Raw genomic sequence first — 57,472 nt, 5'->3', positions numbered from 1 at the left:
GTCAGCCCTACACGGGCCAGCCCGCCTACGGCCCGCCGCCCGTGCCGCAGGCGCAGCCGCCGTACGGTCAGCCGCCCGCGCCCGCGCCGCGTCCGCCGGCCGGGCCGTCGGGGCCGCGGCGGCGCGGTCCGCTGCACTCGCTGCTGTCCGTCGGCATCGTGCTGGCGGTCTTCGGCGGCGTCGGCTGGTACGTGTGGGACTACAACACCAGCCCCACCGGCGGCAAGGCCAAGGCGGAGGCGACGCGCTCCGCGCAGGCGGCGGAGGCCAAGACGCACGATCCGAACATCGGGGACTGCGTCAAGATCGCCGACCCGGAGGGGGATCCGCAGCCCACCATCGTGGACTGCACCTCCCCCGAGGCCCAGTACAAGACGGCGGACCGGCTGATCGGCGCGGACAAGCACTGCGGCAAGGAGTTCGACTACGGCATCCGGTACTCCTCCCGCCGCAGCACCGATTTCACGCTCTGCTTCACCAAGGTCCGTCGCTGAGACCGCTCCTGAAGGTGGACCGGCCAGTGTTCCCCGGCCGCCCGCGATGCCGGCGGCCGGGGAGCAGGGGCCTGGAGTCAGCGGTCAGCCGGCGGAGTCGCGCGCGGGGGGCGATCCGGTAGGCGAAGGGCAGGGTGCCCGGGGCCGTGTGGCGGCGCCGCCGTCGACGGTGAGGGTCGCGCCGTTCACGAAGGAGGCGGCCGGGGACAGCAGCCAGGCGATGGCGGCGTTGCGCAGCGCCGAGACGGAGGCGCAGCACCTGGTCCCGGTCTTCGTCGGAGGTCTCGCCGATGCCGCCGCCGCGGCCGACGCCCGCGTCCTCCAGCACGGAGGGCATCCGGCCGACCAATGCCGCGCCGTCCGCGAGAACCTGCGGTCCCCGCAGCGCATCGACCGAGAGGCCGCACGAGCGCTCAGCCGCGTAGTAGAGCTTCAGGCCCACCCCGGAGTGGGTGTGGCACGCGACGTCCCAGTGCGGGTCGTGCTGGCGCACGCCCCGCGCGGACGTCCTCGAGCGCAGCAGCTGCCTCGCCCGAACGCATTCCGAACCGCAGCGGACCCACGGTCACGAACGGTTCAAGGCTCCACTGCTGCCGTTCACTGTCAGGCAAGGCATCCCGCACGCTCATTGGGCGCAGCCCACGACGAGTCGTCCGCCCGAGGTCCGGGGGCCTCCTGAGCTCTCCTCAGTACGCGGTTCTGTGATCGGCCGGACAGCTCCCTGCAGTTCAGCGTTCTGAACCGCTTCATCCGGTTCGACCGCTGGCTTGGCTCAGGTGGGTCGAGTGCCTGATCGGCATCGCGCCGACCACGGGACGCTGGGCGAAGTAGCCGCGCCAAGGTCTCGGCGCCCTGAGGGTCAGGAGGGCTGGTGGGCCGGGGAGTCCGGGTGGGGTCGCATCAGTAGCAGGTCCTCGCCCCAGGCGTCCAGCACCGCCGCGTGGCCGGCGGCCCGGGCAGCCGCCTCGACCCGGGCGAAGAGCCGCTGCTGCGACGCCACTTCGCCGGTCGCGGTGATCCGGGCGACGGTGTCCAGCAGGGCGGCGCTCTCCCAGCCGGGCAGCGGGAACCGGTCCAGCTCCCAGGCCAGGTACTTGTTGTAGGGGCGCGGTCGGCGGTCCAGGGTGAAGAGCAGGTCGAGCAGGATTTCGACACTGGCGGCCGCGTCGAGGTGGCCGGCGAGCGGGTTGCCGTCGCGATGGTTCTTGACCGAGCGGTAGAGCGAGTTGGCGTAGGCGTCCAGCAGGGCGGCGCCGGACCGGAAGGCCGCCTCGGCGTCGAGCCGTCCCATCGCGGCGACGATCCGGGTGACCTCCCCGTCGCGGCGGTCGAGCAGTACCTGGGAGCGGGCGATGGCGTACCGCTCCCAGTCGGCCGGCCGGCGGAACCGTTCGAGGGTGGTGACGACCAGGTCGAGCCGGGCGGATCGGTAGCCGTCGAGCGCGGCCAGCTCGCTCGCCGCGTCGTCAGCGAGGATGACGTAGAGGTCGGCGTCGGAGTGACGGGTGGTCATGCCGTCATGGGCCCGGGAGCCCTTGAGAACGAGCCCGACGACGGCCGGGTCGGCCATCGCACCGGCGACGAACGCCGCGAAATCCAGCGTCACGCCAGGTCCTTGCTCATCAGCGTGCACATCGTCTCGTACCGCTGGATCGAGCCGTCCTCGGCCATCGCGTCCCAGGAGTCCGGCTCGCGGCCGTACGCCCGGTAGCCCAGGCGTTCGTAGAGGGCGCGGGCGCGCGGGTTGCTCTCCTCGACGCCGAGTTCGGCGCGGGTCAGGCCCCGGGCGCCGATCCGCTGCTCGGCGGAGCGGATCAGCAGCGTGCCGATCCCGCAGGACTGCAGGGCAGGGTGGACACCGAGTTGCCAGAGCGTGCCAGCGCCGGGCTTGACCGTGTAGTCGATGCCGCCGACCGCCACCGGAAGCCCGACCGGCGTGCACACCACCAGGAAGTCGATCTCACCCGGCTCGGCGCGGCCGATCTGGTCGGCGAGCCCGCGCACGTGCAAGGCGTCGCCGGCCCACCCGCAGGACGGCAGGTCCGCGTCCGTGAGGCCGCGCACCGACACGTGCAGCCTGATCTCGGTCATCGCCGTATCCCTTCGACTCCGACAGCGGCCGTCCCCCATTCCAGCAAGCCGGTCCCCGTGCCGTCCAAGGGTTTGGGTGTTCTGTCCTGTGAGGTTGGGGACGGGGCTGGCGGGTGGCTTGCCTGCGAGTGCGGTGTGTCCGCGGTGGTGATTGTGGGTGTGGAGCCAGCCGGGGAAAGCGTCCCGGCGTTCCCGTTCGGTGCGGTAGGGCTGTGCCTAGGGCCCAGAGGATCTTGCCGCCCTCGTCGGTCTCGGCACGCGCCGTGGCGGTGTCCCGGGCCCGCGTCAGCCTGCCCCGCGCCAGCGGGCTCCACGGGATCACGCCGATGCCCTGGTCGGCGCAGAGCCGGCGTCGTCGGCCCCCGCCGGGCCGGCGGAGACGGGCGAGGACGGTGCGGGCGGGCGCGGGAGCGGCGCCGGCGCTCATTCCCGCGGCAGCCGGCGATCGGAGCCGAACGGAGGCTGCGCGCGCTGTAACGGCCGGCTGCCCGTTGCCGGCCGGGGGGCCCGCCTCCGAATCCGGCCGGGGGGTTACCCCCAGGAAAGACGGCGGTCCTCCCCAGCGCACCACCGGCCCGGCCCCCGCGAAGATCGACTCATCGAACGCCGAGGTCATCGGCGTTCCGTCGAGTTGAGGAGTGATTGCGACGATGGCGGGAAACAAGCGGATCGGGCGGCGCGGACTGTTGACGGCGGCGGTGGCCGCCGCGGCCGTGCTGGTCCCTGGAACGGCAGGAGCCGCCCCGGGCGCGTCCGCCGCCCCGGGCGCGTCCGCCGCCCCCGGCGCGGACCCGGCGGCGGCGCAGCGCTCCGCCGTGGTCCGCGCGCTGGAGAGCGTCGCCCAGCCGTTGCGGACGACGGAACCCGGCGGCCGCGCCGCCGACCTGGGCGCGCTGGGCTCGATGATCGGCGACGCCAGGGTGGTCGGTCTCGGCGAGGCCACCCACGGCTCGCACGAGTTCTTCGCGATGAAGCAGCGGCTGTTCCGCTACCTCGTCGAGGAGAAGGGCTTCACCACCTTCGCCCTGGAGACGAGTTGGAGCAGCGGGCTGCAGATCGACGAGTACGTCCAGGGCGGCCCGGGAGACGCGCGGCGGCTCGTCAAGGACGCCCTGGGTGGCACTCCGTGGGAGCGTGAGGAGTTCGCCGATCTGATCGACTGGATGCGGGAGCACAACCGGAGCCGCCCCCGGAACCCGGTCCACTTCGTGGGTGACGATGTCGGTCTCCCGAGGCTTGGCGACCCGATCTTCGAGCGGGTCACCTCCTACGTGCGCGAGGCCCGACCCGACGCCCTCCCGCAGCTCGACCAGCTGTACGCGGGCCTTCGGCCGTTCGACGACGTCCTGGCCTACCTGCGGAAGCCGCTCGCCGAGCGCCGGGACAACGCCGCCAAGGCGCAGCAGGCGCTCGACCTGGTGGTGGCGAGCGGTGCCGGTGACTCCGGCGACGACGCCCACGCGTGGGCCGTGCAGCACGCCCGGAACATCGCCGAGACCTTCGCCTTCGCCACCTTCGACCTCGCCGACCCGGCCTCCGTCTCTGCCGCGGAGCAGCTTCGTGACCGGGCGATGGCGGACAACACCGCGTGGTGGCAGCGCCGCACCGGCGGCAAGGTGCTGCTGTCGGCACACAACGGGCACACCGGCTACGCGGCCACCGACGCCTTCCTGTACCCGAAACCGCAGGGCTCCTGGCTGCGCGACGCGTACGGTCGCGACTACGTGGCCATCGGTTTCACCTTCGACAGCGGCTCCTTCCTCACCAACGACGCGGTCCTGTCCGACGACTGGAAGGCCGTCACCGTCCCGGCGGCCACACCGGACATGAACGAGCACACCCTCGACCGGGTCCGCTACCGGGACTACTACGTCGACCTGCGCACCGCGCCCCGGGTGGCCCGCGACTGGCTGGACGTCACCCGCCCCACCTACGAAGCCGGCTCGGTGTACGTCAGCGACCCGATGCCTCGGCTCGCGATCGGCCGGGCCTACGACGTCCTCATCCACCTGAACCAGGTCACCGCAGCGCGCACGTTCTGATCGCGCGGCGCGCGTGCGGTGCCGGCGCCACACCCGCGCCGGCGCCGGAGGGAGTGAGGGCGTCCGGTCGTCCGGATCGGTGCGACGAGCGGCCCGGCGGGCCTCCGCTTCCGGACCGCCAGTCGCTGCCGCTTCCGGACCGGCATCGCGACAGCAGTAGCCCTCAAGGTCCGCCCAGATCCTGCGGGGTGCCCGCATGGAAGTCAGTCGGGGCCTCCGGACGGAGTGCGTCCGAGCGGGAGGCCCACGCCAACCACCTGGGCGACGGCCGATCCCTGGTGACGGTCCCCGGCACGCAGCAACCGGGGCGACCCCCGATGCAGCCGGTTCCCGTCCTGACAGACCAGGCCCGCCGCCCGCACACGGAACGGCACATGCGAAGCACCGGCCACCACCGCGGCGACCGGTGCACCCGCGTCAGTCGCACCTGCGCAGGGGATCCGACTACGCAGCCCCGGCCGAGCCTGCCTGATCGCCGACGTGCTGAAGAAGACTGCGGGCCTCCACACGACCTAGACTGAGAACTCCGCGAGAGGAGCCGCTATGGCCGAGAATAGGTTTGATTCCGGCGAGGCACTGGTGGCAGCGCTGGCTGAGGGGAAGCTTCGGTCCGATCACCAATACACCGGCATGGTCAAGGCGTCGGACAAGGACAAATGCGTCGCGTTTGCTCCGGGCTCCTGCGACAGTGGATGGATAGACCTTCCCGCTGAGGTCATCGGGAAGGTCGAAGTAATCGATCAAGTGCCCTGCCGCGAGCACAGTCATCCACTTGTGCGCATACAATTCAAACTCGATGAGTCGAATCCCCTGCACGTGCTGGCCGGCCAGCTGATCGCATCTGCCGACTCGCGGCTCTCCGCTATTCAGCCTGGTTACTTAGCCACGGCCAGCAGGTCGGCGACCTCGGGCCAACACGGCCTGCCTTCGGCGGATTTCTATTGGGAAGTGCCGAGCAATGTGGGCGGATGCGGCCTGGACGGCGCTCACTTGACTCTCAGGAGCGACGGCAGCGCGTCATGGCGAGGCGTTGTCTACTCAATCTACCACAACGATTCTTATTGTGTGACACTGTCATTCCTTAACAGTGGCGGTCGCGAGCTGTTTGCCTGGCCGAGATTCTGCTCGCAAACGTTGTGGCAAAGCCCACAGGTGTGGACGAACAACAACCTCGCTTTCCCGCCGCAATTCTTCGAATCGGTTGCGATTGTCAACAGGCGTGACCATTGTTGAGAGGTGCGAGTTCAGGTGCTCGAACTCGCGGGCCCCGGCGCGTCGAGGTCGTGGTGCATGTGTCCATCCTTCCGTGATTCCGAAGCCGATTCGTGTGTTTGGTGGAAACCTTCCGGTGGCTTTGGAACCAACGGCGTTCCTTGCCTGCTGGCCGATCACGGGCTGCTCGGGCCGGTGTGGTGGCGCTACGGCCGACCCGGCCGGCACTGTCTGCTGGATGCGCTCGACAACCCGGACAACCGGGCCGCCCACGACCTGCGCCAGGCCGCCCGCCCCGAGGTGATCATCTCCCGGGTTTGCTTGATCACGTCCTGGAGCGCAGCCGCGGCCTCCGGCCCCCCGCAGGCGTTCGCGGACCGCGATCCACTCGCCGCGGGTCGTGTCGAGGACCCGAATGTCCCTCAGGCTGCCGTCGACCTGGAAGACATCGCACATCCACGGCTCGGGCAGCACCGAGCGCGGGTACCGTGCTCACCGGCGTGGACGTCCCCGTGCGTCAACTCGACCTGCCGCCTCGCGTTCACCTCTCCCGTGACACCAAGGTAAAACGTCGCCACCGCAGGGAAGGACCTGCTCCAGGCGGTTCAGGGGTACACCCTGGTCAGTGTCGGCATCCTCACCGAGCCCGAACCCGGCCTGTTCGCTCAGCACCGCCGGAGCAACTCCGCACCACGAGCACACCCGACCCGAGTCGACGGTTGAATCGGTGGGCACCACCTGGATATTGGATTGCCTGGCCACCGTGGAAGGGCCGAGAGTCGGCGGATGCGTGATCTGAAGCTGACCGTCGGTGATCTCACCCTGTCGCCCCTGAGCCTGGCCGACGTCAACGCCCACCTGGCTGGCGAGGACGACCTCTTGGCGCGCTGGCTGAACGGGGGGCGGGGCACTCGGGCCGGCACCGAGGAATACATCCGCCGCTGCATGGAACAGTGGGCCACCAGGGGACCGTTGCGCGCCTTCGGAATCCGAGTGGGCGGCGAGCAGACCCTCGCGGGAACGATCGACCTCCGGTTCGAGACGGCCGGCCATGCTGCCGGGCAGGTGAACATCGCCTACGGGCTCTACCCCGCCTGGCGCGGACGGGGCCTGGCGACCCGCGCGGTCCTCCTGGTCTGCCGATACGCGGCAGGTGAAGGAGCAGATCGGGCGGTGATCCAGGTGGTTCCGGAGAACCCGGGCTCGGCCGCGGTCGCCCTCAGGGCGGGCTTCACCTACGTCAGGCAGGTCCTGGGCGCGGACGGCAACCGGTTCGACTGGTATGTCCGCAACCTGTCCAGCGAGCTCGGCCGGGAGGACGTCGGTACGGCAGGAGGCTGCGGTGAGGCCCGCCACCGGGGCGGAACCCGCCGCCTGGACTCGCGGGAGCCGCCTCATGAGGGGTGATCCTCGTGCGGCGGCTCCGTCGGCGATCAGACGTCGCGCTTGATGGTCTTGTGGATCCAGTCCGAATAGGCGGGAACGTTGGTGTAGAGCCCAGGCCCGGCCGAGCAGGCGACCCCCGGGGCGCCGGGCCCCGAGGTGACTCCGACCAGCTCCCACCGCTCGTGCCTGCCCTTTTGCAGCTGCGGCCCGCCGGAGTCACCGAAGCAGGCCATGGCGTGGGGTACGCGGCTGATGGTGCACAGCCGGGTCGGGTCGGCGTAACCGGGGGCGCACTCGGCCGTGGCGCCCCTGCGGGCTTCGAGCTCCTGCAGTCGGTCGGCGAACTTCAGCTCCGTGTCGGAGGTGGTGCCGAAGCCCAGGATCCTGGTCGGGGTACCCGGTTGCCCCGCCCGCTTCGCGAGGGGGACGGGAGTCTCGGCTACGGGGCGGTCGAGGCGGACCAGCGCGATGTCGTCCTTGTTGGCGCCGCCCTTGTAGCTGTTCACGTAGCCGGGGTGGACGACGATCCGGTCGATTGCCCGGACGGTTCCCCCGGACTTGCGGTGGTCGCTGCCGACACGGACGATGCCGTCGAGCACGAGGTACTCGCCCTGCACACAGTGGGCCGCCGTCAGTACCCACTGCGGATCGATCAGCGAGGCCCCACAACTCCCGTCGAGCAGTCCCTTCGTCGGGGCTGACTCCGGGATCGTCGCCATGAAGGGGTAACGAGCCGTGGCATCGCTCCCGTTGACGATGGCCCCGGCGGTGCCGGTCATCACGGTGCCGCACACGGCGGCTGCGAGAGCACCGACAGCCGTGACACGCGCCACGCGGCCACACGACGACTTTATGTTGAACACAGAGGCTCCCACTTCCTTGGACATCCAGAAGTGTCCAGCCTGGCTGTTCGAGATCCACCGGACCATCGGGGCAGCAGGCCAGGGTGCACGCCAGGTAGCGGTCCCAAGCACGGTAGGGATGACCCCCGCCCCGGGCCGTGCCCCGCGTCTCACCGCACGGCCGGCCTCACCTGGCTAGCCGGAACGATCATGTCAGCGGGCTCCGGCACCGTGGACCACAGGACGACGGCCTCGCGGCTGGCGGGCAGGCTCTCGTAGTCGCGGGCCGGACCTCGTCGCCGCTACCGCCAGATCCGACCCCGGGGCAGCGTCGAACACGGCGCAGGACGCGGCACAAGACCTGCCGGCCGGAGGGCACGGCCGGGCTCGGCTCGCTCCGATGCCCCGGTCCCGGATGCGCCGCGGCCCGCGCCAACCGAGGGTGGGGTGATGACCCTGATCGTGCTCCTGGAACCCGAACTTCAGCGTGTGGACCACTTCGGCAGCGGCGGCGAGGAGTACGTCGAGGCTGTGCGCGCCGTGCACGCCGCCGAGGCCGACCCGTCCGAGCCCCGCGGTCCTGGCGGCCGCACTCTGTGCGGTGCGGACACCCGGCGGATGCAGACCGTGGACTACCGGCCGTCAGCACCTGGTTCTTCCTGGTATCCGCCGAAGTGGCACGGGAGCGGGAGGGTCTGCCGGGACTGCGACCGAGCCGTCCACTCTGCCTGACCGAGCTGCTCACGCCAATGGGCGGCTCGCCTGGTTCCTCTCCGGTGCCATCACCGCGCCGGAGCCCGTACTGCGCCGGCGTGCCCTGCCCGCCGACGCAGACCGCTCCTTCGGCACCGTTCCTGTGGCGCCCGGGCAGTGCGCGGAGGCCGAGGTTGCCCTCCGCCGCCTCCGAAGCGCCCTCGCCTGCAACACCCGCGGGCTGACAGCCCGTCCGGCGGGGCACCGGTCCCCGACCTCGGGCGGGCCGTTCCGCCGCCCCGTCCTGGGGTGCTCACGGATCCGTCCTGCAGCACACGGCGGGCTGCCCCGGCTTCCGAGCGGGTGCCGGGGCGGGCAGGACTGTCCGTACCGGTTCAGGTTCTCGGGTCGGGCGGCTCTGGCCGTGAGGGTGGTGGGGGTGTGGCGGCGGTGGCGGGTCGCAGGGGCGCACGGGGGAGGCCGTCGGGCCGCCGGGGCGGCAGGGACCGCCCCGGCGGTGGTTCAGGAGAAGACCACGGAGCGGAGCTTGAGCCTGTCACCGACTCGGTCACCAACTCCACCGCGTTCAGCCCCACCGACACCATGCCGCTGTCCACCCGGGCCAAGGCCCTGATGTCCCATCGAGAGCATCGCCGCTCTCATCAAGAAGTCCTCCTGCGCGCCGACATGCCCTTCGGCATCGAAGCGCAGGGCCGGTACCGGGTGCAGGACATCGACCTGCGGCCCGGTGACCGGCTGCTGCTCTACCCCGACGGGATGCAGGAACGCCGCGCGGAATCCGTCGACCTGCCCGCCCTCATGGCCGCCACCGCCACCGAGCATCCGCGCGAGGTGGTACGCGCCCTGGTCGCGGCCGTCACCGCGGCCTGCGACGGCCGGCTCCAGGACGACGCCACCGTGATGTGCCTGGACTGGCACGGCCCCACCAGCCGAGGACGCCGCGCCCACGCCGGACCCAACCTCTAGAAGCACGCCGGACTGCCCCGAGAGGTGGGAGAAGACGGGCGGGACCCCGGGCCGGCGATCCACGGGCACCACTACGCAGTGGAGCACCCGGAGCTGGTGGACCCGTCCCCGAGTACCGGGCCCTGCGCCGAGGCCGCCCGATCCGGTCCGTGTGCGGAGGCGGGCCGGTTCACCGCCGCCCGCCGGAGGCATCCCCCACCCGTGATCAGGCGAGCCGAGAACGGCCCGGCGCTGGCGCGGGGCGGGTTCCCCCGGGGAGCGGCGCCGTCAGGCCGGTCGGGCGACCTGTGTGCCGCGAGGGTGATGACGCAGCGGCTTGTAACGTTTTCGCTGTGCGCGACGAAAAATTTGCGAAAAATATTGTTAACCGTTCCTGGTCTGGCTAGATTCACTCCCGCTCCCGCCGGTGGCGACGAGCACGGCGGCACCGGACGGCGGTGCGCCGGAGAACGGGGACGGCTGGTGTGCGGCGCTGTCCCGAGCCGAGAGAAGGAGACCCGGGCATGGGTGGCAGAGTCGTGGGCGGTCCGAGTCGGCGCGGGTTCCTGAAGGGGCTCGGCGCGGCGGCGGTCGCCGCGGGCGGGGGTTCGGTGCTCGCCGCGTGCAGCGGTTCGAGCTCGGACGGCGGCGACAGCGGGGGCTCGGGCGAGCTGTCCGGCTCGATCACCGTGTGGAGTTGGAAGAACCCGGCGGCGGAGCTCAAGGCCCTGATCCCGGCGTTCAACGCCGTTCACCCCAAGGTGAAGGTCACCGTCCAGGACATCGGCAACCCGGCCATCTGGGACAAGATCACCATCTCCATGGCGGCCGGCGGTCAGGGGCTCGCCGACGTCCTGCACATCGGCGTGGACTACCTGCCCAGCTACATCGAGAAGTTCCCCGGCGGGCTGGCCGACATCTCCAAGCTCGGAGCCGACAAGTACGCCACCGCCTTCGCCCCCGGCCTGTGGCAGACCGTCTCGCGCGAATCCAGGGTCTACGCCCTGCCGTGGGAGGCCAACGCCAGCGGCTTCTACTACCGGGCCGACCTCTTCCAGAAGGCCGGCGTCGACGCCACCGCACTCGCGACCTGGGACGACGTCATCGCCGCCGGCAAGAAGGTCAAGGACGCCACCGGCACCGCCCTGCTCGCGCTGGACCGCTCCGCCTCGCAGGCCGACTCGGCCAACCTCTTCCAGCTGCTGCTCCAGCTCCAGGGCACCTTCTACTTCAACCTGGACGGGAAGATCACCCTCAACTCGCCCGAGGCGGTCCGAGCGCTCACGCTCATCAAGGAGATGAACGACGCCGGCCTCATCCTCGACGCGCAGGGCTCGCCCGGCCAGCCGGGCTACGACTCCGCGGTCAAGGCGGGCAAGGTCGCGGTCTGCCCCAACCCGGCCTGGTACGGGGGGTACATGGAGACCCTGGCCGCCGACCAGAACGGGAACTGGAAGCTGATGCTCCCGCCCGCCGTCACCCCGGGCGGCTCCCGCTCCGCCATCGTCAACTCCACCCACCTGGCGGTCGCCGGGTCGAGCAAGAACCAGCGGGCGGCCTTCGCCTTCGCCGAGTTCGCGCTGACCCGGCCCGAGTCGCAGGTCGGGATCTACAAGAACAAGGGCATCTTCCCCGCCCTGCTCAAGGCTTACGACGATCCGGCGTTCCACGCCGAGTCGGCGTTCTTCGGCGGCCAGAAGTACGCCGAGGTGTTCCTCGACGAGCTGTCCAAGCCGTCCGTGCCCACCAACTACACCGCCGACTACGCCCGGGCGCTCAAGGTCATCGACGACGCCCAGACCAAGGTGCTGCTCCAGGGCGCCGACCCGGCCGCGGCGCTGAAGTCCGCCGCGGAGCAGCTCGTCCAGCAGACCAGGCGGGCGCAGGCATGACGACCGCTCCGCTCGATCGGCCGGCCCCGCCCGGGGCCGGCCCCTCGGCCCGGCAGACCCGCACCACCCCGGCCCCCCGGCGGGCCGGGCGTGGCGGTGGTGCCCGCCTCGCGCCCTACCTCTTCGTGCTCCCGACGCTCGTGCTGTTCGCGGCGTTCCGGCTCTACCCGGTGGTCTGGTCGTTCCTCCTCAGCCTGTACCGGACCGACGGTGTCCAGCAGACCTGGACCGGCCTCGGCAACTACGACCGGCTGATCCACGACCCGCTGTTCTGGAAGGCGCTGGGCAACACCGCGCTGATCCTGGTCGTCCAGGTACCGGTCATGCTCGCGCTCGCGCTCGGCCTCGCCGTCGCGCTCAACTCAGCGCTGCTGCGCTGGAAGCCGGTGTTCCGCCTCGGCTTCTTCCTCCCGGTGGTGACCGGCCTGGTCACCTACGGCCTGATGATGGGCGCACTGCTCAACCAGGACTCCGGTGCCGTCAACTGGCTGCTGCAGCTGGTCGGACTGCCACAGGTGCACTGGCTCAGCGACCCGTTCTGGGCCCGGGTGGCCATCATGCTCGCCCTGACCTGGCACTACACCGGCTACAACGCGGTCATCTACCTGGCCCGGCTGCAGGCCGTCCCGGCCGAGCAGCACGAGGCCGCCGCCGTCGACGGCGCGGGCGCCTGGCGCCGGTTCTGGCACGTCACCCTGCCCGGGATGCGGCCCGCCCTGCTGCTCACCGTCGTGCTGTCCACCATCGGCACCCTCCAGCTGTTCGACGAGCCGTTCGTCATGACCGGCGGCGGGCCCGACAACGCGACCACCACCATCGGCGTGTACCTGTACCAGACCGGGTTCCGGTACTTCGACTTCGGCTACGCGTCCGCGATCGGCTACGCGCTGGTCCTGATCATCTCGCTGCTCGGCCTCGTCCAGGTCAAGCTCGCCAAGGAGGAGGAGTGATGGCCGGCACCGGTCCTGCCTTCCGTGCGTCCCGCCGCGGCCAGGTGCTGCTCACCGGGGCGATGCTCGCCCTGCTCGCCCTCACCGTCGCCCCGCTGTACTGGCTGGCGATCGCCTCCACGCACACCTCGCACGACATCTTCGGCCGCCCGCCGCAGCTGCTGCCCGGCGGCGAGCTCGGCACCAACCTCGGCAACCTGGAGGAGTCCGTCGGCTTCGGCCGCGTCGTGCTCAACTCCCTGCTGCTGTCGGTGGTCTACACCGTCCTCGGCGGCATCGTCTGCACCCTGGCCGGCTACGGCTTCGCCAAGTACCGCTTCCGCGGCCAGGGCCTCCTGTTCTCGCTGCTGCTGCTCGCGCTGGTGGTGCCGACCCAGCTGACCATCGTGCCGCTGTTCAAGATGATGGTGAACCTGGACTGGCTCAACACCTACCAGGCCGTCCTGCTGCCCAACCTCGCCCTGCCGTTCGGGATCTTCCTGATGCGCCAGTCCATGCGCTCCCTGCCGGACGAGCTGCTCCAGGCCGGCCGGATCGACGGCTGCGGCGAGCTCGGCCTCTTCCTCCGGATCGCGCTGCCCACCATGCGCCCGGCCCTGGCGGCGCTGGCGATGTTCCTTTTCCTGTTCCAGTGGAACGACTTCCTCTGGCCGCTGGTCGCGCTGCGCGACCCGTCCTCCTACACCATCCCGGTCGCCCTCGCCGCTCTGACCGGCAGCTCCGACGTCGACTACGGCCAGCTGCTGACCGGCACCGCGGTGGCCGCGGTACCGATGGCCGTGCTCTTCCTCTTCCTGCAGAAGCACTTCGTGTCCGGGATGCTCGCCGGGGCCGTGAAGCAGTGACCGCCGACCCGGCCGGTCCGCGCACCGCCGCGACCGACCCGACCACCCCCTCCATCGCCCCCACTCCAGAGAGGCCCCCCGTGCAGACCGGCTCCATCGACCTCGCCGCGCTGCCCACCTTCACCCCGGACCAGTGGGAGGGAGGGATGCACGAACTCCGGCTGCACGGCACCCGGATCACGGTGCAGGCCGCGCCGGGCGCCGTCGAGGCGGCCGCCGAGGACACCGACACCGCCTCCCTCACCGCCACGGCCGGCGCCACCGAGGTGACCATTCGCCTGGACGTCCCGCTCGGCGACGCCGCCGGCTTCTGGCACCCGAACGCCGGCTGGGAGCGCACCCTGCCGGCCGACTGGTCGCCCTGGCGCTCCGTCTCCCTGGTGGACTCCGCTCCGGCCGGCTGCCTCTTCGACACCACCGGGCGCTCCGTGCTCGCCTTCGCCGCCGACCGCGTCGTCCGGCAGACCGCCGTGCGCTTCGGCGTCTCGGAGGAGCACAAGCGCTTCGGCGTCTGGCTGCGCTTCCAGCTCGCCGCCGGCGAGCCCTGCCGGGTGCGGCTCGCCGCGCCCGGGACCACCCTGGCGGCCGCCCTGCGGGAGCTGCGGGACTGGTTCGGCGCCCTGCCCGGGGGCACGCCCCTGCCCACGCCCGACTTCGGCCGGACCCCGGTCTACTCGACGTGGTACGCCTTTGCCCAGGACGTGACGGCCGCCGGGGTCGAGCGCGAGGCCGCGGTCGCGGCCGAACTGGGCTGCGGGCAGCTCTTCCTCGACGACGGCTGGCAGCTGCACGGTGACGGGCGCGGCTACGCGGGCTGCGGCGACTGGACGGCCGACCCCGGCAAGTTCCCCGACCTGCGCGCCCACGTCGAGACCGTCCGCGCGCTGGGCCTGCGCTACACCGCGTGGATCGCCCCGCTGCTCCTCGGCGAGCGCTCCGCGGCCCACCGCGACTGGGCCCGGTTCGCCCCGCACCACGTCCACCGCCTCGACTGCCGGATCCTCGACCCGCGCCACGCCGAGGTCCGTGACCACGTGGTCGGCCTCTGCCGGGGCGTGGTGGCGGAGTACGGCCTGGACGGACTGAAGATCGACTTCCTGGACGAGGCCACCGCCTACGCCCTGGCCCCCGCCCCCGACCAGGCCGGCCCCGGCTACGTCACGGACGTCGGCGAGGCGATGGCCCTGCTGCTGACCCGGCTGCGCGAGGAACTGCGCGGGCTGCGCGGCGACGACTTCGTGATCGAGCTGCGCCAGCGCTACACCGGCCCCGCCATGACGGCGTACGGCAACCTCCTGCGGGCGATCGACTGCCCGGCCGACGCGGTGGCCAACCGGGTCCGCACCCTGGACATTGCCATGCTCGCCCCCGGCGGCGCCGTCCACTCCGACATGCTGATGTGGGACCCGGACGGCACGCCGGAGGTACTTGCCCGCCAGATCCACGGCGCGCTCCACTCGGTGCCGCAGATCTCCGCCCGCCTCACCGAGCTCTCCGACGCCCACCGCCGGGCGCTGGCGTTCTGGCTCTCCACCTGGCGGCGGCTCAGCCCCGCCCTGACCGGTGGCCACTACGAGCCGGGCCGGCCCGACGAGCTGTACCCGCAGGTCACCGCCCGGCACGCCGACCAGTACGTGGTCACCGCCTACGCCGACCGCCCGGTCACCCTGCCCGCGGGACCCTGGCACGCGCTCACGCTGGTCAACGCCTCGACCGCGGGGCGCCTGCTGCTGGACGTGCGCGGGGCCGCTCGTCACGTCCGGATCGAGCCGTACGACGCGGCGGGCCGGCCGCAGCCCGAGCTCCTGATCGACCTCCCCGAGGGTCTGCACCCCGTCGCCGTGCCGACCGGCGGTCTCTGCCACGTCACCGAGGTTGCCGGATGACATAGTTACGGCCGACCGGGGACAACGATCAACCCAATTGGGGGCAGGTAGTAGTGGAACAGGAAAAGGTCGGGATCACCGAGGTCGCCCAGCGGGCCGGAGTCAGCGTGGCCACGGTGAGCCGGGTGCTGAACCGCAAGGCCGGGGTCTCGCAGAAGACCCGGCAGGTGGTCGAGCGGGCCATGGAGGAACTCGGCTACGAGCGGGGCACCGCCACCGGCGGCATCGTCGGGGTCATCACCCCGGGGCTGTCGATCCCGATCTTCGGTGTGCTGGCCGAGCGGATCGGCCTCGCGCTGGCGCCGCACGGCCTGCGCGCCGTCGTCTGCCCCGCGTTGCCGGGCGGCGTGCAGGAACGCGACTTCCTCAAGTCGCTTCTCGACCTGGGCGCGAGCGGGATCGTCTTCTGTTCCGCCAGCAACACCCTGGAGAACTTCGACCCCGAGGTGCTCCAGCTCCTGGAGAACCGTCCCGTCCCCTACGTCTGCATCAACGGCCGTTTCGAGGACAGCCCCTCGGTCGCCTTCTCCACCGACGACGCCTACGCCGCGGAACTGTCGGTGCGTCACCTGCAGGGGCTCGGCCACCGCCGCATCGGGATGGCCGCCGGTCCGGTCGGAAACCGCCCCGCCGACCGGAGGGTCGCCGGATTCCGGGCCGCGATGGCGGCGCTCGGCCTCGCTGAGGACGAGCCGCCGGTGGTCCACCAGACCTACTCGGTCGAAGGCGGCCAGTTCGCCGCCGAGCAGTTGCTGGCCCGGGGCGTCACCGCGGTGATCGCCGCGAGCGACCAGATGGCGCTCGGTGCGATCCGCGCGATCCGCCGCCAGGGCCTCTCCGTCCCCGAGGACGTCTCCGTGATCGGCTACGACGACGGCCCGCTCATGGAGTTCACCGACCCGCCGCTGACCACGGTGCGCCAGCCCGTGGACCGGCTGGCGGCCGAGGTCGCGCGCGGCCTGGTCGGTCTGCTGTCCGGGCACCAGGTCCCGGTCGGCGAACTGATGTTCCAACCCGAAGTCGTCGTGCGCGGCACGACCGCCCCCCACCACCCCCGACGGCCGCCCGCCTGAGGCCGCCGGGGGCGCACCTTCCCACAACGATGTCGGAGGATACGTTGCCCCACCCCGTACCCCGTCGCGCCCTGCTGCGCGCCCACGCCCACCTGGGCCTGGTCTCCGTCGCCGCGAGCGCCCTCACCCTGCTGCCCGCCGGGGCGGCCCACGCCGCCGGCGATCCGGTGGTCCCCGGAAGCGCCTACACCATCGCCTCCGGGGCCACCGGCCAGTGCCTGGGCGGCAGGTGGGCGGCCACCGCCGACCTGACCCCGGTCGTCCAGCAGCCCTGCCAGGGGCTCCTGGGCCAGCGCTGGCGCCTCACCCCGAACGGTCGCGGCGGCTACACCGTCTCCGACCGCTCCGCCCCGAACTCCTGCCTCAACGTCCAGGGCGGCTCCACCGCCCCCGGCGCCGCACTCGTCGAGTACACCTGCAACGGCTCCCCGAACGAACAGTTCACGCTGGAGGCCACCGCGAACGGCGCCACCCTCATCCACCCGCAGAACAGCGCGCTCTGCCTGGACCTGCCGTACGGCGCCCCCACCCCGAACGTCCAGATCCAGCAGTACACCTGCCACGGCGGCGCCAACCAGCAGTGGCTGCTGACCCGCGCCGACCCGCTGCTCTTCGCCAACCCGGGCTTCGAACAGGGCACCACGGGCTGGACGTTCACCGCGCACGCCGGCACCGCCGGGAACAACGCGCACCGGGGAGCCGGCCTCGCCTACCTGGACGCGGGCAGCGGCTACCGGATCAGCCAGAGCACCACCGCGCCACAGGCCGGCGGCTACGACATCGGCGCCTGGATCGCCACCGGCGCGGCCGGCGGCACCCTGACCGTGCAGGTCAACGCGGTCGCCGTGGGAACCGTGACCCTACCCGCGCAGGCCGTCTACGCCCAGTACACCGTGCCGGGCGTACGGGTGGCCGCCGGAGACACCGTCACCGTGTCGGTGGGCTCCGCGCCCGGAGGATGGGTCAACGTCGACGACGTCACCGTCGCGCCCTCCGCCCCCAACAACCCGCGGATCAGCTCCTCCAACGCGACCGTCACCGCCCTCTTCGACTGGGCCCGGGCCAAGGCCAACTCCTTCGCCGCCCAGCCCGGTGCCACCGGCCCGCTCAACGCCGACGAGCGCACCAGCGGGGGCAGCGGACAGGACACGTACGCCACCACCTACTGGGCGGGCTACCCGTACCGCTCGGCCTTCTACTCCCGTGACTTCGCCCACCAGGTGGTCGGCGCCCACCTGCTCGGCCTCGACGCGGCCAACAAGACCATGCTCCGCTCCTTCGCGTCCTCCGCGGCCGGCGCCCCGGACCACATGCCGTACTGGGCGGTCAACTTCGACGCGAAGACCCCGCTGTCGATCGACTACCACAGCCCGACCTCATTCGTCCGCGAGCTCCCCGCCGCGTTCGAGCTCGCCCAGAAGATCAACGAGGCCTACGGCTGGACCGGCGACACCGACTACCTCGACGACCCGGCGCTGTCCGGATTCGTCGCCGGGACCGTCGGCCCCTACGTCACCGGGCACACCGGCCCGATCGACAACGGTCGCGTCCCGGTCGCCCAGGCCACCAGCGGCGACATCTTCCAGGGCGTCGCCAGCTACAACGAGAACGGCGCCACGCTCGCCGAATCCGGCGACGCCGTGGCCTCGCAGTACCAGGCCTACCTGGCCGCCGCCGCGCTGGCGACGGCCAGGGGGAACGCCGATGCCGCCGCCGGGCTCCAGGCCGAGGCGACCACCCTGAAGACCTACTTCAACACCAAGTGGAGCGTGGACCCGGCCGACCCGGCGCACGTCGTCCGCGCCTACGACGTCAACGGCACCGCGTACAGCGACTGGGGCAAGGAGAACTCCTGGTTCATACCGCTGAAGGGCATCATGGACCCGGGGCAGCGGCAGAACGACTACCTCGCCTGGATCGACGCCCAGGCCTCCGGAGCGGGCGCACCCGAGAACCTCGAAGCCGCCACCTACCTGCCGGACGTCTTCTTCGCCCACAACCAGGGCGCGACCGGCTGGAAGTGGATGCAGTACGTCCACGACCGCGTCGGCGCGCTGCACAGCACCGGGCGCTTCCTCAACGGCGACTACCCCGAGATCGCCTTCACCCTGCTCGGCCAGACCGTCCAGGGCCTGCTGGGCGTCCAGCCGGACGCCGCCGGGCACGCCCTGAGCACCACCTCCCGCCTGCCCTCGGACATCGGCTGGCTGCAGCTCACCTCCATTCCGGTCGGCAGCGGTACGGTGACCCTGCGGCACGACGGGGTCACCAAGTCCACCCTGGCCAACACCTCCGGCACCGGCAGCCTCACCTGGACGGCCCGGTTCGCCGGCACCCACAGCGGCATCACCGTCGACGGGACGGCGCAGCCGACCCGCACCGTCACGCTCGACGGCGTCACCTACACCTACGCCACCGTCACCGTCCCAGCCGGCCGGACCTCGGTCGTCCAGGTCACCGGCTGACCGACCCCCGGCCGGCGGCGCGGCACTTCCCCCACGGTCCGCGCCCCGGCCGGGCACACGCCCGGCGGCAGGATCGAGCATGTCTTGGCTGCCGTCCGGTCGCCGTTCCGCCGGGCGGTGTCACGGGAGGTGAACGACCGTATTCATTTGGCAGTCCGACCTGCGCAAACGATAATGAACGTCGCCAATCCTGAAACAACTGAGAAGGAACCAGAGCTGTGCGAATGAGGGGGAGGGGCATCGTGGTGGCGGCCGCGGGAGCGGCGCTCACGATGGTCCTGGCGGGCTGCGGCGGGGAGCCCCACAGCAGTGCGGCGGGGGCCAGCCCGGCCGGGGACAAGGCCGCGAGCAAGCGGACCGACGCTGCGACCGTGCTGACGGCCGCGTCCAAGAAGACCGCCGAACAGGCCTCGTACCGGACGATCCAGACGGGGGAGGGCGGCTCCGACAAGTCCGAGATGCTCTTCCAGAAGCAGCCGTACGCCTCGTCCATCACGTCGTCGGGGAAGAAGAGTGCGGACAACCCCACCGGCGTCACCCAGGTGATCGCCACGGCCGACGCGACCTACATCAAGTCGGACCAGATCCCGGGCAAGAGCTGGTACCGCATGGACACGCCGGCAGGCAGCGGGCCCTCCGACGCGCGGGCTGCGGGGTCCATCAACGAGGTCGCGGGCGCGCTCGCCGCCACCGCGTCCACCTCGTGGGTCGGCGAGGAGCAGGTCGGCGGTCGAGCGGCCGACCACTACCGCGGCACGGTGGTCTTCGAGGAGCTGGCCCGCTACACCGGGCCCGCCATCAAGGACGAAGTGCGCGACTACTACGTCCAGTTGGCCAAGCGGCGGGGCGACACCTCGGCGGTCCTCGACATGTGGGTCGGCAAGGACGACCTCGTCCTGAAGTCGCAGCAGGTCACCACCGGCAGCAAGGGCCAGGCCCAGGTCTTCGAGGAGTACTCCGACTTCGGCACCGTCCCGGCCATCACGGCACCTCCAGCCGAGACCGTCGGCACCTGGGACGAGTTCATCGCCGGCACGGCGAAGCGCTAGAGATCGTCTTCAACCGCCCTGCTGCGCCTCGCGCTGCGCCGAGGGCTCCTCTGACGGCACGGCGCTGAGCCAGTCACGTCCGTGACGGAAGGCCAGCACGTCGGTCCATGAGCTTGTCATTGATCCAGTCGCCGGGGTTGGTGCCTTCTTGTGGTGGGCTGGTCTGGTGTACGCCTCGCCGGTGGCGAGGACTCTTCCCACGTCGTGACGGGTTGCCGGACGGATGATGCGCGATCCGGGCGGACGGCCGGGGCCGGGGCGGGAGGGTTTTGGTGCACGCGCTGGCGTCGTGGTCTGCGCGTGGAGGTTCCTGTACCCCCGTCCGACTCGGGCGGGCGTGAGTCTGTTCGGGTCAGCCCGCTTCTCCCGCGGGCGGCGGAGGTCGGCGGCCAAGGGGCGGGCGAGCCGGAGCTGCGTGTGGGCGGCGATCACCAGCCACGTCCACCGGTCGGCAGCCTCCGGGCTCCGCAGCCTGGGTTTGGTCCAACCCAGCGCTTCTCGACCGCCAGGCGGATGACGGTGCCCTCGATGATGGGCAGTTCGTCAGTGTGGTCCAGCCAGGCCCCGCGCCGGGTGAGCCGCGGGTGGAGCCGGTCCCAGGCCCGGTCAGTGGCCTTGCCGTAGAGGCGGGTGTCGCTGACGGTCACCGCCTGCTCGTCGCCCCAGGTGTCGCTCCGGCCGAACACGAACTCACCGCCGCGCTTGGGCGGACGGCCACCGGTCGGGTTGTAGACGCGGGGCGGGGTCGGCCGGCGCATCACCCGGTCCGAGCGCAGGCGCCCGAGAATCTGCACCGGCAGGCCGGCCGGCGTCCGCCGCAGCCGATCGACTTCCAGGTGGCCCTTGTTCAGCGCGCCGTACAGGGCGCCGTGTCCACGGCGGTGTTCCGGGGAGAGCGACAGGTCCACCAGCGTCTTGACGGGGCCGTCCGTGCACAGCAACGCGTCCGTCAGCTCGAACAACGCGTCCTGGGGTCCGCTCAGGCAGTCGTAGAAGTCAGCGCGGAAGCGTGACGGTTCCGCGAACGACTTCCGACGGTCTGACTTCTCCATCACGCTCATCGTTACGGCCTTCACGTCGATTCCCGTACCCCGTAGCTGAGTTCAGGATCACGTGAAGGCTGCTCCGCCGACCGCCAGATCCCCGTACGAGTGACGGGCTGGACGACCTGTTCGAGGCCGCAAGCAGACAGCCGGCTGGCTCGCCCTCAGCTCTTGGGCGGCGCGTACGTGGCCAGGAAAGCCAGAACATCCGGCAGCGCGCCGTCCTTGAGCAGATCCGCGCCGTGCCGGGCACCCGGATAGATCTTGAACTGTTTGCCGGGGCTTGAAGATGCGTCGTACAGCGCCTTGGCGTCGCCGCTGGACGGCAGGTCGTCCTTCTCCGCTGCGAAGAACGTTGGCAGTTTGCCGAGGGCGACCATCTTGGCCGCGTCCCAGTTGCCGGAGCGTTGGGGCGCGCTCAGCGCGACTACCGCCCTCACCGGTCCGTCGACCGGCGAAGCCGTCTTGTCCAGGAGGGCCGTAGCCGTACCTGATGCGCCGACCATGACCATCTTGGAGAAGCCCTTGCTCGCCAGGAAATGGCTGGCTGGGCCGAGATCATTGAAGAAGTCCCCGCTGCTGGTGAAGGCGAGCACGGCGTAACCGGCCTTGGTGAAGCTTCCGAGGTAGGGCACCCAGTCACACAGCGAGCCTCCGTCCTGGTGCCAGAAGATGAGCGCCACCTCGGCACCGCCGCTGTCCGAGTCCTGGAAGTACGCCTTGTTCGTATTTTCCCTGTCCTGCACGGTCACAGCGCCCTTGCGGCCCTGCTCCTCGGTCAGGCATCCGAACGTCGTGACGGTAGACGTGGAAGCAGTCGAGACCGGCGCCGCGGGACCGCTACACCCGGCCAACAGCAAAGCAGCGGCCGAAAGACTCGCAGCCGCGGCCACGCCTGTGCGCTTCATGATTCCCCTCTGGTGTATGCGGGCCAGCTCGGTGAAGCGGCCGTCAGCACAGTAGGGATCACGGCGCCGAGACGTCAACGGACGCGATCTTGGGGCGTAAGCACCACTGACCACCTCCGCAGTTCCGGAAGCCCGACGCGTACACGGCCGCCGTGGACGGCGCACCTCCGAGGTCGTGGCCCGGGAGCTCGACAGCGAAGCGACCGGGATCCCCGCGCTGGGCCACGGCGCGATCTCCGTCTGCTTCCACGACGCGGGCGGCAAGCGGGAGGGACGGATGACCGTCCGGTTCATCCCGGGAACCCCGCGGACCACAGACCTGCAGACCATCAGGACACAGGCGGTGGGAGAGATGATGCCCACACGCTTACGGTCTGCCCACGGTTCCCCGGCCAGGACATGGTCACCCAGGTCAGCCAGGCCGCTCTCGGTCAGAAGAAGTCGTGTGAAGTGATGTTGTGGCCGCAGCCCTGCCTTGCGCAGTCGAACCCTCTCGTCGGAGTTCTTGGAAATTCGAAGTCCGGACACCTGTGGCAGACGTGGCAGGGGAAGACGTCGGCGCCGGGATCGGAGTCACCGTCTGACAGCAGGGATCGTGCCTCGCCATGGAGCGACTGGAGCCGCTCTCTAACTTGACCGAGGTCGCCCGCAATCCGCTCCAGGGCCTTCTTCTGGGAATCTGTCAAGTCGTCGGCAGAACGCATCGCCACACTCCGTTGCCAGGGACGGCCTCTCAACGGCCGCCAGGGATGCCCTCATGTTGACTCCAGATACGCATGTGTGCACTTTGAATCACCACGAGACATGGCTGGGTGTCGCCCTACGACGACCTCGTGTTCACCGACGCCCGCCAGCTCGATGTCGACCACGTCGTCCCGCTTGCGGAGGCCTGGGACAGCGGGGCCCTCGGCGTGGTCGGCGTCCGAGCGGGAGGCCTACGCCAACGACCTGGGCGACGGCCGGTCGCTGGTGGCGGTCTCCGCGCGCAGCAACCGGGCGAAGGCGGACAAGGACATCTCCGAGTGGTTGCCGCCCCTGCAGTCCTACCGCTGCACGTACCTGACGGTCTGGACCGCGGTGAAGACCCGCCGGGGCCCTGCGGTCGACGGCCGGGAGCAGGAGGCGATGGAGCAGCTGGCCACCGGCTGCCCGACGAGACACTGACCGTGACCCTGGCCCGCTGAGACGACACCGGCCACGTGCTGACCCTGGCCTACTGGCCGGGCATCGGCCGCGCCCACCGGCTGTGGGCTACGGCCGTCGGAAGTCGTGCCCCATCGGCCGGATATGGTCGAGGCGCTCTTGCGGACCGGTCCTACGCTGGAGGCATGGCCACCGATCCCTTGCTGAGACAAGGCCCCGACTCGACGGATCTGGTCCTGCGCGTCGGCCCGGCCGGGCCGACGTGGAACGTGCTGACCTCGGCGGGGCCGGCGCTGTTCACTCCGCTCGCTCTGGGCGTGCCGACCCTGCTCGTCGCCTTCTGGATGGCGCTGGCCGGGGCGCGGGCGTCGACCGTGTTCGTGGTGGTGGGGGTGATCGCCGGGCTGGAGTACCTGATCGGCTGGGTGGCGCTGGCCTTTTCCCGGGCCCGGGACATCCTGCGGGTGGAGTTCGCGCCGGCCGGGGTGCCCGCGTCTCTGCGGTTGGTCCGGGCCGCCGGGCCGGACGACTGGCTGCCCGTCAAGACCCTGCGCGAGGTGCGTCTGACGCACAAGGTGGTGGAGCCGTACCAGGGGGACTACAAGCCGGCCGTCTCCACGCTCGCGCTGGAACTCGTCCTGCGGGGCGGCCGGGAGCGGCTCGCGCTCCCGTTCGGCGGCGACCCGCAGCGGCTCGCCGACGCGCTGAAGGCCCTGCTCGGCCCGGCTGGGGTCGTGGTGGAGCTGCGCACCGAGCGCAGCACGCGCGATCGGCCGGCGCCCAACTCCGGCTGGACATCCGGAGGTTCGGCCTCGGCCGGCTCGGGCGGCTGCTGACCCCGGGCTGCTCGTGGCGCTCCCCGGTTGGGCGTATTGAGCCGTCGGGTCGGCTCGGCCGCAGCCGGGTCCTCCGGCCACGGGTGGCGGGGGTAGCGGCCGCGGAGCTCGGCCCGCACGGCGCGGTAGCCCTCGCGTCAGAACGACGCGAGGTCGCCGGTGACGGCGGCTGGGTGCCCAGCCGGGGAGAGCAGGTGGACGGTCAGCGGGGCCGCGCGTCCGCCAGCGCGAAGGCGGCAGACCAGCCGAACAACTCGGGCAGTCTCACCGCGAGTACGGGCCGCTCGCCGCCGTAGTCGACCCGGACCCGCGAGCCCGGCCACGGGGACCAGCCGGACAGTCAGTATCGGTGAGAACGATCGCGGTCTCCCAGGGCGGGTGGTCGTGGGGAAGGTGACGCCAGGGGATGCCGGTGCGGTCGACGTAGAGGATCGCGTCCAGCAGGTCACGCAGTTCGTGCTCGGGTGTCGCGCAGATCACGGGTACGGGCGTACTCCGCCGAGTTCCAGAAGACGAGCCAGCCGATCGCATGCTCCTCCACGCGCTAGACGGCCAGCTCCGGGACCGGCCCCGCCCATGTCAGCCGCTCTCTGGCCAGCAGGGACTCGACAAGCCCGACGGCACGTTCCTTGGAGATCACGCCCTCATCATTCACCCCAGGTCAACCGGTTTCCAAGCTTGCCCACATCGCCAACTGAGATCTCAAAAGCGGTCTGAGGCGTCACCGTCAATAGTGGGCGCTCCCCGGTCTCCGAAGACTACGCTGCTGGGCTCATGGAACAGCTGCCCGAAAGCGTCGATCGCGACATCCTGGAGCATCGGATCATCTTCGCCCTCAAGGCGATCCGCGATGCACGCAACTGCACGCTTCACGAGGCATTGGATGTCTTCGTTGAACGCTATGAAGAACTCCGGCGCGACCGCCCGGATCACTTCACGCTGCCACGCGAGGAATACGGCCGGGGCTTCTATTCCTGACCCCACCACGCCCCAGCCGGGTGACCAATAGTCATACCGGGCAGGGAGATGAACTGTCCGCCCACAGGGAGCGCGGAGCTGCCGGCCTGCACGGACGGGCCACTGTCCGTGGCCGGGCGGGCGCCATCGGGCGCCATCGGGTGCCGGAGTGGTGGGAGGATCCGCGGGTACCGGTCCACACGTCTGCGCAAGTCCGCTGCAGAAGGGCCGAGTCGACCACATCGGAGGCGCCGTCCTGGCATCATCCCCTCCGTGCGCCCGGGAGGGGCCCGGGTCACGTCGGACACCGGTAGAGCAGGTGGGGAGAACATGGACGCACGCATAGCGGTCACGGGCGGCGACGAGGTCCGGGAGACGGCCGAACTGTGGGAGTGGCTGCGCCACGAGCGCGAACTGGTCGGCCTGGTCCGAGCCGTGCCGACAGCACCCGCCGAGGGCGAACTGGGCGGGGCCGTCGAGGTGCTGGAGGTGGCACTGGGCAGCGGCGGCGCGGGCGCCGTCCTGGCCGGATCGCTCTCGACCTGGCTGCGGACCCGTCGCACGGACGTGACGGTCGTCGTCACGACCCCGGCCCGCAGGGTCGAGCTGGACGTCCGGGGGCTCAAGCCCGAGGACGTCGCCCCCCTGCTGCGCGAGGTACTGAGCGGTGGCGATGACTGACCAGCCCGAGCCACCCGACTTCGCGAACTCCCGCGCGATCCTGATCGGGACGGGCACCTACCAGCGCAGCGGCTTCCAGCCGCTGCCAGCCGCCCTCAACAGCCTGACCGCCGTACGACAGGTGCTGACCGACCCCCGGCTGTGCGGCTGGCCGCCGGACCGGATCACCGCCATCCCCGACCCCAGCGACATCCGCGAGCTGCTCCCGCAATTGCGCGAACTCGCCCGGGCGACCCGCGGAGTCCTGCTGCTCTACTACGTCGGGCACGGTGTGATCCTGCCGCGCGGTCAGCTCTGCCTGACACTGACGGACACCAACCCCGATCACCCCGACGCGGGCGGACTGGTGTACGACCGTGTCCGCGAGGTGTTCCTGGACAGTCCGGCCAAGGTCAAGGTCGTGGTGCTGGACTGCTGCTACTCGGGCCGCGCCATCGAGGCGCTGGCCGCGGGGGCGGACCCCGCCGGGGCCGCGGACATCCGCGGGGCGTACATCCTGGTCGCCAGCGACCGGGCCGCCCACGTCGTCCCGCTGAGCGAGCAGGCCGAGGCGACCACGTCCTTCACCGGGACGCTGCTGGAGCTGATCCGGGAGGGCATGCCCGGAGGTCCCGTCTGGCTCACCCTCGGCGCCCTGTACCCGCACCTGCAGGACCGGCTGAGAGAGCGGGCACTGCCGCCGCCCAACCAGCTCGGCACCGATTCCGCCAACCTGTTCGCCTTCACCCGCAACGCCGCCCACCGGTCGCCCTTCGCCACGGCCCTGGCCGCCGCCTTCATCCGGGGCCGGAGCCACCGTGGTGTCTCCCTGGAGCGACTGGCGCAGGAGAGCGGCTGCTCGCCGGAGGAGCTCTCGTCCTACCTGTCGGGCGCGGCGATCGCCCCGCGCGACTTCGTCGACGCCTTCCTCGCCGCCCTGGAGCGGCACGGCGTCCCCCTGTCCGCGGGCCTCCTCGGCAAGCTGCACGAGCTGCGTCTGACGGAGCTGCGCGACAGCCCGCTGCCCGCCGTGCAGGTCGTGTATCTCCAGGAGGTCACCGAGCAACTCCGGGAGGCGGTCACGGTACTGACCAGGGAGCGGGACGAGGAGCGCCGCGGCCGGCTGGCGGACCGGGCTCTGGCCGCCCGGTTGGCGGCGCGGCTCACCGCCGAGGAGGAGCGCATCCGCCGCCTGCAGGAGTCCTCCGAGGAGAAGGACCGCAGGCTCGCGGCGGCCGTCGCGTTCGCCCACGCCCGGGAGTCGGACCTGACCGAGATCCGGCGCGAGGCCGACTCGCTGGGCCGGGAGCTCGGGGTCCTGCGACTCCAGGTCCAGCGGCTGATGGACCAGGCGGACGGCGAGCCCCTGCCCCCGCCCGACGCGGATCCGGTGATGGCCGCGGCAGCCCCGCCGCCGGTGCCCGCGCTGGCGACGGCCTCCGGTCCGGGAGCGGAGCGCACGGCCGTCCCCGTCGCCCGGCCGCAGCCGGCCGGTCCGCCGCCCCCACGTCCGTCCCGGCGCGCCCCGGTGCCCGTCGGCAGGGTGCTGGCCCAGGGCCTGCTCCTGCTGATCGGCCTGTCCGTGGTGGGCGCGGGCTTCGGCCGGTTCCTCGACGAGAGCCTCCGGGTGACGGCGCATCAGGGCGCCCCGGCCTGCGGCAGCCCGGGGACCGCCGCAGGGGTGGACTGCCTCAGGCCGGAGACCGGGCGGGTCACGGCGAAGTTCTCGGAGGACGGCGAGGCATCGACCGCGTACAAGATCTCGGTGCTCCGCGACACGGCGTCCGGCACCGAGACCTACACCGTCGGGAAGCGGTTCTACGACGACGTGGACTCCGGCACCGAGGTGGACCTCAAGGTCTGGCTGGGCCACGTGGTCGAGACCTCGTACCACGGCCACCGGGCCGACGTCCCCCTCTACGACCGGTGGGAGATGGTGCTGGTGGCCCTGCTGATCGGCGTGGGGACCAGCGTCGCCGTCCTGGGCGGCGGCCTGGCACGCCTGAACAACCCGGGGGTCCTGTGGGGCGCACCCGTGGCGATCGGTTTCACCTCGTGGATGGGCTCCAGCATCTTCGTGCAGGCGGAGCTCTCCCCGTGGGTGACGATGCCCGTGGGCGTGTTCTGCTGGCTCATCGCGTCCGCCGCGACCTGGGGCTTCGCGACGGTCTGACCAGCCCGTCCGTCCACCCGTCCGTCCCCCGTCCGGGTTTCCTCCGGACCGGGGAAGGGCGGGCCGCCGCCCACCGGCTGCGGACCACCGGGCCGTATCCGGCTCCGCAGCTGTTCGACCGGCTGGTGGAGGAGCTCGGCTTCGGCTACCTGGCCGGCGGAGCGGCTCCACCTGGTCGGCAGCAACATCGGCCGCCGGCCCGGGCCGATCCGCTACCGCGACATCGAGGCGTGGCGGTTCGGCGTCGGAGTCCGGGCCGGGGGCGACGGCGCCGGGCAGTGACCGGCCGCGCCCGCCCGACGTCGGCAGGCGGTCGGGCGGGTGGCCGACGGCCCGGGTCAGGCGACGCAGCGGCCGTAGTCGCCCCGCAGGAAGACCAGCGGCGGGCCGGTCCGCTGGACGGCGAGGTCGCGGACGGTGGCGGTGACGAACCAGTGGTCGCCCGCCGCCACCTCGCCCGCCGGCTCGCAGTCCAGCCAGGCGAGCGCGTCGACCAGCGCGGGGCAGCCGGCCGGGGTCAGCCGGTACGGCACCTCCCAGCGGGCCGGGTCGCGGGCCGCGAACCCCCGGCACACCTGCTGCTGGTCCGCGGCCAGCACGTTGACGCAGAACCGGCCGGCCGCGCGGATCCGCGGCCAGCTGGTCGAGGACTTGGCGGGCAGGAAGCCCACCAGGCGCGGGTCCAGCGACACCGAGGTGAAGGTGCCGACGATCATCGCGGGCGGTGGCTGCGCCGGGGCCGGCGGCGGTGCGGTCACCAGCACCACCCCGGTGGGGTAGTGGCTGAGCACCGACCGGAACCGGTCGGCGCAGACCGGTGCTCCGCTCAGGGTGGAATCGGACATGGCAGCAGTGCTCCTTCCCTCCCGGGTCGCCGCGGGGACGTGCCGACCGGCTCGTCCCCGCGGCCCCGTCTCACCCCGCCCGTGCCCGCGGCCGGTGCGGTGCGTCAGGCCACGGCCAGCGGTGCGGGCCGGTCGGCGAAGGCGACCCCGGGGAAGGACCGGGCCAGGTCCCGGACGTCGGCGGCCACCGACCGGGACTGCTCGCCGCGCAGCAGCAGCCGGGCGAGCAGCTCGGCCACCGTGGTCATGTCGTCCTCCTTCATGCCCCAGCGGGTCAACTCCTGGGTGCCGAGCCGCAGTCCGGAGCGGGCGGTGCTGGGCAGCACCACCGTGGTGGTGCGGATGTCGGTCGCGGTGAGCAGCCGGCCCCACTCGTGCGGGGTGTTGCCCTCGGGGTGGTGCACCCAGACCTGGTGGGTGTCGGTGAAGCCGAACGCCTCGCCTGCCACGTCGAAGCCGCGGGCCGCCAGCTGCCGGGCCAGTTCGCGTGCGTTGGCGATCACCTGGCGTGCGTAGTCCCCCCGGTGCGGCAGCAGCTCCTCCAGGGTGATCGCCAGGCTGCCGACGCTCGCCGAGTGGGAGCTCGACGCGGTGAACGGGATCCTGGCGCCCACCTGTTCGGCGATGGCGTCGCTGTTGGTGACCAGCAAGCCCTTCTGCGGGCCGGGCAGGGTCTTGTGGGTGCTGCCGGAGATGCTGTCGAACCCGCCGTCCAGCACGAGGGTCCCGGGCGCGGCGGGCAGCAGGCCCAGCAGGTGCGAGGCGTCCAGGCAGAGCACCGCGCCGGGGGCGGCGGCGCGCAGCGCCCGGGCGTCCGGCATCCGCAGCACGGTGGACGCGTCCAGGTAGATGACGTCGGCCGGGTGTTCGGCCGTCCGCTCCGCCAGCGCGGTGTAGTCGATCTCCAGGGTCTGCCGGTCGAACGGCACGTACTCGACCCGGTAGCCGAAGCCCTGGCAGATCGTCACGGTGGCGTAGTGGCCGCCGTCCTCCGGGGCGATCACCATGACCCGTCCTCCGGGGGGTGTGACCGCGGTGAGCACGGTGTGCATGGTGTGCAGGCCGGACAGGAACTGCACGTAGGCGTGCCGGGCGCCGTAGAACTCCTTGGTGAGGGAGACGCAGTGGTCGTACACCGCGTTCAGGTCGCTGACGTCGCCGTAGACGGCCACGTCGGTCTCGGAGTACGGGTACCGGTTGACCGCGTCGCTGGCCAGCGCCGCGGCGGCTCGTGGCGACAGCCGGTTCTCGATCGGGAACAGGTTCAGGCTGTGCTTGCGTTCCAGGGCGGCCAGGACGTCCATGATGCTCCTCGGGCGGTGCGGTGGGCGGGCGGGTGCGGTGCACCGGGGGGACGGTGCACACGGCGGGGCGGTTGACGCGGTGCAGGCGGCGGTGCGGTACGGGGAAGCGGGCGCGTCCGGGCTCAGAGCCAGGGGTAGCGGGCGGTGTCCCCGCCGGCGTAGTCGGGGTCCAGGTAGATGAAGGCGCGGTGGATCAGGTGGTCGCGGACCTCGAAGACGCCGCAGAACCGGCCGGCGCCCCACTCGGGCTGCCCGACCCGCCAGGGGCCGTCCCGGTGCTCGCCGTGCGTGGTGCCCTCCACCGCGAGGAGGTCCGTTCCGGAGAGGACCCAGGTGAAGGCCCAGGTGTGGTGGCGGACCGACGTGATGGAGCCGCCGAGGTCGCCGAACATCTTCGCGATCTCCGGCTTGCCGTGCGCCAGGCCCCACTTGGGGAAGAAGAAGTCGGCGTCCTCGGCGAAGAAGTCGAGCACCGGGGTGCCGTCGTGGCCGGTGCCGCCGTTGTCGAAGGCCTTGAGGTAGGCGGTGACGAGCGCCTTGCGCTGCTCGTCCGTCATGTCCGTGGCTGCCGTCGGCATGGAGGGTCCTCCGAGAGTGCGGGCCCGCGGGGCTGGTGCCCGTCGAGGGGGGTGGGCGCCCGCCGGGGGGACGGGCCCGGCCCGTGACGGCCGTCGAGCGGGCCGCCGCCGGCCTGGTCCCACCGTGGCAGCGCCTGCTTGGACCATCCTTGGCGTCCGGCCGTCCAGCGCTTTTCAAGTGCCGTTCCACCGGGCCCGGCGCGGCTCAGTTCCCGGTCATGGCCAGCAGGTTCGGTGCGTAGCGCGCCCCGTGGACCGGTACGGCCGCCGCCTCGGCCACCTCGGCGAGGTCCTGCTCGGTGAGCTCGACCGCGGCGACCGCCAGGTTCTCCGCGAGGTGGGTGCGCCGCCCGGTGCCCGGGATGGCGACCACGTCCCGGCCGCGGTGCTGCACCCAGGCCAGGGCCAGCTGGGCGAGGGTGAGCCCGAGCCGGTCGGCGACCGGCTGCAGGCGGTGCAGCAGCGGCCGGTTGCCGGCCAGACCCTCCGGGCTGAACCGCGGCTGGGAGCGGCGGAAATCCTCGGCGGCCAGGTCGGCGGTGGTGCGGATCGCGCCGGTCAGGAAGCCGCGGCCGAGCGGGGCGTAGGCGACCACGCCGATGCCCAGGTCGCGGCAGACGGGCAGCACTTCGGCTTCCAGGTCGCGGGTCCACAGGCTCCACTCGCTCTGCACCGCCGTCACCGGGAACACCGCGTCGGCCCGCCGGAGGGTCGCCGCCGACGGCTCGGAGAGGCCGAAGTGCCGGACCTTGCCCTCCGCTACCAGGTCGGCCACCGCGCCGGCGGTCTCCTCCACCGGCACGGCTGGGTCGATCCAGTGCTGGTAGTAGAGGTCGATGTGGTCGGTGCCCAGCCGCCGCAGCGAGCGCTCGCACGCGGCGCGGACGTAGGCCCGGTCCCCCCGCAGGCCCCGGAAGGCGCCGTCCGGGGAGCGCACCATGCCGAACTTGGTCGCCAGCACCACCTCGTCGCGGCGGCCCGCGAGCGCTCGGCCGAGCAACTCCTCGCCGGCGCCCACCCCCTGGACGTCGGCGGTGTCGAGCAGTGTGACGCCGGCATCGAGGGCGGCCCGGATCGTGGCGACGGCCTCCTTCTCGTCGGGCCGCCCGTAGAACGCGGTGGTGGGCAGGCAGCCCAGCCCCAGCGCGGACACCCGCAGACCGCGCAGGTCGCGCGCCGGCAGACCGGCCGGTGACGGGCCCGCGGGTGGCGGGAGGGCTGAACCCGGCGGCGGGACGGCGGAACCGGGCGCGGGCACGGCTGACGGCATGGCTGACCTCCGGTGAAGGGGAGACGCACGGGAACGGGCGGGCCCCGGGTGGCAAGGGCGACCAGGGGCGACCAGGGGCGACCAGGGGCCCTCGGGGCCCTCGGGGCCATCGGGGCCCTCGGGGCGATCGAGGCGCGGGCGATCGAGGCGCGGGCGGGCGAGCCCCGCCGGCGCGCGGCAGGCCCGACCCCAGCACGGTAGCGCCGTCCCCGGGGCGTCACAACAGCCGCCCCGCAGGCCGCTTGACGATTCGCTGACCACCCGCCGCCCGGCCCGGCGGGCAGCGGGTGCCGCAGCGCCAAGGCGATCGTCCATGCGCCTGCAAGCCCCCGGCCGCAGAGTCGAGACGCGGCGTCCCGGCCGGCCGAGTCCCGGCGGCGCGCCGCCTTCCGGCGTCGGCCCTCCGGCGCCCGCACCGATGCCCCCTTCGTGCCTGAGGAGCTGCCATGTCCCGTGTGTCCAAGAGCCCGAGCACCAACCCGACGACCGCCCACGCGCTGCTGCAGCGGCTGCGCGACCACGGGGTGCAGACGGTCTTCGGCGTCGTCGGCCGCGAGGCCGCCTCGATCCTCTTCGACGAGGTCGAGGGCGTCGACTTCGTACTGACCCGCCACGAGTTCACGGCCGGGGTGGCGGCCGACGTCCTGGCCCGGATCTCCGGCCGGCCGCAGGCCTGCTGGGCGACCCTGGGGCCGGGCATGACCAACTTGTCCACCGGGGTGGCCACCTCGGTCCTCGACCGCTCCCCGGTGATCGCGCTGGCGGCGCAGTCCGAGTCGCACGACATCTTCCCCAACGACACCCACCAGTGCCTGGACTCGGTCGCGGTGATGCGCCCGATGACCAAGTACGCGGTGGAGCTCCAGCGGCCCGACGACATCACCGACCTGGTCGACTCCGCGGTCGCCGCCGCGATGACCGAGCCGGTCGGCCCGAGCTTCATCTCGCTGCCCGTCGACCTGCTCGGCAGCGACATCGACACCACGGTGGTCCACCCCGCCGCCCGGACTCCCGCCAAGCCGGTCGGCGCGGTGCAGGACGGCTGGCAGGACGCCGCCGAACAGGCGGCGGAGCTGGTCGCGTCGGCGCAGCACCCGGTGCTGGTGGTCGGCGCCGCCGCGATCCGCTCCGGTGCCGTCCCGGCCGTCCGCGCGCTCGCCGAGCGGCTGAACATCCCGGTCATCACCACGTACATCGCCAAGGGAGTGCTGCCGCACGGCCATGCCCTCAACTACGGCGCCGTCACCGGCTACATGGACGGCATCCTGTCGTTCCCGGCGCTGGAGACGCTGTTCGGCCCGGCCGACGTCATCCTCACCCTCGGCTACGACTACGCGGAGGACCTGCGTCCGTCGATGTGGCAGCGCGGCGGCGCCAAGACCACCGTGCGGGTGTCGCCCACCGTCAACCCGATCCCGCGGGTCTACCGGCCGGACGTCGACGTCGTCACCGACGTGCTCGCCTTCGTGCGGCACCTTGAGGAGCGGACGGCCGACGTCCCGGCGAAGACCCCGCACGACATCACCCCGCTGCGCGAGCGGATCGCGGAGTTCCTCGCCGACACCGAGCGCTACCAGGACGGCATGCGCGTCCACCAGGTGATCGACTCGATGAACACCGTGATGGCGGAGACCGCCGAGCCTGGCGAGGGCACGATCGTCTCCGACATCGGCTTCTTCCGGCACTACGGTGTGCTCTTCGCCCGCGCGGACCAGCCGTTCGGCTTCCTCACCTCGGCGGGCTGCTCCAGCTTCGGCTACGGCATCCCGGCGGCGATGGGCGCCCAGCTCGCCCGCCCCGGGCAGCCCACCTTCCTGATCGCCGGCGACGGCGGCTTCCACTCCAACAGCGCCGACCTGGAGACCGTCGCCCGGCTCAACCTGCCGATCGTCACGGTCGTCGTCAACAACGACACCAACGGCCTGATCGAGCTGTACCAGAACCTCGGCCACCACCGCTCGCACGACCCGGTGGTCAAGTTCACCGGCGTCGACTTCGTCGACCTCGCCCGCGCCAACGGCGTGGAGGCCGTCAAGGCGACCACCCGGGAGGAGCTGCTCGCCGCGCTGCGCAAGGGCGCCGCGCTCGGCCGGCCGTTCCTGATCGAGGTGCCGGTGAACTACGACTTCACGACCGGCGGCTTCGGCGCGCTGAGCATCTGACGATGGCGTCGACACTGCCCGCCGCCACCGGGTTCCTGGCCGCCGTCCAGTACGACGGCGGCCGGTCCCCCGGGGCGTTCCCCGCCCCCGCCCCCCGGGGAGCGGACCCCGCCGCCCCCGAGGCGGTGTTCGCCTCCGCCGGCCCGCGCGCCGTCCTCCGGGCCCGGCCCGGCGGACCGGGCCTGGACGCCGTCCTGCTGCACTCCGGCGCACCCGACGCCGCCCACGCCCACCGGCGGGGCCGCACGGTGCTGCTCGCCGGGGAGCTCTACAACCGGGACGAGCTGCTCACCCTGCTCGGCGCGCAGGCCGGGCCGGTCACCGACGCGGACCTGCTGCTCGCCCTCGTCGACACCTACGACCTGCACGCGTTCCGGCTGCTCAACGGGCGGTTCGCGGCCGTGGTCGCGGACGGCGGCCGGGTGCTGCTGGCCACCGACCACGCCGGCTCCGTGCCGCTGTACGTGAGCGCCGTCCCCGGGACCGTCCTCGCGGCGACCGAGGCGAAGGCCCTGCGGGCCGCGCCGGTCGGCCGGCGGATCACGGCCGCGCGCCGGGTCCGCCGGCTGCCCGGCACCCACCAGGTGCCCGCCGGGACCGTCCTGGAGATCGGGGTGGCCACCGCGGACTTCACCGACCACCGCACCTGGGCCCCCACGCCGGCCCGCCGGATCATGGCCGAACAGGAGGCCACCGAGGCCGTTCGGCTCGCCCTGGACCGCGCCGTCCGCGCCCGCACCGGCCCGGACACCCCGCTGGTGGTGCTCTCCGGCGGCATCGACTCCTCCAGCGTCGCCGCACTGACCGCCCACCACCGGACCGGACCCGTCGACACCGTGTCGATGGGCACCGACCTCGCCGACGAGTTCCCGCAGGCCAGGGTGGTCGCCGAACACCTCGGCTCCGCCCACCGGGAGCTGACCGTCCACACCGACGACCTGCTGCGCCGGCTCCCGCACGCGGTCTGGGCCGCCGAGTCACTCGATCCGGACATCATCGAGTACCTGTTGCCGCTGACCGCCCTGTACCTGCGCCTGGAGGGCCCCGGGCGGCGCATCCTCACCGGCTACGGCGCCGACATCCCGCTCGGCGGCATGCACCGGGAGAACCGGCTCCCGGCCCTGGACAGCGCCCTCGCCCACGACATGGCCACCTTCGACGGCCTGAACGAGATGACCCCGGTGCTGTCCGGGATCGCCGGGCACTGGTCGACCCACCCGTTCTGGGACCGCGAGGTGCTGGACCTGCTGGTGTCGCTGGAGTCCGGGCTCAAGCGGCGCCACGGCCGGGACAAGTGGGTGCTGCGCGAGGCCATGACGGACCTGCTCCCGCACGAGACCGTCACCCGCCCCAAGCTCGGCGTGCACGAGGGCTCGGGCACCACCAGCTCGTTCAGCCGGCTGCTGACCGACGCCGGGGTGCCCGGGGACCGGGTGCACCGGGCCAAGGAGCTCGTCGTGCAGCACCTGTTCGACCGGGTCGTCGTCGACGGCCGGCACCCCGACGAGGTGGCCACCGCCGACGTGGTGCAGCTGGTCGCCGACGCCCTGGAGCACGACGCACTGCCGGCCCGCCCGTGACGCCCGCCCGCCGCAGGCCCGGCCCGGCCACCGGACGCACCAGCGGCACCCCCGGCGCCGACCGCAGCAGCACGACAGAGAGGAGCGAGAACCGCGTGGAGCGCATCGACATCAAGGTCTCCCCCCGGTACGCGCAGATCCCCACCTTCATGCGCCTGCCGCACGACCCCGACCCGCACGGCCGGGACGTCGTGGTCATCGGCGCACCGTACGACGGCGGCACCAGCTACCGCCCCGGTGCCCGCTTCGGGCCCCGCGCGATCCGCAACGAGTCCGGGCTCATCCACGGCGTCGGCATCGACCGCGGGCCCGGAACCTTCGACCTGATCAGCTGCGTGGACGCGGGGGACATCGACCTCACCCCGTTCAACATGCACATCGCCATGGAGCACGCCCAGCTGCGGCTGACCGAACTGCTGGACGACAACGGCGCCTTCCTGATGCTCGGCGGCGACCACTCGCTGACGCTCGCCGCGCTGCGCGCCGTCGCCGCCAAGCACGGGCCGGTCGCCGTCCTGCACCTGGACGCGCACTCGGACACCAACCCGGCGTTCTACGGCGGCGAGTACCACCACGGCACGCCGTTCCGGCACGCCATCGAGGAGAAGCTCGTCGACCCGCAGCGCATGGTCCAGATCGGGATCCGGGGCCACAACCCGCAGCCCGACTCGCTGGACTACGCCCGCGGCCACGGCGTGCGGATCGTCACCTCCGACGACTTCTGCGAACGCGGCCCCGCCGCGACCGCCCGCCTGGTGCGCGAACTCGTCGGCGACGCGCCCCTGTACGTCTCCGTCGACGTCGACGTGGTCGACCCGGCCTTCGCCCCCGGCACCGGCACCCCCGCCCCGGGCGGCCCGACCTCCCGCGAGGTGCTGGCGCTGCTGCGCGGGATCGGCGACCTCTCACCCGTCGGCTTCGACGTCATGGAGGTCTCCCCGCTCTACGACCACGGCGGCATCACCTCCGTCCTGGCCACCGAAATCGGCGCGGAACTCCTGTACCAGTACGCCCGCGCCCACACCCGAGAGAGGACCACCCCGTGACCGTCCTGGACTGCTCCGAGCACGCGGCCGCCCTGCGGACGCTCGCCGCCCGGCTGCCGCAGATCCCGCGCGCGGACCTGCCCGCCTTCCTCGACACCGCGCACGCCGCGGCCGCCGACCTCCCCGCCGGCCTGGCCGCGGCACTGGACGACTTCAACAGCCGCGGCAGCACCGACGGCTACCTCCTGCTGCGCGGCCTGCCGGTGGACGCCGACGACGCGCTGCCCGCCACCCCGAGCAGCACCCCCGCGCCGGCGGACCGCCCCCTGCTGCTCATGGAGGCCATGCTCGGCATCGTCGGGCGCCGGCTCGGCCTGCACACCGGCTACCGGGAGCTGCGCTCCGCCACCGTCTACCACGACGTGTACCCGTCGCCCGGCGCCCACCACCTGTCCTCGGAGACCTCCGAGACGCTGCTGGAGTTCCACACCGAGATGGCGTACCACGTGCAGCAGCCCGACTACGTGATGCTCGCCTGCTCCCGGGCCGACCACGAGCGCAAGGCCGCCACCCTGGTCGGCTCGATCCGCAACGCGCTGCCGCTGGTGCCCGCCCGGTTCCGCGCCCACCTGTACGACCGGCCGGTGCCCTGCTGCGTGGACGTGTCCTTCCGCGGCGGCGTGGAGGACCCCGGCGCGATCGCCAACGTCCGCCCGCTGTACGGGGACCCGGCCGACCCGTTCCTCGGCTACGACCGCGAACTGCTCGCGCCCGAGGACCCCCGGGACGTGGAGGCCGTCGCCGCGCTCTCCAAGGCGCTGGACGAGGTCACGGAGGCGGTGCACCTCGTCCCCGGGGACGTCCTGGTCATCGACAACTTCCGGACCACCCACGCCCGGACGCCGTTCACCCCGCGCTGGGACGGCAAGGACCGCTGGCTGCACCGGGTCTACATCCGCACCGACCGCGGCGGCGCCCTGTCGGGCGGCGAACGGGCCGGTGACGTCGTCGACTTCACCCCGCGCCCCTGACCCGCCGCGCCCCGACCCGCCGCCCGGCCCGGAGGGCCCGCAGGACCGACCGTCGTCGGCCGCCTGCGGGCCCTCCGGCCGTACGGCCGCCCGGCGCGGACGAGTTGGCCGGGCATCGCCGGTCGGCACCGCGCCGACTCGACCTGACAGACCGCACATGATGGGATCGACCGGACACCGCACCGGCGTGTCGGCACGCCGGTGCACCTGGCCTCTCGGGAGACGATGGACCATGACCGAAATCGCAGCGGACGAGCCACGGGGGTTCGCGGTGCACACCGCGCCGGTCGGACTGGGTGACGACGGGCGGGACGACTTCACCGTCCTGGTCTCGACCCGACCGGCCGTGGTCAGCGCGGTCTTCACCCGTTCCCGCTTCGCCGGCCCCAGCGTCACCCTCAGCCGGGCCGCCGCCGCGGACCGCAGCGCCCGGGGCGTCGTCGTGCTGGCCCGCAACGCGAACGTCGCCACCGGCGCCCAGGGGGAGGCGAACGCCCGCGAGGTCCGCGCCGCCACGGCGCGGGCGCTCGGTCTCGCCGAGGACGAACTGCTGATCGCATCCACCGGTGTGATCGGCCGCCAGTACCCGATGGCCGGGATCCTCGACCACATCGGGACGATGACCGGCCCGCTGCCCGAGGGCGGCTTCGACCGCGCCGCGCGGTCCATCATGACCACCGACACCCGGCCCAAGACCGCCCGCGCCCGGGTCGGCGACGCCGTGGTGATCGGCATCGCCAAGGGCGTCGGGATGATCGAGCCCGACATGGCCACCCTGCTGACCTTCTTCGCCACCGACGCGCTGCTCGACCCCGAGGAGCAGGACCGGATCTTCCGCCGGGTGATGGACCGGACGTTCAACGCGGTCAGCATCGACACCGACACCTCCACCAGCGACACCGCCGCGCTGTTCGCCAACGGCCTGGCCGGCGCCGTCGACCCGGCCGCCTTCGAACAGGCGCTGTACGACGTGGCGCTCGCCCTGGTCAAGGACATCGCGAGCGACGGCGAGGGCGCCGGCAAGCTCATCGAGGTCCAGGTCTCGGGCGCGCGGGACACCGCACAGGCCAAGCGGATCGGCAAGGCCGTGGTCAACTCCCCGCTGGTGAAGACCGCCGTGCACGGCGGCGACCCGAACTGGGGCCGGGTCGCGATGGCGATCGGCAAGTGCTCCGACGACACGGACGTCGACCAGGAGAAGGTCACCATCCGCTTCGGCGACGTCGAGGTCTACCCGCCGAGCGGGCGCGGCGCCGAGGGGGAGGGCGAGCTGCGCGCCGCCGTCGCCAAGCAGATGCAGGGCCCCGAGGTGGTCATCGGGATCGACCTCGGCATCGCCGCCGGTGCCTTCACCGTCTACGGCTGCGACCTGACCGAGGGCTACGTGCGGCTCAACGCCGACTACTCGACCTGATCCGCCCCGGCCGGCCGGGGCGCGACGTCACCTGCCGTGACGTGAGTGACGTGACCGGGCCGCCGGCGGTCCGGCATCCACGGCAGTGCCCCCGGGAGGTCCGCCTCCTGGGGGCACTGCCGTGCACGGGGCCGGCGGCCCTCAGACGGCCGCGGGCTGCGTCGCCAGCAGGGCGGTGATCGCCCCGCCGATGAACGCACGGTCGGCGGCGCTCGCCCCCGCACCGGCCAGGTGGCCCCACACGCCCGGGATCACCCGCAGGGCGGCCCGGGGCATCAGGGCGGCCGCCCTCGCCTCGTCCTCCACCGCGAAGCACAGATCACGGGCGCCCGGCAGGAGCACCGCCTCGGCGGTGACCGAGCCCAGTGCGGCCTCCGTCCGGCCGTCGAAGCCCGGCGTCGCCCCGACGTCGGCCCGGGCCCACGTGTCGATCATGGTCAGCAGGTCCTCGGTGGACGGCCCGGCGACGAAGAACTCCTCCCAGAAGCCGGTGAGGTACTCCTCCCGGGAGGCGAAGCCCAGCTCGCGGTAGGCGCCCTGGGCCCAGAACGGGTGCGAGGCCGCCCACCCGGCGAAGACCCGGCCCGCCGCCCGCCGGCCCCGGTCGGCGCCTCCGTCGGGGCTCCCGTCCGCGCTCCCGTCGGCGCGCAGCGCGGCGGCCAGCGCCGCCAGGAACACCCGGTTGTGCTCGCTGGTCGCCGCGGACCCGCAGAACGGGGCGATCCGGCGGACCATCCGCGGGTACGACACCGCCCACTGGTAGGCGTGCGCCGCGCCCATCGACCAGCCGGTCACCAGCGCCAGTTCGGTCACCCCCAGCTCCTCGGTGAGCAGCCGGTACTGGGCGTCGACGTTGTCCTGCGGGCTGATCCGGGGGAAGGCCGCCCCCAGCGGGTGGTTGCTCGGCGAGCTGGAGACGCCGTTGCCGAACAGGCCGACGGTGACGACGCAGTACCGCCGGGTGTCCAGCGGCCTGCCCTCCCCGATCAGCCAGTCGTACGCGGTGTGGTCGCCGCCGAAGTAGGACGGGCACAGGACGGCGTTGCGGCCGTCGGCGTCGAGCGTCCCGTGGACGGCGTAGGCGATCCCGGCCGAAGGCAGGGTCCCCCCGTCGGCCAGCGGGAGGCTGTCCAGTGCGAAGACGCGGTGGTCCACCGGCTTCTCCTCCGTGATGAGCGGCCCGCGGGGGCCGGACGGTCGGTCGGTGTCGTGCCATGACGTGCCAGGACGTGACGTGCCAGGACGTGACGTGCCCGGACGTGCCGGGACGTGCCCGGACGTGCCGCGCCGGGACGGGACCGTGCCGCGGCGGGGTGCCGGGCCGCCCCGCCGGTCTCAAAGCCAGTTGGGCGCGATCTCCGTCGCCCAGAGCTCCAGGCTGCGCATCTGCACGTCGTGCGGGATCAGGCCGGAGTACTGGCACTGCAGCAGGTACTCGGGGTCGTGCTGGGTCACCAGCTTCTCGATCTTGCGGTTGATGTCGTCGGGGGTGCCGACCCATTCGAGGCCGCGCTCGACCAGGGTCCGGTAGTCCGCGCCGATCGGGCCGGTCTCGCCGACCCGGCGCAGGCTCTCGGTGAAGCCCATCGGGCCGAACCAGTTCTCGAAGACGAAGCCGCCGCCGCGGGCCGCCCAGTGGTGGGCCTCGTCGGCGTCCCTGGCCACCAGCACGTCCTTCATCACCCCGATCCGCTCGCCGCGCCGCAGCTCGCCGTGCCCGGCGGCCGCGGCCTCCTCCCGGTAGAGGTCCATCAGCCGGCTCACGATCCGGTCGTCGGTGTTCATCAGGATCGGCACCACGCCCTCGCGGGCACAGAACCGGAAGGTGTCCTCGCTGAAGCTGAACGGCTGGAACACCGGCGGGTGCGGGTGCTGGTAGGGCTTCGGGGCGATGCCGACCTCCTGCACCACGCCGTTCTCGTCGAGGCCGCGGCCGAAGCTGCGGACGGCGTCGTAGGGGAACTCCAGGTCCTTGGGCGGGATCGTCCACTGGGCGCCGCTGTGCGAGAAGGTCTCGGTGGTCCACGCCTTCTTGAGGATCTCCCAGTGCTCCTCGAACAGCGCCCGGTTGCGCCGGTCGTTGGCGCCGGCGTCGGAGAGCGTCCCGCCGACCCCGAACGGCTGGCCCATGATCTCGGCCCACCGCTTCTGGAAGCCGCGCGCGATCCCGACGAAGGTCCGGCCCCGGGTCATGTGGTCGAGCATCGCCAGGTCCTCGGCGAGCCGCAGGGGGTTGTGGAAGGGCAGCACGTTGGCCATCTGGCCGACCCTGATCTCCTTGGTCTGCATGGCCAGGTACAGGCCCAGCATGATCGGGTTGTTGGACACCTCGAAGCCCTCGACGTGGAAGTGGTGCTCGGTGAACGAGAGCCCCCAGTAACCGAGTTCGTCGGCCGCCCGGGCCTGCTCGGTGAGCTGCCAGAGCATGTTCCGGTAGTTCTGCCGGTTCACCCCGGACATGCCCTTGAGCACCTGGTCGTGGCTGCCGACCGTCGGCAGGTAGAAGAGGATGGACTTCACGGGTCGTCCTTTCGTGCCGTGCGGCGACGCCACGGCTGGAAGCGGAGGAGGGTGCCGTCGACGGTGGCACCCGGCTCTTGCGAATCGTTTGACGCGCCGCCTCCGCCGGTCCGGAACGGCCGGGCGGCGGCGCGGAGCGGGACGTCCAGCGGACGCCAAGGGGTCGCTGACAGCGTGGTGGCGGGCCTCACCCGATCCTTAGGAGCTCGCCTTGAACCCAGCAACTGCCACCGCCCCCGGTGCGACCGGCACGGGGCTCGCGGCCGCGGACCGCGCGACGCTCATCCACCCCACGCTGCCGGCGCACCGGACGGACCGCACGGTCCTGGTCTCCGGCTCGGGCTGCCGGGTCACCGACGCAGCCGGCCGCGAGTACCTGGACGCCTCCGCCGTCCTCGGCGTGACCCAGGTGGGCCACGGCCGCGCCGAGCTCGCCCGGGCCGCCGCCGAGCAGATGACCCGGCTGGAGTACTTCCACACCTGGGGCACCGTGACCAACGACCGGGCGGTGGAACTCGCCACCCGGCTCGCCGGGTTGGCCCCGGGAGGGCTGCGCCGGACGTACTTCACCAGCGGCGGCGCGGAGGGCAACGAGATCGCGCTGCGGATGGCCCGGCTCCACCACCACCGGCGCGGCGAGCCGCAGCGCACCTGGATCCTGGCCCGCACGATGGGCTACCACGGCATCGGCTACGGCAGCGGCGGCGTGTCCGGATTCCCGGTCTACCACACCGGGTTCGGCCCCAGCATGCCGGACGTGCACTTCCTGACGCCGCCGCACCCCTACCGCCGGGAGCTGTTCTCCGGCGCCGACGTCACCGAGTTCTGCCTGGCCGAACTGCGGGAGTCGATCGAGCGGATCGGGCCGGAGCGGATCGCCGCGATGATCGGCGAGCCGGTGATGGGCGGCATCGGCGCGGTCGTCCCGCCGGCCGACTACTGGCCGCGGGTCGCGGAACTGCTGCGCTCCTACGGCATCCTGCTGATCCTGGACGAGGTGGTCACCGGGTACGGCCGCACCGGTCACTGGTTCGCCGCCGAGCACGTCGGGGTGGTGCCCGACATCCTGGTCACCGCCAAGGGCCTCACCTCGGGGTACCTCCCGCACGGGGCGGTGCTGGTCTCCGACGAGGTCGCCGACACCGTGACCGGCGAGCAGGGCTTTCCGGTGGGCTACACCTACACCGGGCACCCGACCGCGTGCGCGGTCGCCCTGGCCAACCTGGACATCATCGAGCGCGAGGGGCTGGCGGCCAACGCGGCCGCCGTCGGCGCACACCTGAAGGACGGGCTGACGCGGTTGCTGGACCTGCCCGTGGTGGCGGAGGTCCGCGGGGTCGGGCTGATGCTGGCCGTCGAGCTGACCTCGGACAAGGAGGCCCGGCGGCCGCTGCCGCAGGGCACCACCGAGGTGGCGGACGCGCTGCGCGAGCAGGCGGGCATCATCCTGCGGACCAACCCGTACGCGCTGGTGATCAATCCGCCGCTGGTGTTCACCCGGCAGGACGCGGACCTGCTCGTCGACGGCCTGCGCACGGTGCTCTCGCGGGTCGGCCCCGACGGCCACGTGCGCTGACCCGTCGGCGGGCCGGGCCCGGGGCGGCGGCACGGCAGCGCCGCCGTGCCGCCGCCCCGGGCTACCGCGCCGCCCCGGCGAGCAGGGCCGCGAACGGCCACTGCGTCCGCCGCAGCACGTGCTCGCCGCGCAGCTCGATCTCGTCGGCCATGGTCCGCGCCGTCGCGCGGGCCAGGTCCGGCAGTCCGGCGTGCTGCTCCGCGTCGGCGAGCAGCCCCAGGTGCAGCGCCCGCCGGAAGACCGTGCCGGAGCGGGCCGCGGCGTCCAGAGCCCAGCGCATCCGCCGCAGTCCCACGCCGGGTCGGCCGCGGCGCACCTCGGCCCAGCCGAGCAGCACGGACAGCATGTTCTGCCAGTGGCCCAGCTGGCAGCGGACGGTGAGGTCGACCCCGGCGGTGGAGGCCTGCCAGGCCCGTTCCACGTCCCCGTCGAGGACGGCCAGCAGGGCGTCGGCGTAGAGGGCGAAGGTGCGGTCCCACGGCCGGTCGCAGCTGTCCGACTCGGAGAGCTGCAGCAGCTCCTCGCGGTAGCGCTCGGCGGCGGCGGTGTCGCCGAGCAGGACGTGGCTGACGGCCAGGTGGACGCGGTAGTTGATCCTGGGGTCGCTGCGGGACAGGCCCATGAACCGGTCCGCCCGCTCCTCCGCGCCCTGCGCGTCGACCAGCGGGAGTCCGCGTTCCAGTTCGGCGACGGCCTCCTCCAGCCGGTCGGCGGTGAACCACAGCACGCCCTTGCCGTAGCAGGCGGCCGTCCGGGCCTCGGTCCCGCCGCCGTGCTCGGCCGACTCGTCCAGCAGCGCGACGATCCCGGACACCCGGGGCAGGTCGCCGCCGGCCAGGTGCATGATGACCCGGGAGGCCAACAGCGCGGTGGGCCGGGTGTTGTCGAGGGTCTTCTGCAGCACCTCGACCCGGGTGCAGGCGTCGGTGACCGCCGGGGACCCGTAGCCGAGGGTCATCGACAGCAGCCACACGACCCGCTTCTGCAGTTCCAGCTCGGCCGCGACGGACCGGTTCCGGGGCTGGCCGCGCAGTACGTCGATGGCCTGCGACAGCCAGGCGTGCGCCTCGGAGTGCAGCCGCCGGCGCTCGGCGAGGTCGCCCATGCCGACCAGGGGCTGCACCGCCTCGCGCAGGTCGAGTTCCTGCGCCGCCCGGCCACAGTGGTAGCCGATGGTCTCGGCGCAGTCGGTGCGGGCCCTGCCGACGGCGCCGTCGGCCAGCGCGACCGCCACCCGGTGGTGCAGCCGGGCGCGGTGGACCGGTTCGAGGTCGGCGAGCAGCATGTCCCGCACCAGCCCCTGCGCGAACCTGAAGCCGTGCGGGTCGACCGGATCGGGGCGCAGCAGCCCGCTGTGCAGCGCGTCGTGGACCAGGCCCGGTGGCTCGCCCAGTCCGGTGAGGACGTCGGTGAGCAGCCGGCGGTCCACGGCCGGGCCGATCACCGCGCAGGTCTGCAGCACCCGGATGACGCCCTCCGGGCACTCGGCCAGGCGGGCGCCCAGCACCAGCCGCAGGTCGAAGGAGAGCGGGGCGGCCGGTTCGGCGGGTCCGGTCACGGCGGTGGCGGTCGGCCGCAGCTTGGTGAGCAGGTAGGGGTTGCCGCCGGTGGCGCGGTGGGCGGCCGACACCAGGTCCCAGGTGGGCGGCTCGCCCCCGGTGCGGTTGATCAGGGCCCTCGTCTCGGCGAGCGAGAGCACGTCGAGGTGCAGGTACTCGGCGGCGACCTCCTGGAGCAGGTCGGCGACCGCTCCGCCGAGTTCGGGGCGCTGGGCGAGCCGGTGCTCCCGGACGGTCGCGACCACCAGCAGGTCGCTGTCGCCGAGCTCCTTGGTGAGCAGTTGGAGGAGGGCCAGGGTGCCGGTGTCGGCGAGGTGCAGGTCCTCCAGGAAGAGCACCAGCGGGCGGCGGGCGGCGGTCAGCAGGGCCTGGCAGACGGCGTCCTGGAAGGCCAGGTGCCGGGCGGGGGAGAGCGGCGCCTCGGTGCCCGCGGGGCCCGGCGCGCGGTCCGGGCGCAGCATGCCGAGGGTGTCCAGGACGGGCTCGGGCAGGGTGGCCAGTTCGGCGGCCCTGGTGCGGCGGAGCTTGCGGACGACCCGGGTCCACAGCCAGTACTCGGGGAGTTCGGGGCCGGCGGCGCAGTGCGCCCAGACGGCGTCCAGTCCGGCGGCTGGCAGTCCGCCGGCCAGCTCCTGGAGCAGCCGGGTCTTGCCGACGCCCTGTTCGCCGATCACCAGGACGGTGCGGCCGCGGCGGCCGGGTGCGGTGAGCGCCCGCAGGGTGGCCAGTTCCCGGGTGCGGCCGATCAGCCGTCCGGCGGGCGGGGCGGCTGGTGCGACGGCCGGGGCGACGGCCGCCGGGGTGGGGGAGGGGGCCGACGCCGGTGCGGGGCGCGGCGGTTCGGGCACGGCGGCGGGGGCGGGGGTGAGCGCCGGGGCGGGGCCCGAAACTGCCGGGCCCGGGCTGGGCGGCCGCAGCGCGTCGACGTCGGCGACCAGGGTGAGGCGGGGACGCGGGGCGGCCGGGGAGGCGGTCCGCCCGCCCGCGTGCACGAGGTCCTGACGCAGGATCGCGCCGTGCAGCTCCTGGAGTTCCTTGCTGGTGTCGGCGCCCAGTTCCTCGGCGAGGTGGGCCCGGATCCGTTCGAAGGTCAGCAGTGCCTCGGCGGGCCGGCCGCAGTGGTACTGCGCCAGCATGAGCTGGCAGCCCAGCCGTTCCAGCATCGGGTTGCGCCGGACCTCGTCGTCGAGTCCGCGCACCACCTCGTCGTACCGGGCCAGGCCGAGGCTGGCGTCGGCCCAGGTCTGCAGTCCCACCAGGCGCAGCTGTTCGAGCCGGGCGGACTCCAGTTGGGCGAAGTCGTAGGCGGCCAGTTCCCCGTACGGGGTGCCGTGCCAGAGGCCGAGCGCCTCGTCGACGGTGCCGCGGGCCGCGGCCAGGTCCCCGCGGGCGAACTGCTCGCGCCCGGCCTCGACGGCGGACTGGAACCGGCTGGCGTCGATGCAGTCCCGGTCGACCTCCAGGACGTAGCCGGGGGCCTGGTACCGCAGGGCCAGCAGCCTGTCCTTGGAGGGGGCGGGCGAGTGGCCGTCGATCGCCTTGCGCAGCCGGGAGACGTACGACTGGAGGGTGCCGACGACGGCCTGCGGCGGTGAGGAGCCCCAGATCGCGCTGACGATCCCGGAGACCGACACCACCCGGCCCGCGTTGATCAACAGCAGGGCCAGCAGGGCCCGTTGACGCGGCGGGCCCAGGTCGAGTGCCCGTCGGCCGGCCAGCACGGACATCTGTCCCAGCACCCTGATCGGTGCGGGGCTCCGTAACACGAGATCGGAAGCGGCGTTGTCGACTCGGCTCATCTCATCACATCCCGTCAGGCAAGACAGCTGGTGCACCCGCCGTGACCGCCGGGGTGAGCCGGGGCACGGCGTGGTTCGGGTCATGTCCGAACATGGCCGGGGATGTCGGGCGGCCGGCCGTCCGGGGGTGTCGACGGCGGGGCCTCGGGGGAGTCGTCGGTTCCGTGGGGTCGCCGTTCCTTGCCGTCACCGACGGTTGCCGGTCCGGCGGTGCTGGGGGGAGCTGGGGAGGGCGCGGGAACCGTCGACGGGTGTCGTCTCGGGCGCAGTCAGGCCGGGCGTCTGGACGGGGCGCTGCGCGGACGGCGTGGAGTGGCGATGGCGGGGCCTCCCTTGGCGTGACCAGCCGCGATCCGTCTGCGTCCGGTACAACGGCACAGCGCTCTGCTGGTCATGTCACTGTCATGTGAATCATGAATGCTGGCAGGCTACCCCGGATCGGGTGACGGTGAAACCCGCCGTCGGACCGGGAAGTTCCCTTCCGGACGACTACGGACGGTGACGGCGGGTGGGCGTGCGTCGACTCCCCCCGCGCGGTCGTCCACGGGAGGAGCCGACAGGCTGTCGGGAGCGCGGCCCCGCCGCCGGTCGGGGCGGCGGCCGGAGGTGGATCAGGAGTGCGTGACGCTTGCCCTCTCGCCGGGGGCGGCCTCGGTCCGGCGCTCCCCGCGCAGCCGGGCCAGCAGCAGGTGGCAGCCCGCGCAGACCACGGCCAGGCACAGGCAGGCGCCCCACACCGCGGTGGTGCCGGACGCCTCGATCACCCGCGCGCTGAGCACCGGGGCCAGGGCCACCGACACGCTCCAGACCGACAGGAACCAGCCCTGGTAGCCGCCCTGCCGGTCGGGGGGCGACAGTGCGGCCACCAGCGCCATGCACGTCGGCCAGACGACGATCTCGCCCAGGCTCCACAGCACGACGGTCGCCCCGTACCCGACGGTGCCGTGCACGGCGGCCGTCAGCCCCATGCCGAGACCGGTCACCAGGGTCGCCACAGCCAGCGCGTGTTCCGGTCGGAGCCGCCCGGCCAGCCGGGTCAGCGGGAGCTGGAGCACTGCGATGACGAGACCGTTCATCATCATCGCCGCGCCGTAGTCGGCGGCCGAGAGGCCGTCCGCCGTCATCGTCAACGGCAGTGCCACCAGAGGTTGTTGGAACATCAGACCGAGCATCAGCACCGAGCCCAGCAGGACCGGGAAGCCCGGCGCGCGGTGCGGCGGGCGCTGCGCACCGGCCGCGTCCGGCACCCCGGCGCTCTCCGGCGGCGGGCGGGTCTCCGGCACCCGCAGGTACACCATGACGCCGGCGAGCAGATTGGCCACCGCGTTGACCAGGAACAGCAGCAGGAATCCGTGGGAGGCGGCGAGCCCGGCCGTCACGGCGGCCACCGAGAAGCCCAGGTTGGTGGCCCAGTAGATCAGCGAGTACGCCCGCGGCAGGTCCTCCGGGGCCACCAGGTCGGCGACGGCCGCCGCGCGGGCCGGGCGGGTGGCGTTCAGGCCGACCCCCACCGTGAGGGTGAACAGCAGGACCGGCACCCGGCCGTGGGCCAGGCCCAGCCCCAGCATGCCCGCGACGGTGAGGACCTCGCTCGCCAGCAGCACCGTCCGCCGCCCCACCCGGTCCGCCAGGATGCCGCCGAACAGCGAGGCGATCCCGCTGCCCACCCCGAACGTGGTCAGCGTCAGGCCGGTGAAGAAGACCGAGTAGCCGCGCACCGTGGTGAGGTAGATCGCCATGAACGGCACCACGAAGCCGCCCGCCGAGGTGACCAGCGTTCCGCCCCAGAGCCACCAGAACGGCCCCGGCAGCCTCCCCGGTGCGCCGGCCGACCGGAGCGGCACCTCAGCTCCGCCCGTCGTACTCGACCCTGAGGGTCCGCGCCAGGTGGTCGCGGAACTCCACCGCCGCGGCGTCCGACGCGTGGTGCGACAGCACGATCGCCGGGTACCCGGACCAGTCCGGGTACGGCCGCAGCAGCGCGCCGGGGCCGACCGTCCGCACCACGTGGTCCACGCACGGCTCCTCGCGCACCTCGTCCAGGCCGTGCACCCGGGCGATCCGGCCGCCGCCGCCCACCGGCACCAGGTACGCCGCCGCGTGCCCGGTGCCCACCGGCTCCGTGCTCCAGCACTCGGGCTCCCGGCCGAGGTGGATGCGGACCGCCTCCGCCGCGAGGTCGATCCCGCTGCTGACGTGCACCAGGTGGTGCATGAACCCGCCGCCGCCGATCCGCGCCCCCATCTCCAGCAGCACCGGCCGGGTGCCCGAGACCAGACGCAGCTCGGTGTGGGTGGTGCCCTCGGTGACGCCGAAGGCGTGGTGCGCACCGACCACCTCCCGCTCGACGGCCGCCAGGACGTCCGCCGGGAGCCGGGCGGGGGCCCGCAGCGTGGTCTCCTCGAAGTACGGACCGCTCAGCTCCCCCTTGTAGCTGACGGCGCAGACCCGGACCCGGCCGTTGTGCACCAGCGACTCGGCGGAGATCTCGGGGCCGTCCAGGTACTCCTCGACCAGCACCCCGGTGCCGTCGGCCGCCCCGTCGTCGTACCCCAGGTGGGTGTCGCACAGCGCCCAGGTGGTGCGCACCGCCCGCTCCAGCTCCCCGGCGGAGTCGACCCGGATCACGCCCAGGCTGGAGTAGCCGTCGGCCGGCTTGACCACGACCGGGAAGCGCAGGCCCGCCGCCTCCGCCCAGTCGTCCGGGTGGCCGACGGCGACGAACCCGGGCACGGCCAGGCCGGCGGTGGCGAGCAGCCGGCGCATGCTGCGCTTGTCCCGGACGACCGCCGCGGCCTCCTCGGTCAGGCCGGTCAGCCCGAGCACCCGCGCGGCCCGGGCGACGAAGGGGACGACCTTCTCGTTGCCCGCCATGATCCCGTCGAACGGCTGGCGGGCGAACCGCTCCACCAGCGCGGCCACCGCCGCGTCGGGATCCCCGTCGACGTCCAGGGGCAGGAGTTCGACCACCCCGGGGGCCTTGCGGGCCCGCTCGGGGTCGTCATCGCCCCGGGGCGCCAGGATCAGATCGACACCGGCGCGCTCCGCGCCTTCGAACACCCAGGGAAGAGCGGAGAACTGGCCGACCAGGACGAGTTTCGGACGCTGCCGCATAGGGATCTCCGTACGAGAGTGGGGGGATGTGTCGGTGCCCGGTGACCGGGCGCCCGGCCACGGCCGCTCGACGGCCCGGGTCGCGGGCCGCGTCCGGGCGGCCGCGCGGAACCCGACCAGCCTTTCCCGGCGCTCTTGGCGGATCCTTGCAAACGGTTTGACGCCCGCCACCAGGATCCGGGCCACGGCACGCTGTGGGGCATCGGGCCCGGGCATGGGCTCCGGCACGTCCTCGGTCACAAGTCGTGCGTAGGCCGGTGCCCGTCGATCCGAGGGATTTCGGCACGCCCGGCCTATTGTCAGGAAACTTTACTTTTCACTAGGCTCTCGGCGGCGGCTTGGCGCGGCGCCCCCTCGCTCGGGGCGTGACGCGCTCAGCGAGAGCTCTGACCCGGCCGCCGCAGTGGTGAGGGAACCACCGCTCGACCGGCGGGGATCGCGTGCGGGTCCCGCCGGAGTCCAGCTCTCGCCGTCGTTCGAGGTCAGGGAGTTCAGGGATGCGTCCCCAAGTCTCGGTAAGGCCTGTTCACATCGGAGTGTTCGCCGCGGTGCTCGTGCTGGTCGGCGGACTGTTGCTCGGCTGGTCCGGGCGGGCGGGAGCGGCGGCCGATCCGCTGCTCTCGCGGGGCAAGGCCGCCACGGCCTCGTCCACGGAGGGCTCGTCCTACGCGGCGGGCAAGGCGTTCGACGGGAACACCGGTACCCGGTGGGCGAGCGCGGAGGGGAAGGACCCGCAGTGGCTGCGGGTCGACCTCGGGGCGGACGCCACCGTCTCGCGGATCAAGCTCTCCTGGGAGGCCGCGTACGCGAAGGCGTACCGGCTGGAGGTGTCGGCGGACGGGGCGACCTGGATCACCGTCGCCGAGGAGAAGGACGGAAACGGCGGCACGGACGACTGGACCGGGCTGACCGGCAAGGGCCGGTACGTCCGGATGTACGGCACGGCCCGCGGCACGTCCTACGGGTACTCGCTGTTCGAGATGGAGGTCTACGGGGTCACGGACACCACGCCCTCGCCGACCGCCACACCCTCGCCGACCGCGACCGCCCCGGGCGGGGCGTTCACCGTCGTCGCGGCCGGTGACATCGCGGCGCAGTGCACCGCCTCGGACAGCGCCTGCGCGCACCCGAAGACCGCCGCCCTCGCCCAGAAGATCGACCCGAAGTTCTATCTGACGATGGGTGACAACCAGTACGACGACGCCCGGCTGTCGGACTTCCGCGCCTACTACGACAAGAGCTGGGGCGCGTTCAAGGCGAAGACCCACCCCGTCCCCGGCAACCACGAGACCTACGACCCGGCCGGCTCGCTCTCCGGGTACAAGGCGTACTTCGGCAGCATCGCCTACCCGCAGGGCAAGAGCTGGTACAGCTTCGACGAGGGGAACTGGCACTTCGTCGCCCTCGACTCCAACGCCTTCGACCAGAGCGCCCAGATCGACTGGCTCAAGGCCGACCTCGCGGCCAACACCCGCAAGTGCGTCGCCGCCTACTGGCACCACCCGCTGTACTCCTCCGGCGGGCACGGCAACGACCCGGTCTCCCGGCCGGTGTGGCGGATCCTCTACGACGCCCGGGCGGACCTGGTGCTCAACGGGCACGACCACCACTACGAGCGGTTCGCCCCGCAGGACCCGGACGGGAAGGCCACCGCCGACGGGATCGTCGAGATCGTCGGCGGGATGGGCGGCGCCGAGCCGTACCCGATCGAGCAGGTCCAGCCGAACAGCCAGAAGCGGATCAGCGGCGACTACGGCGTTCTGAAGCTGGACCTCACCGACTCCGGGTACGGCTGGAGCTTCGTCGGGACGGACGGCAAGGCCAAGGACACCAGCCCGACCTACAGCTGCCACTGATGATGTACCTGGCCACCACGGGCCGTCGTCCGGACGCGCCGCCCCACCCCGGCCGGGTGGGGCGGCGCGTCCCGGGCACGGTCCTCGCGCTCGGCGCGGTCAGCCTGGTCACGGACGTCTCCTCGGAGATGGTCACCGCCGTGCTGCCGCTCTACCTGGTCCTGGGTCTCGGCCTCTCGCCCCTCCAGTTCGGCTTCCTCGACGGACTGTTCAACGGAGCCACGGCACTGGTCCGGCTCCTCGGCGGGCGGCTCGCCGATCGCGGCTCCGGCCGGCACCGGACCGTCGCCGGGGCCGGCTACCTGCTGTCGGCACTCTCCCGGCTGGGCCTGCTGATGGCCGGCGGGGCCGCCGGCGGCATCGCCGCCGCGCTGGCCGCGGACCGGCTCGGCAAGGGCGTACGCACCGCACCCCGGGACGCGATGATCACGCTCAGCGCACCGCCGGAGACCCTCGGCCGGGCGTTCGGCGTGCACCGGGCGATGGACACGACCGGGGCGCTGCTCGGCCCGCTGGTCGCCTTCGTGGTGCTGTGGGCGACCGCGGACGCGTACGACGCGGTGTTCGTGGTCAGCTTCGCCACCGGCCTGCTCGGTGTCGTGGTGCTGGGCCTCTTCGTCCCGGCCGACCCGTCGGCACCGCCGCCGCGGGCCGCATCGACCCGCCCGGTCCCGTCCGCGCTCCCGGCCGCGCTCCCGGCCGCGGGGCCGAACGCCGCACCCGGCCCGACCGGTACGGCCGCCCGGTCGACTGCCGACCCCGCCTTCCGGCGGGTGGTCGCGGCCGCCGCGCTGCTGGGCGCCGCGACCGTCGGCGACTCCTTCCTCTACCTCCTGCTCCAACGCGGCCTCGACCTGTCGGCCGCGCTCTTCCCCCTGCTGCCGCTCGGCGCGGCGGCCTGCTACCTGCTGCTCGCCGTCCCCGCCGGGCGGATCGCGGACCGCGCCGGACGGCGGATCCCGTTCCTCCTCGGCCACGGCGCGCTGCTCGCCGCCTACCTGACGCTCCTGGCCCCGTCGGGCCCGCCGACCGCCGTGCTGGTCCTGGTCCTCCTCGGCGTCTTCTACGCCGCAACCGACGGCGTGCTGATGGCGCTGGCGGCGCCCGCGCTCCCGGCCGCCGGACGCGCGAGCGGCCTCGCCGTCCTGCAGACCGGACAGGCCCTGGCCCGCCTGGTCGGGGCGGCCGGGTTCGGCGCGGCCTGGACGTGGTGGGGGCCGCGCCCGGCCCTCGTCGCGGCCGCCCTCGCCCTGGCCACCGCACTCACCGCCGCCTGGCGGATCCTCCCGGGAAGGAAGGCGCGCCGATGAAGTCGCGAACGGTCCTGCTGGTCCTCGCCGCCCTCGTCCTCCTGGGCGGCTCCCTCGGCTACGTGGTGCACGCCCGCCAACGCGACGGCGGACAGCAACTCAGCGCCGCGGACGTCTCGTTCACGCTCGATCAGCCCGGTCTGTACTACCGCGACACCGCCACCGGCCGCGTCGCCCGCAGCCCGGGCGGCGAGCCCGGCGGCCCGTCCTGCGCCCGCTTCTACGCCGCGGGGGACCGCGCCCTGTGCCTGCGCGCCCTGCCGGGCACCCCTGCCCGGACCCAGGCGGTGGTCTACGACCGGCGGTTCACCGAGCTCCGGTCGGTGATCGTCCCCGGGATCCCCAACCGGGCCCGGGTCTCGCCCTCCGGCCAGGTGCTCTCCTGGACCACCTTCGCCGTCGGCGACTCCTACGCGGCGGACCGCTTCTCCACCCGCACGTCGATCCTCGACCTGCGCACCGGCTACCTGATCAAGTCCGTCGAGGAGATCCCGCTGACGATCGGTGGCACCCGCCACCACGCCGCCGACGTCAACTACTGGGGCGTCAACTTCGCCGCCGACGACAACCGCTTCTACGCCACCGTCTCCACCGCCGGCCGCACCCACCTGGTCGAGGGCGACCTCAAGGCCTGGTCGGCCCGCACCCTGCGCGAGAACGTGGAATGCCCCTCGCTCTCCCCGGACGGTACCCGGATCGCCTTCAAGAAGAAGGTCTCCGCCGATCCCGCCGCGCCCTGGCGCCTCCACGTCCTCGACCTGGCCGACCTCCACGAACACCCGCTGGCCGAGACCCGCAGCGTCGACGACCAGGCCGCCTGGCTCGACGACGCCACCCTCGCCTACGCCCTCCCGGCCCGGGCGGGCAAGGCCACCGACGTCTGGGCCATCCCCGCCGACGGCACCGGCACGCCCCGCCTCCTCCTCCCCGGTGCCTCCTCCCCGGTCGCCGTCCGGCCCCCGCCGGCCTGACGCCCGCCGGCCCGCCGCACCGGCCCGGGACGGTGCGGCCGGCCCGTGGACGTGGACGAGGTGAGCTCCGCGACGGCGCGCCGGCTGCGGGCGGCCCTCGACACGCACGGGCCGGCGCGCCGGCGCTCCCGCGGCGAGACGGCTGGACGCTCACCCGTCGACCGGGGCAAGCAGGGCATGAAGCGCTCCGGGACGACCGACGGCTGTGGCATCCCGCTCGGCCGTGTCCTGGCCGGTGCCAACCGCCACGACTCCCCACTCCTGGCCCCGGCTCTCGACCTACTGGACGGGCTCGGACCTCTGCCGGACGACATCACCGTCCGCAGCCTGATCCGACGAGCGTGGACCACTCACCGCTGGGACGGCCGTCCGCAACGTCGACGATGAACGACCCCCCCCATCAGGGCGAACTCTTGCTGAAGACCGCCCGCACGACGTCGTCCGGGGCACCACTCGCCTCAGCGATCAGCTCTCCGGCGGCCGACCAGATTCCCGAGCGGCCGGACGTGCGGTCGAATCCGCCGCCGGTCGGGCCCGCGAAGGCCGCCGTGGCAACCCACACACCATGGTCCGCGGCGAGCGAGTGGCGCAGCTCCTCGGCGAGCCGACCGTCGCCGCCGGGGACCACCTCCTGGTGGCTGGTTGCCGGCTCCGCTACGACCGGGGCGCGGCGGTCCCCGGCGTGGGTGTCGGGGCTGTGGCCGGGAGGTTGTCATCAGATGTGTCGCGTCCTGGGGGAAGCGGGTGCGGGTTGCGACGCCTCTGTGCCGGACACCGTGCTGCTTCGGGCGGATGCCCACGCGGCATTGGATGCGCTCTGATCAGTACAGACAGGTCACGGAGGGGGCTCTGTTCTTGCACCGAAACCCGGACGACCGTGCAACAAGCCCAAGGGTGGCGCGGGCGCCGGAATGCGGTGTCCGCGTGTCCAGCAGCGCCCACCGATCGCTCGCGAACGCCGCGTCGATCTCGGCCGGCAGCCGGCCGGTCGCCCCGGACAGCTCCTCCCTGGGCCGTGACTGGTGCCGCTGCGCCTCTCCTGCTTCCGGCGTGCAAGTCACCATAGGCAGCTGCGACGTCGGGTGCACCGAGTTCCCTGGCTGAACGGCGCGTACCAGTGTGCTGCCGGGCATTGAAGGGCGGACCTGCTGAGTCCTGCTCATGGGTGAGGCAGCCCGCCCGTGCTGGCTTCGCCGACGCAGGAAGATCGCGTGCTCCATCCTTCGTCGGCGTCTTCTCGCCGCCGAGCCCTCCATCGCCGCGGCCAAGGAGACCGAGGGCCACGGCTGCCCCGTTCACCACTGCGGAGCCGGTCGTTCGGTGGGCACCTTGAGGACCGTTACTGTCACCCGATGGTCAGCTGTTGAGCTGTGGCGTCAGCGCCGATGGTCCGGCGTCGGCGTGACGTGCAGGTGGTTGTTGCCCGCCGGGCCCGGGCGGTCGGAGTGCCACCCGCTCCTCGCCTTGGGGAGGTTCAGAGCCAGCCGCGGTGGGCGGCCTTGATGCCGGCTTCGAAGCGGCTGCTCGCGCCCAGGCGCTCCATGATCGAGGACATGTGGCGCCCGACGGTGCGCGAGGAGATGCCGAGGCGCTGGCCGGCGGCGTCGTCGGTCAGGCCCGAGCCCAGCAGGCGCAGCAGTTCGCGTTCGGTGGCGCTGAGGCCGGTGCGCGGATCCTCGGGTTGGGTGGCGCCGAGCGGCACGGCCGTGTTCCAGGACTGTTCGAACAGGTCGAGCAGTGCTGCCAGGATGCCGGGTTCGGTCACGTGGAGGGCGCCCTTGCGGTTGTCCTCGGGGTCGATGGGGACGAGGGCCTGGGTGCGGTCGACCACCACCATGCGGGGCGGGATCGAGGGGGCGGTGCGGACCTCGCCGCCGTGGCTGAGCAGCCAGTGGGCGTACGTTTCCACGTGGGGCTGGTTGCGGGTGGAGTCCTGGTAGAGCGTGCGCATACCGATGCCGCGGGCGAACACCTCGGCGTCGGCGGGCCGGCTGGCGGCGAGGTCATCGGGCCGCTGCTCGCCGGGTTGGCTGGCGAGGACCTCGGTGGTGGCGCTGCGGCCCATCCGCTCCAGGCGGGCGTGGATGGCGTCCAGGCCGAGCAGGCGCTCGCCGTGTGCCGTGCGGTGCTCGGCCCGGTCCGCGACCATGCGGGTGACGGCGGCCCGCGATGCGGCCAGTGCCGCCTGGCGGGAGGCGAGTTCCGCCTCCTGGGTGGCGAGCATGTCGGCCAGGCCGATGTCGGGGCTGACCGCGCGCATCTCGCCGGGACGCTCGGCCGAGGCCCGGACGAGGGTGAGGCGGCTCAGCTCTTCGAGGTGGTCGTGCACCTCGGCGGGGCTCATGCCGCAGCCGGCGGCGATCTCGTCCACGCTGTACACGGGGTGGTCGAGCATCACCTGGTACACGGCGGTGGCCCCGGCAGTCAGGCCCAGTACTTCCAGCATTTCGCGTTCCCCCGAAACGTCGGCCGTCGTCCTCGAACAGTCGATCGCATCCAAACAGGCGCACGCCACCTTGTTCAAGATCATTATTGGGGTCTTCATGACGGTATGGGAGCTTCTGGGCGGGGAGATGATTGTGTATCGCGCACCACAATCTGACATGTTCCCGTCACGCTGTCCGGATCCCGTCAGGCCGATTGGCGACAGCGGGAAGGCCTTCCGGGGGTGTCGGCGAGCGGCGAGAGTAGTGATCGCCGCCAGGCAGGCCCGACAGGGACCGGTCCGGACGGCAGCCGAACGGAGCGTCAACCGCGGGACGCCTCAACGGATCGGCACACCTCTCCCGTCACGTCAGAAGGGCTCCGTCATGATCCGCACCCGTATCGTCCAGGCCGCCGCGGTCGCCGCTGTCTCGCTCACCGCCCTCCTGATCACCCCGGCCGTCTCAGCGGCCACCGGCGCCGGGACCGCTCCCGCCACGCCCGTCACCGCCACCTCGACCACCTCCACCACCGCGGGCTCCGACAGCCTCGGCTGGGGCAGCGTCACCCAGGCCAGCCTCGGCTGGGGAAGCGTCCCCACCAGCTCCACGACCGCCGCGCTCGCCTCAACTGGCAGCCTCGGCTGGGGCAGCGTCACCCAGGCCAGCCTCGGTTGGGGTGGCTGAACACCGGATGGACATCGTCTACGCCAGCCTGAAACGCCGGCGCCCCGGTGCGGCGGCCGAAGCGGCCGAAGCGGCCGAAGCCGTGGACGCCCTCTGGGCGCACGCCGAGGCCTCCGACGGACTCCAGCACGCCAGCGCACAGCCCGCCGACGACCGGATCGACCTCCTGCTCTACCTGCTGAGCCGCGACCCGTCCGACCCGTCGGGCCGGCTCGACCCTGCCGATGCCGTCTGCCGCGCGCACGGCCTGATCGCCCGCAGCCACCGCACCTCGCCGATGCTCCTGCGGCGCTACCTGCCCCCGGAGCCCCCGGAGCCCACGGACCGCACCGCCCGGTGACCGCCGCTCCGACCGCACCCGCAGCACCTGCTACCTGAAGACTTCCGCCTTCGCGCCTTCGCGCCTTCGCGCCTTCGCGCCGCGCGGCCCGCGACGGCCTCCGCCGAACCGAGCCCCCACCTCCGGCCGAGACGACCACTGTCCGCCGGACGACGACCGAACGTTCCACCGGCTCGGCGCCCGAACCTCCCGCTGCCCGCCACCGACCGCACGTCAGGCGTGCCCGCAGCGGTCCGACTTGCTCACACCCTTACCGCTCTGGAGATTCCATGTCCCGCGTCCGTACCCGCCTCGTCTCCTCGGCCGCCGCCGTCACGATGGCCGCCTCCGGCCTCAGCCTTCTGGCCGTCCCCGGTGCCCACGCGGCCTCGCTCGGCGACTCGATCGCCTCGACGGCCCTGGGCCAGGTCGGCAGCAACGCCTGCGGCAACGGCGGTGCCGGCTACTAGGGCACGTATTCGGTCGTGATCAATTTGTGCGATTCACCTTCGTAGTGGGTCCTGATCCGGTAGACCGTGGTGCGTGACGCGAGCGCAACTGA

At 72.7% G+C, this 57,472-nt stretch carries 43 protein-coding genes and 8 pseudogenes (1 of these 51 cut by a window edge); 30 read left to right on the top strand and 21 right to left on the bottom strand.

The features are described from left to right. On the top strand, window positions 1-494 hold the 3' portion of the coding sequence (locus ACZ7KX_RS32955) for an LppU/SCO3897 family protein (RefSeq protein WP_470329661.1). The gene continues 97 nt to the left of window position 1, outside the view; the window shows 494 of its 591 coding nt (coding positions 98-591); its start codon lies beyond the left edge, outside the window; its stop codon occupies window positions 492-494. A gap of 103 nt (window positions 495-597) precedes the next feature. Here ACZ7KX_RS32955 and ACZ7KX_RS32950 read toward each other — a convergent pair. The 5 genes and pseudogenes from ACZ7KX_RS32950 to ACZ7KX_RS32930 form a co-directional block, all read right to left on the bottom strand. After that, window positions 598-719, bottom strand: a pseudogene (locus tag ACZ7KX_RS32950) (dehydrogenase); the annotation flags it as partial. 634 nt (window positions 720-1,353) lie between these two features. After that, window positions 1,354-2,064, bottom strand: a complete 711-nt coding sequence (locus ACZ7KX_RS32945) for a hypothetical protein (protein ID WP_470329715.1) — start codon at window positions 2,062-2,064, stop codon at window positions 1,354-1,356. A gap of 32 nt (window positions 2,065-2,096) precedes the next feature. Next, window positions 2,097-2,585 (bottom strand): GNAT family N-acetyltransferase, encoded by a 489-nt coding sequence (locus ACZ7KX_RS32940; RefSeq protein ID WP_470329660.1) that lies wholly within the window; start codon window positions 2,583-2,585, stop codon window positions 2,097-2,099. A gap of 81 nt (window positions 2,586-2,666) precedes the next feature. Next, window positions 2,667-2,762, bottom strand: a pseudogene (locus ACZ7KX_RS32935) (IS481 family transposase); the annotation flags it as partial. Between the two features lie 37 nt (window positions 2,763-2,799). Then, a pseudogene (locus ACZ7KX_RS32930) lies at window positions 2,800-2,931 on the bottom strand (aldo/keto reductase); the annotation flags it as partial. Between the two features lie 304 nt (window positions 2,932-3,235). Between ACZ7KX_RS32930 and ACZ7KX_RS32925 the strand changes: the two are divergent. The 3 genes from ACZ7KX_RS32925 to ACZ7KX_RS32915 all read left to right on the top strand — a co-directional run bounded on the left by ACZ7KX_RS32925 (window position 3,236) and on the right by ACZ7KX_RS32915 (window position 7,246). Further along, window positions 3,236-4,627 carry an erythromycin esterase family protein gene (locus ACZ7KX_RS32925; protein ID WP_470329659.1) on the top strand — a complete coding sequence of 464 codons (1,392 nt, stop codon included), beginning with the start codon at window positions 3,236-3,238 and terminating at the stop codon, window positions 4,625-4,627. A 543-nt stretch (window positions 4,628-5,170) separates the two neighbouring features. Next, entirely contained in the window at window positions 5,171-5,860 is a 690-nt protein-coding gene (locus ACZ7KX_RS32920; RefSeq protein WP_470329658.1) for a DUF6294 family protein, read from the top strand. Window positions 5,861-6,625: 765 nt separating this feature from the next. Beyond that, window positions 6,626-7,246, top strand: coding sequence for a GNAT family N-acetyltransferase (locus tag ACZ7KX_RS32915; protein WP_470329657.1), 621 nt, complete (start codon window positions 6,626-6,628; stop codon window positions 7,244-7,246). Window positions 7,247-7,272: 26 nt separating this feature from the next. Here ACZ7KX_RS32915 and ACZ7KX_RS32910 read toward each other — a convergent pair whose 3' ends face one another. Beyond that, window positions 7,273-8,112, bottom strand: coding sequence for a S1 family peptidase (locus tag ACZ7KX_RS32910; RefSeq protein ID WP_470329714.1), 840 nt, complete (start codon window positions 8,110-8,112; stop codon window positions 7,273-7,275). A gap of 1,314 nt (window positions 8,113-9,426) precedes the next feature. Here ACZ7KX_RS32910 and ACZ7KX_RS32905 point away from each other — a divergent pair. The 8 genes and pseudogenes from ACZ7KX_RS32905 to ACZ7KX_RS32870 all read left to right on the top strand — a co-directional run. After that, a pseudogene (locus ACZ7KX_RS32905) lies at window positions 9,427-9,747 on the top strand (SpoIIE family protein phosphatase); the annotation flags it as partial. A gap of 503 nt (window positions 9,748-10,250) precedes the next feature. Further along, window positions 10,251-11,618, top strand: a complete 1,368-nt coding sequence (locus ACZ7KX_RS32900) for an extracellular solute-binding protein (protein ID WP_470329656.1) — start codon at window positions 10,251-10,253, stop codon at window positions 11,616-11,618. Then, window positions 11,615-12,568: a carbohydrate ABC transporter permease gene (locus ACZ7KX_RS32895; RefSeq protein WP_470329655.1), complete on the top strand. Its 954-nt coding sequence runs from the start codon at window positions 11,615-11,617 to the stop codon at window positions 12,566-12,568. Before ACZ7KX_RS32900 ends, ACZ7KX_RS32895 begins: the two co-directional genes overlap by 4 nt. After that, entirely contained in the window at window positions 12,568-13,413 is an 846-nt protein-coding gene (locus ACZ7KX_RS32890) for a carbohydrate ABC transporter permease (protein ID WP_051825542.1), read from the top strand. Before ACZ7KX_RS32895 ends, ACZ7KX_RS32890 begins: the two co-directional genes overlap by 1 nt. An 80-nt stretch (window positions 13,414-13,493) precedes the next feature. Further along, entirely contained in the window at window positions 13,494-15,299 is a 1,806-nt protein-coding gene (locus tag ACZ7KX_RS32885; RefSeq protein WP_470329654.1) for a glycoside hydrolase family 36 protein, read from the top strand. 53 nt (window positions 15,300-15,352) lie between these two features. Next, on the top strand, window positions 15,353-16,372 hold the full coding sequence (locus tag ACZ7KX_RS32880; RefSeq protein WP_470329653.1) for a LacI family DNA-binding transcriptional regulator: 1,020 nt from the start codon (window positions 15,353-15,355) through the stop codon (window positions 16,370-16,372). 44 nt (window positions 16,373-16,416) lie between these two features. Further along, complete coding sequence (locus tag ACZ7KX_RS32875) at window positions 16,417-18,837, top strand: RICIN domain-containing protein (RefSeq protein WP_470329652.1); 2,421 nt, start codon at window positions 16,417-16,419, stop codon at window positions 18,835-18,837. 224 nt (window positions 18,838-19,061) lie between these two features. Next, on the top strand, window positions 19,062-19,886 hold the full coding sequence (locus ACZ7KX_RS32870) for an SCO4651 family lipoprotein (RefSeq protein ID WP_470329651.1): 825 nt from the start codon (window positions 19,062-19,064) through the stop codon (window positions 19,884-19,886). 165 nt (window positions 19,887-20,051) lie between these two features. On the opposite strand, the pseudogene ACZ7KX_RS32865 reads toward ACZ7KX_RS32870, so the two are convergent. Together ACZ7KX_RS32865 and ACZ7KX_RS32860 are read right to left on the bottom strand one after the other, a co-directional pair. Next, window positions 20,052-20,938 (bottom strand): annotated as a pseudogene (locus ACZ7KX_RS32865) (transposase); the annotation flags it as partial. A gap of 155 nt (window positions 20,939-21,093) precedes the next feature. Continuing rightward, entirely contained in the window at window positions 21,094-21,837 is a 744-nt protein-coding gene (locus ACZ7KX_RS32860) for an alpha/beta hydrolase (protein ID WP_470329650.1), read from the bottom strand. Window positions 21,838-22,695: 858 nt separating this feature from the next. On the opposite strand from ACZ7KX_RS32860, the gene ACZ7KX_RS32855 reads away from it, so the two are divergent. Both ACZ7KX_RS32855 and ACZ7KX_RS32850 read left to right on the top strand, forming a co-directional pair. Beyond that, window positions 22,696-23,001 carry an HNH endonuclease family protein gene (locus ACZ7KX_RS32855; RefSeq protein WP_470329649.1) on the top strand — a complete coding sequence of 102 codons (306 nt, stop codon included), beginning with the start codon at window positions 22,696-22,698 and terminating at the stop codon, window positions 22,999-23,001. Window positions 23,002-23,165: 164 nt separating this feature from the next. Next, the gene (locus tag ACZ7KX_RS32850; RefSeq protein ID WP_470329648.1) at window positions 23,166-23,816 is read left to right on the top strand and encodes a hypothetical protein; all 651 of its coding nucleotides are present in this window, start codon (window positions 23,166-23,168) and stop codon (window positions 23,814-23,816) included. Window positions 23,817-23,860: 44 nt separating this feature from the next. On the opposite strand, the pseudogene ACZ7KX_RS32845 reads toward ACZ7KX_RS32850, so the two are convergent. Both ACZ7KX_RS32845 and ACZ7KX_RS32840 read right to left on the bottom strand, forming a co-directional pair. Continuing rightward, a pseudogene (locus ACZ7KX_RS32845) lies at window positions 23,861-24,132 on the bottom strand (ATP-dependent helicase C-terminal domain-containing protein); the annotation flags it as partial. Window positions 24,133-24,179: 47 nt separating this feature from the next. Then, a pseudogene (locus tag ACZ7KX_RS32840) lies at window positions 24,180-24,347 on the bottom strand (transposase); the annotation flags it as partial. A gap of 243 nt (window positions 24,348-24,590) precedes the next feature. On the opposite strand from ACZ7KX_RS32840, the gene ACZ7KX_RS32835 reads away from it, so the two are divergent. The 3 genes from ACZ7KX_RS32835 (at window position 24,591) to ACZ7KX_RS32825 (ending at window position 27,606) form a co-directional block, all read left to right on the top strand. After that, window positions 24,591-24,794, top strand: coding sequence for a hypothetical protein (locus ACZ7KX_RS32835; protein WP_470329647.1), 204 nt, complete (start codon window positions 24,591-24,593; stop codon window positions 24,792-24,794). A 309-nt stretch (window positions 24,795-25,103) separates the two neighbouring features. Then, window positions 25,104-25,454, top strand: coding sequence for an effector-associated constant component EACC1 (locus ACZ7KX_RS32830; protein WP_470329646.1), 351 nt, complete (start codon window positions 25,104-25,106; stop codon window positions 25,452-25,454). Then, on the top strand, window positions 25,447-27,606 hold the full coding sequence (locus ACZ7KX_RS32825; RefSeq protein WP_470329645.1) for a caspase, EACC1-associated type: 2,160 nt from the start codon (window positions 25,447-25,449) through the stop codon (window positions 27,604-27,606). The genes ACZ7KX_RS32830 and ACZ7KX_RS32825 overlap by 8 nt, the downstream gene beginning before the upstream one ends. A gap of 338 nt (window positions 27,607-27,944) precedes the next feature. Here the strand turns inward: ACZ7KX_RS32825 and ACZ7KX_RS32820 are convergent, their stop codons facing one another. From ACZ7KX_RS32820 to ACZ7KX_RS32805, 4 genes are all read right to left on the bottom strand, one after another. After that, complete coding sequence (locus ACZ7KX_RS32820; protein WP_470329644.1) at window positions 27,945-28,451, bottom strand: flavin reductase family protein; 507 nt, start codon at window positions 28,449-28,451, stop codon at window positions 27,945-27,947. A gap of 104 nt (window positions 28,452-28,555) precedes the next feature. Continuing rightward, window positions 28,556-29,755, bottom strand: coding sequence for a PLP-dependent aminotransferase family protein (locus ACZ7KX_RS32815; protein WP_355208690.1), 1,200 nt, complete (start codon window positions 29,753-29,755; stop codon window positions 28,556-28,558). Between the two features lie 122 nt (window positions 29,756-29,877). Further along, window positions 29,878-30,333, bottom strand: a complete 456-nt coding sequence (locus ACZ7KX_RS32810) for a nuclear transport factor 2 family protein (protein ID WP_033354340.1) — start codon at window positions 30,331-30,333, stop codon at window positions 29,878-29,880. A gap of 205 nt (window positions 30,334-30,538) precedes the next feature. Then, entirely contained in the window at window positions 30,539-31,603 is a 1,065-nt protein-coding gene (locus ACZ7KX_RS32805; protein ID WP_470329643.1) for an aldo/keto reductase, read from the bottom strand. Window positions 31,604-32,049: 446 nt separating this feature from the next. Between ACZ7KX_RS32805 and ACZ7KX_RS32800 the strand changes: the two genes are divergently transcribed. From ACZ7KX_RS32800 to argJ, 5 genes are all read left to right on the top strand, one after another. Next, window positions 32,050-33,765 (top strand): thiamine pyrophosphate-binding protein, encoded by a 1,716-nt coding sequence (locus tag ACZ7KX_RS32800; protein WP_470329642.1) that lies wholly within the window; start codon window positions 32,050-32,052, stop codon window positions 33,763-33,765. 2 nt (window positions 33,766-33,767) lie between these two features. Beyond that, window positions 33,768-35,345 (top strand): asparagine synthase-related protein, encoded by a 1,578-nt coding sequence (locus tag ACZ7KX_RS32795; RefSeq protein WP_470329641.1) that lies wholly within the window; start codon window positions 33,768-33,770, stop codon window positions 35,343-35,345. Window positions 35,346-35,440: 95 nt separating this feature from the next. Beyond that, window positions 35,441-36,391, top strand: coding sequence for an agmatinase (gene speB, locus ACZ7KX_RS32790; protein WP_350525849.1), 951 nt, complete (start codon window positions 35,441-35,443; stop codon window positions 36,389-36,391). After that, window positions 36,388-37,362, top strand: coding sequence for a clavaminate synthase Cs1 (gene cs1 / locus ACZ7KX_RS32785; RefSeq protein ID WP_470329640.1), 975 nt, complete (start codon window positions 36,388-36,390; stop codon window positions 37,360-37,362). Before speB ends, cs1 begins: the two co-directional genes overlap by 4 nt. A 232-nt stretch (window positions 37,363-37,594) precedes the next feature. Continuing rightward, window positions 37,595-38,776, top strand: a complete 1,182-nt coding sequence (argJ, locus tag ACZ7KX_RS32780) for a bifunctional glutamate N-acetyltransferase/amino-acid acetyltransferase ArgJ (RefSeq protein WP_030554724.1) — start codon at window positions 37,595-37,597, stop codon at window positions 38,774-38,776. A gap of 141 nt (window positions 38,777-38,917) precedes the next feature. On the opposite strand, the gene ACZ7KX_RS32775 is transcribed toward argJ, so the two are convergent. Then, complete coding sequence (locus ACZ7KX_RS32775) at window positions 38,918-39,931, bottom strand: alpha/beta fold hydrolase (RefSeq protein WP_470329639.1); 1,014 nt, start codon at window positions 39,929-39,931, stop codon at window positions 38,918-38,920. 180 nt (window positions 39,932-40,111) lie between these two features. Further along, the gene (locus ACZ7KX_RS32770) at window positions 40,112-41,296 is read right to left on the bottom strand and encodes an LLM class flavin-dependent oxidoreductase (RefSeq protein WP_396551764.1); all 1,185 of its coding nucleotides are present in this window, start codon (window positions 41,294-41,296) and stop codon (window positions 40,112-40,114) included. 211 nt (window positions 41,297-41,507) lie between these two features. On the opposite strand from ACZ7KX_RS32770, the gene ACZ7KX_RS32765 reads away from it, so the two are divergent. Beyond that, a complete protein-coding gene (locus ACZ7KX_RS32765) occupies window positions 41,508-42,872 on the top strand; it encodes an aminotransferase family protein (protein ID WP_470329638.1) in 1,365 nt (454 codons plus the stop codon). Window positions 42,873-42,933: 61 nt separating this feature from the next. Here the strand turns inward: ACZ7KX_RS32765 and ACZ7KX_RS32760 are convergent, their stop codons facing one another. The 3 genes from ACZ7KX_RS32760 to ACZ7KX_RS32750 form a co-directional block, all read right to left on the bottom strand. After that, window positions 42,934-46,158 carry a BTAD domain-containing putative transcriptional regulator gene (locus ACZ7KX_RS32760; protein WP_470329637.1) on the bottom strand — a complete coding sequence of 1,075 codons (3,225 nt, stop codon included), beginning with the start codon at window positions 46,156-46,158 and terminating at the stop codon, window positions 42,934-42,936. 683 nt (window positions 46,159-46,841) lie between these two features. After that, entirely contained in the window at window positions 46,842-48,074 is a 1,233-nt protein-coding gene (locus ACZ7KX_RS32755; protein WP_470329636.1) for an MDR family MFS transporter, read from the bottom strand. A gap of 1 nt (window position 48,075) precedes the next feature. Next, the gene (locus tag ACZ7KX_RS32750; RefSeq protein ID WP_470329635.1) at window positions 48,076-49,344 is read right to left on the bottom strand and encodes an ATP-grasp domain-containing protein; all 1,269 of its coding nucleotides are present in this window, start codon (window positions 49,342-49,344) and stop codon (window positions 48,076-48,078) included. A 497-nt stretch (window positions 49,345-49,841) separates the two neighbouring features. Between ACZ7KX_RS32750 and ACZ7KX_RS32745 the strand changes: the two genes are divergently transcribed. From ACZ7KX_RS32745 to ACZ7KX_RS32730, 4 genes and pseudogenes are all read left to right on the top strand, one after another. Then, window positions 49,842-51,200, top strand: a complete 1,359-nt coding sequence (locus ACZ7KX_RS32745) for a discoidin domain-containing protein (protein WP_470329634.1) — start codon at window positions 49,842-49,844, stop codon at window positions 51,198-51,200. Window positions 51,201-51,202: 2 nt separating this feature from the next. Beyond that, entirely contained in the window at window positions 51,203-52,510 is a 1,308-nt protein-coding gene (locus ACZ7KX_RS32740) for an MFS transporter (RefSeq protein WP_470329713.1), read from the top strand. Then, on the top strand, window positions 52,507-53,481 hold the full coding sequence (locus ACZ7KX_RS32735) for a TolB family protein (protein ID WP_470329633.1): 975 nt from the start codon (window positions 52,507-52,509) through the stop codon (window positions 53,479-53,481). Before ACZ7KX_RS32740 ends, ACZ7KX_RS32735 begins: the two co-directional genes overlap by 4 nt. A 132-nt stretch (window positions 53,482-53,613) precedes the next feature. Continuing rightward, window positions 53,614-53,868: pseudogene (locus ACZ7KX_RS32730) on the top strand (IS5/IS1182 family transposase); the annotation flags it as partial. Between the two features lie 13 nt (window positions 53,869-53,881). On the opposite strand, the gene ACZ7KX_RS32725 reads toward ACZ7KX_RS32730, so the two are convergent. Further along, window positions 53,882-54,109 (bottom strand): hypothetical protein, encoded by a 228-nt coding sequence (locus ACZ7KX_RS32725; protein WP_470329632.1) that lies wholly within the window; start codon window positions 54,107-54,109, stop codon window positions 53,882-53,884. A gap of 846 nt (window positions 54,110-54,955) precedes the next feature. Beyond that, window positions 54,956-55,927 carry a helix-turn-helix transcriptional regulator gene (locus tag ACZ7KX_RS32720; protein WP_470329631.1) on the bottom strand — a complete coding sequence of 324 codons (972 nt, stop codon included), beginning with the start codon at window positions 55,925-55,927 and terminating at the stop codon, window positions 54,956-54,958. Between the two features lie 364 nt (window positions 55,928-56,291). On the opposite strand from ACZ7KX_RS32720, the gene ACZ7KX_RS32715 reads away from it, so the two are divergent. The 3 genes from ACZ7KX_RS32715 (at window position 56,292) to ACZ7KX_RS32705 (ending at window position 57,380) form a co-directional block, all read left to right on the top strand. Next, on the top strand, window positions 56,292-56,591 hold the full coding sequence (locus ACZ7KX_RS32715) for a hypothetical protein (protein WP_470329630.1): 300 nt from the start codon (window positions 56,292-56,294) through the stop codon (window positions 56,589-56,591). Further along, on the top strand, window positions 56,584-56,931 hold the full coding sequence (locus tag ACZ7KX_RS32710) for a hypothetical protein (protein ID WP_470329629.1): 348 nt from the start codon (window positions 56,584-56,586) through the stop codon (window positions 56,929-56,931). Before ACZ7KX_RS32715 ends, ACZ7KX_RS32710 begins: the two co-directional genes overlap by 8 nt. 269 nt (window positions 56,932-57,200) lie before the next feature. Beyond that, window positions 57,201-57,380 carry a hypothetical protein gene (locus tag ACZ7KX_RS32705; RefSeq protein WP_470329628.1) on the top strand — a complete coding sequence of 60 codons (180 nt, stop codon included), beginning with the start codon at window positions 57,201-57,203 and terminating at the stop codon, window positions 57,378-57,380. Window positions 57,381-57,472: the final 92 nt, after the last annotated feature.

The sequence above is a fragment of the Kitasatospora sp. NPDC038210 genome (genome assembly GCF_055600605.1).
This window is presented reverse-complemented; position numbering and strand designations above follow the sequence as displayed.

Bases quoted from the DNA above. Each gene is read 5' to 3' on its own strand.
- ACZ7KX_RS32945 (WP_470329715.1), bottom strand. From the start codon at position 2,064: ATGGCCGACCCGGCCGTCGTCGGGCTCGTTCTCAAGGGCTCCCGGGCC.
- ACZ7KX_RS32940 (WP_470329660.1), bottom strand. From the start codon at position 2,585: ATGACCGAGATCAGGCTGCACGTGTCGGTGCGCGGCCTCACGGACGCG.
- ACZ7KX_RS32925 (WP_470329659.1), top strand. From the start codon at position 3,236: ATGGCGGGAAACAAGCGGATCGGGCGGCGCGGACTGTTGACGGCGGCG.
- ACZ7KX_RS32920 (WP_470329658.1), top strand. From the start codon at position 5,171: ATGGCCGAGAATAGGTTTGATTCCGGCGAGGCACTGGTGGCAGCGCTG.
- ACZ7KX_RS32915 (WP_470329657.1), top strand. From the start codon at position 6,626: ATGCGTGATCTGAAGCTGACCGTCGGTGATCTCACCCTGTCGCCCCTG.
- ACZ7KX_RS32910 (WP_470329714.1), bottom strand. From the start codon at position 8,112: ATGTCCAAGGAAGTGGGAGCCTCTGTGTTCAACATAAAGTCGTCGTGT.
- ACZ7KX_RS32900 (WP_470329656.1), top strand. From the start codon at position 10,251: ATGGGTGGCAGAGTCGTGGGCGGTCCGAGTCGGCGCGGGTTCCTGAAG.
- ACZ7KX_RS32895 (WP_470329655.1), top strand. From the start codon at position 11,615: ATGACGACCGCTCCGCTCGATCGGCCGGCCCCGCCCGGGGCCGGCCCC.
- ACZ7KX_RS32890 (WP_051825542.1), top strand. From the start codon at position 12,568: ATGGCCGGCACCGGTCCTGCCTTCCGTGCGTCCCGCCGCGGCCAGGTG.
- ACZ7KX_RS32870 (WP_470329651.1), top strand. From the start codon at position 19,062: ATGAGGGGGAGGGGCATCGTGGTGGCGGCCGCGGGAGCGGCGCTCACG.
- ACZ7KX_RS32860 (WP_470329650.1), bottom strand. From the start codon at position 21,837: ATGAAGCGCACAGGCGTGGCCGCGGCTGCGAGTCTTTCGGCCGCTGCT.
- ACZ7KX_RS32855 (WP_470329649.1), top strand. From the start codon at position 22,696: ATGTCGACCACGTCGTCCCGCTTGCGGAGGCCTGGGACAGCGGGGCCC.
- ACZ7KX_RS32850 (WP_470329648.1), top strand. From the start codon at position 23,166: ATGGCCACCGATCCCTTGCTGAGACAAGGCCCCGACTCGACGGATCTG.
- ACZ7KX_RS32835 (WP_470329647.1), top strand. From the start codon at position 24,591: ATGGAACAGCTGCCCGAAAGCGTCGATCGCGACATCCTGGAGCATCGG.
- ACZ7KX_RS32830 (WP_470329646.1), top strand. From the start codon at position 25,104: ATGGACGCACGCATAGCGGTCACGGGCGGCGACGAGGTCCGGGAGACG.
- ACZ7KX_RS32825 (WP_470329645.1), top strand. From the start codon at position 25,447: ATGACTGACCAGCCCGAGCCACCCGACTTCGCGAACTCCCGCGCGATC.
- ACZ7KX_RS32820 (WP_470329644.1), bottom strand. From the start codon at position 28,451: ATGTCCGATTCCACCCTGAGCGGAGCACCGGTCTGCGCCGACCGGTTC.
- ACZ7KX_RS32815 (WP_355208690.1), bottom strand. From the start codon at position 29,755: ATGGACGTCCTGGCCGCCCTGGAACGCAAGCACAGCCTGAACCTGTTC.
- ACZ7KX_RS32810 (WP_033354340.1), bottom strand. From the start codon at position 30,333: ATGCCGACGGCAGCCACGGACATGACGGACGAGCAGCGCAAGGCGCTC.
- ACZ7KX_RS32805 (WP_470329643.1), bottom strand. From the start codon at position 31,603: ATGCCGTCAGCCGTGCCCGCGCCCGGTTCCGCCGTCCCGCCGCCGGGT.
- ACZ7KX_RS32800 (WP_470329642.1), top strand. From the start codon at position 32,050: ATGTCCCGTGTGTCCAAGAGCCCGAGCACCAACCCGACGACCGCCCAC.
- ACZ7KX_RS32795 (WP_470329641.1), top strand. From the start codon at position 33,768: ATGGCGTCGACACTGCCCGCCGCCACCGGGTTCCTGGCCGCCGTCCAG.
- argJ (WP_030554724.1), top strand. From the start codon at position 37,595: ATGACCGAAATCGCAGCGGACGAGCCACGGGGGTTCGCGGTGCACACC.
- ACZ7KX_RS32760 (WP_470329637.1), bottom strand. From the start codon at position 46,158: ATGTCCGTGCTGGCCGGCCGACGGGCACTCGACCTGGGCCCGCCGCGT.
- ACZ7KX_RS32750 (WP_470329635.1), bottom strand. From the start codon at position 49,344: ATGCGGCAGCGTCCGAAACTCGTCCTGGTCGGCCAGTTCTCCGCTCTT.
- ACZ7KX_RS32745 (WP_470329634.1), top strand. From the start codon at position 49,842: ATGCGTCCCCAAGTCTCGGTAAGGCCTGTTCACATCGGAGTGTTCGCC.
- ACZ7KX_RS32740 (WP_470329713.1), top strand. From the start codon at position 51,203: ATGTACCTGGCCACCACGGGCCGTCGTCCGGACGCGCCGCCCCACCCC.
- ACZ7KX_RS32735 (WP_470329633.1), top strand. From the start codon at position 52,507: ATGAAGTCGCGAACGGTCCTGCTGGTCCTCGCCGCCCTCGTCCTCCTG.
- ACZ7KX_RS32720 (WP_470329631.1), bottom strand. From the start codon at position 55,927: ATGCTGGAAGTACTGGGCCTGACTGCCGGGGCCACCGCCGTGTACCAG.
- ACZ7KX_RS32715 (WP_470329630.1), top strand. From the start codon at position 56,292: ATGATCCGCACCCGTATCGTCCAGGCCGCCGCGGTCGCCGCTGTCTCG.
- ACZ7KX_RS32705 (WP_470329628.1), top strand. From the start codon at position 57,201: ATGTCCCGCGTCCGTACCCGCCTCGTCTCCTCGGCCGCCGCCGTCACG.